51 protein-coding genes and 1 tRNA gene (1 of these 52 only partly in view) are annotated in these 56,805 nt (G+C 67.6%); 26 read left to right on the forward strand and 26 right to left on the reverse strand.

Features of this window, described 5'->3' with window-relative positions; all coding sequences use genetic code 11:
* Positions 1-137 precede the first annotated feature (137 nt).
* Positions 138-404: a type II toxin-antitoxin system VapB family antitoxin gene (gene vapB, locus SFC76_RS00005; protein WP_322847458.1), complete on the forward strand. Its 267-nt coding sequence runs from the start codon at positions 138-140 to the stop codon at positions 402-404.
* On the opposite strand, the gene SFC76_RS00010 is transcribed toward vapB, so the two are convergent.
* Together SFC76_RS00010 and SFC76_RS00015 are read right to left on the reverse strand one after the other, a co-directional pair.
* A complete protein-coding gene (locus SFC76_RS00010; protein ID WP_322847459.1) occupies positions 355-1,563 on the reverse strand; it encodes a mechanosensitive ion channel family protein in 1,209 nt (402 codons plus the stop codon). The genes vapB and SFC76_RS00010 overlap by 50 nt on opposite strands.
* 11 nt (positions 1,564-1,574) lie before the next feature.
* Positions 1,575-2,591 (reverse strand): DNA topoisomerase IB, encoded by a 1,017-nt coding sequence (locus SFC76_RS00015; protein WP_322847460.1) that lies wholly within the window; start codon positions 2,589-2,591, stop codon positions 1,575-1,577.
* Positions 2,592-2,702: 111 nt separating this feature from the next.
* On the opposite strand from SFC76_RS00015, the gene SFC76_RS00020 reads away from it, so the two are divergent.
* Entirely contained in the window at positions 2,703-3,269 is a 567-nt protein-coding gene (locus tag SFC76_RS00020; RefSeq protein ID WP_038661131.1) for a DJ-1/PfpI/YhbO family deglycase/protease, read from the forward strand.
* Positions 3,270-3,384: 115 nt separating this feature from the next.
* Here SFC76_RS00020 and SFC76_RS00025 read toward each other — a convergent pair whose 3' ends face one another.
* From SFC76_RS00025 to SFC76_RS00035, 3 genes are all read right to left on the reverse strand, one after another.
* Positions 3,385-4,425: an acyltransferase gene (locus SFC76_RS00025; protein ID WP_322847461.1), complete on the reverse strand. Its 1,041-nt coding sequence runs from the start codon at positions 4,423-4,425 to the stop codon at positions 3,385-3,387.
* 106 nt (positions 4,426-4,531) lie between these two features.
* A complete protein-coding gene (locus tag SFC76_RS00030; RefSeq protein ID WP_322847462.1) occupies positions 4,532-5,890 on the reverse strand; it encodes a putative O-glycosylation ligase, exosortase A system-associated in 1,359 nt (452 codons plus the stop codon).
* Entirely contained in the window at positions 5,883-6,077 is a 195-nt protein-coding gene (locus tag SFC76_RS00035; RefSeq protein WP_322848064.1) for a hypothetical protein, read from the reverse strand. Before SFC76_RS00035 ends, SFC76_RS00030 begins: the two co-directional genes overlap by 8 nt.
* 720 nt (positions 6,078-6,797) lie before the next feature.
* Here SFC76_RS00035 and SFC76_RS00040 point away from each other — a divergent pair.
* Both SFC76_RS00040 and SFC76_RS00045 read left to right on the forward strand, forming a co-directional pair.
* The gene (locus SFC76_RS00040; RefSeq protein WP_322847463.1) at positions 6,798-8,033 is read left to right on the forward strand and encodes a TIGR04063 family PEP-CTERM/XrtA system glycosyltransferase; all 1,236 of its coding nucleotides are present in this window, start codon (positions 6,798-6,800) and stop codon (positions 8,031-8,033) included.
* On the forward strand, positions 8,030-8,770 hold the full coding sequence (locus tag SFC76_RS00045; RefSeq protein ID WP_322847464.1) for a hypothetical protein: 741 nt from the start codon (positions 8,030-8,032) through the stop codon (positions 8,768-8,770). Before SFC76_RS00040 ends, SFC76_RS00045 begins: the two co-directional genes overlap by 4 nt.
* Positions 8,771-8,822: 52 nt before the next feature.
* Here SFC76_RS00045 and SFC76_RS00050 read toward each other — a convergent pair whose 3' ends face one another.
* Entirely contained in the window at positions 8,823-11,948 is a 3,126-nt protein-coding gene (locus SFC76_RS00050) for a TonB-dependent receptor (RefSeq protein ID WP_322847465.1), read from the reverse strand.
* A gap of 255 nt (positions 11,949-12,203) precedes the next feature.
* Here SFC76_RS00050 and SFC76_RS00055 point away from each other — a divergent pair, with 255 nt between their 5' ends.
* A complete protein-coding gene (locus tag SFC76_RS00055; RefSeq protein ID WP_322847466.1) occupies positions 12,204-13,772 on the forward strand; it encodes an MFS transporter in 1,569 nt (522 codons plus the stop codon).
* A gap of 201 nt (positions 13,773-13,973) precedes the next feature.
* Here the strand turns inward: SFC76_RS00055 and SFC76_RS00060 are convergent, their stop codons facing one another.
* Complete coding sequence (locus SFC76_RS00060) at positions 13,974-14,510, reverse strand: superoxide dismutase family protein (protein WP_322847467.1); 537 nt, start codon at positions 14,508-14,510, stop codon at positions 13,974-13,976.
* Positions 14,511-14,531: 21 nt separating this feature from the next.
* Positions 14,532-15,107, reverse strand: coding sequence for an RNA 2',3'-cyclic phosphodiesterase (gene thpR / locus SFC76_RS00065; RefSeq protein ID WP_322847468.1), 576 nt, complete (start codon positions 15,105-15,107; stop codon positions 14,532-14,534).
* A 134-nt stretch (positions 15,108-15,241) separates the two neighbouring features.
* Here thpR and SFC76_RS00070 point away from each other — a divergent pair, with 134 nt between their 5' ends.
* From SFC76_RS00070 to SFC76_RS00085, 4 genes are all read left to right on the forward strand, one after another.
* Positions 15,242-15,991, forward strand: a complete 750-nt coding sequence (locus tag SFC76_RS00070; protein ID WP_322847469.1) for a Bax inhibitor-1/YccA family protein — start codon at positions 15,242-15,244, stop codon at positions 15,989-15,991.
* A 79-nt stretch (positions 15,992-16,070) separates the two neighbouring features.
* Positions 16,071-16,850: a transglutaminase family protein gene (locus tag SFC76_RS00075; protein WP_322847470.1), complete on the forward strand. Its 780-nt coding sequence runs from the start codon at positions 16,071-16,073 to the stop codon at positions 16,848-16,850.
* Positions 16,851-16,919: 69 nt separating this feature from the next.
* The gene (locus SFC76_RS00080; RefSeq protein ID WP_322847471.1) at positions 16,920-17,195 is read left to right on the forward strand and encodes a hypothetical protein; all 276 of its coding nucleotides are present in this window, start codon (positions 16,920-16,922) and stop codon (positions 17,193-17,195) included.
* Between the two features lie 518 nt (positions 17,196-17,713).
* On the forward strand, positions 17,714-18,268 hold the full coding sequence (locus tag SFC76_RS00085; RefSeq protein WP_322848038.1) for a hypothetical protein: 555 nt from the start codon (positions 17,714-17,716) through the stop codon (positions 18,266-18,268).
* 15 nt (positions 18,269-18,283) lie between these two features.
* Here SFC76_RS00085 and SFC76_RS00090 read toward each other — a convergent pair whose 3' ends face one another.
* The 3 genes from SFC76_RS00090 to SFC76_RS00100 form a co-directional block, all read right to left on the reverse strand.
* The gene (locus tag SFC76_RS00090; RefSeq protein ID WP_322847472.1) at positions 18,284-19,012 is read right to left on the reverse strand and encodes an extensin family protein; all 729 of its coding nucleotides are present in this window, start codon (positions 19,010-19,012) and stop codon (positions 18,284-18,286) included.
* Positions 19,012-19,758, reverse strand: a complete 747-nt coding sequence (locus SFC76_RS00095) for an NUDIX domain-containing protein (protein WP_322847473.1) — start codon at positions 19,756-19,758, stop codon at positions 19,012-19,014. The genes SFC76_RS00090 and SFC76_RS00095 overlap by 1 nt, the downstream gene beginning before the upstream one ends.
* 87 nt (positions 19,759-19,845) lie before the next feature.
* Positions 19,846-19,921 (reverse strand) — tRNA-Ala (locus SFC76_RS00100).
* A gap of 247 nt (positions 19,922-20,168) precedes the next feature.
* Between SFC76_RS00100 and SFC76_RS00105 the strand changes: the two genes are divergently transcribed.
* Entirely contained in the window at positions 20,169-21,395 is a 1,227-nt protein-coding gene (locus SFC76_RS00105) for a DUF2171 domain-containing protein (protein ID WP_322847474.1), read from the forward strand.
* Between the two features lie 109 nt (positions 21,396-21,504).
* Positions 21,505-22,494: an NADP-dependent oxidoreductase gene (locus tag SFC76_RS00110; protein ID WP_322847475.1), complete on the forward strand. Its 990-nt coding sequence runs from the start codon at positions 21,505-21,507 to the stop codon at positions 22,492-22,494.
* Between the two features lie 14 nt (positions 22,495-22,508).
* On the opposite strand, the gene SFC76_RS00115 is transcribed toward SFC76_RS00110, so the two are convergent.
* Positions 22,509-24,140 carry a hypothetical protein gene (locus tag SFC76_RS00115; protein ID WP_322847476.1) on the reverse strand — a complete coding sequence of 544 codons (1,632 nt, stop codon included), beginning with the start codon at positions 24,138-24,140 and terminating at the stop codon, positions 22,509-22,511.
* A 193-nt stretch (positions 24,141-24,333) separates the two neighbouring features.
* Positions 24,334-27,111 carry a ribonuclease E/G gene (locus SFC76_RS00120; protein WP_322848039.1) on the reverse strand — a complete coding sequence of 926 codons (2,778 nt, stop codon included), beginning with the start codon at positions 27,109-27,111 and terminating at the stop codon, positions 24,334-24,336.
* A gap of 473 nt (positions 27,112-27,584) precedes the next feature.
* Here SFC76_RS00120 and SFC76_RS00125 point away from each other — a divergent pair, with 473 nt between their 5' ends.
* Entirely contained in the window at positions 27,585-28,829 is a 1,245-nt protein-coding gene (locus SFC76_RS00125) for an N-acetylmuramoyl-L-alanine amidase (RefSeq protein WP_322847477.1), read from the forward strand.
* A 411-nt stretch (positions 28,830-29,240) separates the two neighbouring features.
* Here the strand turns inward: SFC76_RS00125 and SFC76_RS00130 are convergent, their stop codons facing one another.
* Positions 29,241-30,155, reverse strand: coding sequence for a neutral zinc metallopeptidase (locus SFC76_RS00130; protein WP_322847478.1), 915 nt, complete (start codon positions 30,153-30,155; stop codon positions 29,241-29,243).
* A gap of 104 nt (positions 30,156-30,259) precedes the next feature.
* On the opposite strand from SFC76_RS00130, the gene SFC76_RS00135 reads away from it, so the two are divergent.
* Together SFC76_RS00135 and SFC76_RS00140 are read left to right on the forward strand one after the other, a co-directional pair.
* Positions 30,260-31,045, forward strand: coding sequence for a 3-hydroxybutyrate dehydrogenase (locus SFC76_RS00135; RefSeq protein ID WP_322847479.1), 786 nt, complete (start codon positions 30,260-30,262; stop codon positions 31,043-31,045).
* Positions 31,042-31,656, forward strand: a complete 615-nt coding sequence (locus tag SFC76_RS00140; RefSeq protein WP_322847480.1) for a DUF4893 domain-containing protein — start codon at positions 31,042-31,044, stop codon at positions 31,654-31,656. Before SFC76_RS00135 ends, SFC76_RS00140 begins: the two co-directional genes overlap by 4 nt.
* A gap of 100 nt (positions 31,657-31,756) precedes the next feature.
* Here the strand turns inward: SFC76_RS00140 and SFC76_RS00145 are convergent, their stop codons facing one another.
* Positions 31,757-32,401 carry a hypothetical protein gene (locus SFC76_RS00145; RefSeq protein ID WP_322847481.1) on the reverse strand — a complete coding sequence of 215 codons (645 nt, stop codon included), beginning with the start codon at positions 32,399-32,401 and terminating at the stop codon, positions 31,757-31,759.
* Positions 32,402-32,500: 99 nt separating this feature from the next.
* Between SFC76_RS00145 and SFC76_RS00150 the strand changes: the two genes are divergently transcribed.
* The 4 genes from SFC76_RS00150 to SFC76_RS00165 all read left to right on the forward strand — a co-directional run bounded on the left by SFC76_RS00150 (position 32,501) and on the right by SFC76_RS00165 (position 37,765).
* Positions 32,501-32,911 (forward strand): DUF2946 family protein, encoded by a 411-nt coding sequence (locus SFC76_RS00150; RefSeq protein WP_322847482.1) that lies wholly within the window; start codon positions 32,501-32,503, stop codon positions 32,909-32,911.
* 68 nt (positions 32,912-32,979) lie between these two features.
* Positions 32,980-35,019, forward strand: coding sequence for a TonB-dependent receptor (locus SFC76_RS00155; protein WP_322847483.1), 2,040 nt, complete (start codon positions 32,980-32,982; stop codon positions 35,017-35,019).
* Positions 35,016-36,119, forward strand: a complete 1,104-nt coding sequence (locus SFC76_RS00160; RefSeq protein WP_322847484.1) for a PepSY-associated TM helix domain-containing protein — start codon at positions 35,016-35,018, stop codon at positions 36,117-36,119. The genes SFC76_RS00155 and SFC76_RS00160 overlap by 4 nt, the downstream gene beginning before the upstream one ends.
* 542 nt (positions 36,120-36,661) lie before the next feature.
* Complete coding sequence (locus tag SFC76_RS00165) at positions 36,662-37,765, forward strand: mechanosensitive ion channel family protein (protein WP_322847485.1); 1,104 nt, start codon at positions 36,662-36,664, stop codon at positions 37,763-37,765.
* Here SFC76_RS00165 and SFC76_RS00170 read toward each other — a convergent pair.
* From SFC76_RS00170 to SFC76_RS00205, 8 genes are all read right to left on the reverse strand, one after another.
* A complete protein-coding gene (locus SFC76_RS00170; protein WP_322847486.1) occupies positions 37,704-39,125 on the reverse strand; it encodes an alpha,alpha-trehalose-phosphate synthase (UDP-forming) in 1,422 nt (473 codons plus the stop codon). The two genes, SFC76_RS00165 and SFC76_RS00170, sit on opposite strands and share 62 nt — an antisense overlap.
* Positions 39,107-40,912, reverse strand: a complete 1,806-nt coding sequence (locus SFC76_RS00175) for a glycoside hydrolase family 15 protein (RefSeq protein WP_322847487.1) — start codon at positions 40,910-40,912, stop codon at positions 39,107-39,109. The genes SFC76_RS00170 and SFC76_RS00175 overlap by 19 nt, the downstream gene beginning before the upstream one ends.
* Positions 40,909-41,655 carry a trehalose-phosphatase gene (gene otsB, locus SFC76_RS00180; protein ID WP_322847488.1) on the reverse strand — a complete coding sequence of 249 codons (747 nt, stop codon included), beginning with the start codon at positions 41,653-41,655 and terminating at the stop codon, positions 40,909-40,911. Before otsB ends, SFC76_RS00175 begins: the two co-directional genes overlap by 4 nt.
* Positions 41,656-41,719: 64 nt before the next feature.
* A complete protein-coding gene (locus SFC76_RS00185) occupies positions 41,720-42,796 on the reverse strand; it encodes an RICIN domain-containing protein (RefSeq protein WP_322847489.1) in 1,077 nt (358 codons plus the stop codon).
* Positions 42,797-42,911: 115 nt separating this feature from the next.
* Positions 42,912-43,616 carry an NTP transferase domain-containing protein gene (locus tag SFC76_RS00190; protein WP_322847490.1) on the reverse strand — a complete coding sequence of 235 codons (705 nt, stop codon included), beginning with the start codon at positions 43,614-43,616 and terminating at the stop codon, positions 42,912-42,914.
* Positions 43,616-44,707, reverse strand: coding sequence for an inositol-3-phosphate synthase (locus tag SFC76_RS00195; RefSeq protein WP_322847491.1), 1,092 nt, complete (start codon positions 44,705-44,707; stop codon positions 43,616-43,618). Before SFC76_RS00195 ends, SFC76_RS00190 begins: the two co-directional genes overlap by 1 nt.
* Entirely contained in the window at positions 44,704-45,564 is an 861-nt protein-coding gene (locus SFC76_RS00200) for a CDP-alcohol phosphatidyltransferase family protein (RefSeq protein WP_322847492.1), read from the reverse strand. Before SFC76_RS00200 ends, SFC76_RS00195 begins: the two co-directional genes overlap by 4 nt.
* Positions 45,565-45,606: 42 nt before the next feature.
* The gene (locus SFC76_RS00205; protein ID WP_322847493.1) at positions 45,607-47,652 is read right to left on the reverse strand and encodes an NAD(+) synthase; all 2,046 of its coding nucleotides are present in this window, start codon (positions 47,650-47,652) and stop codon (positions 45,607-45,609) included.
* A 171-nt stretch (positions 47,653-47,823) separates the two neighbouring features.
* On the opposite strand from SFC76_RS00205, the gene SFC76_RS00210 reads away from it, so the two are divergent.
* From SFC76_RS00210 to SFC76_RS00245, 8 genes are all read left to right on the forward strand, one after another.
* Positions 47,824-48,171: an ArsC family reductase gene (locus SFC76_RS00210; protein WP_322847494.1), complete on the forward strand. Its 348-nt coding sequence runs from the start codon at positions 47,824-47,826 to the stop codon at positions 48,169-48,171.
* A 92-nt stretch (positions 48,172-48,263) separates the two neighbouring features.
* Positions 48,264-49,139 carry a 3-methyl-2-oxobutanoate hydroxymethyltransferase gene (panB, locus tag SFC76_RS00215; RefSeq protein WP_322847495.1) on the forward strand — a complete coding sequence of 292 codons (876 nt, stop codon included), beginning with the start codon at positions 48,264-48,266 and terminating at the stop codon, positions 49,137-49,139.
* 306 nt (positions 49,140-49,445) lie between these two features.
* The gene (locus SFC76_RS00220; protein WP_322847496.1) at positions 49,446-50,201 is read left to right on the forward strand and encodes a tetratricopeptide repeat protein; all 756 of its coding nucleotides are present in this window, start codon (positions 49,446-49,448) and stop codon (positions 50,199-50,201) included.
* The gene (locus SFC76_RS00225; RefSeq protein ID WP_322847497.1) at positions 50,198-51,523 is read left to right on the forward strand and encodes a PQQ-binding-like beta-propeller repeat protein; all 1,326 of its coding nucleotides are present in this window, start codon (positions 50,198-50,200) and stop codon (positions 51,521-51,523) included. Before SFC76_RS00220 ends, SFC76_RS00225 begins: the two co-directional genes overlap by 4 nt.
* 215 nt (positions 51,524-51,738) lie before the next feature.
* Positions 51,739-53,112 carry a ribosome biogenesis GTPase Der gene (gene der, locus SFC76_RS00230; protein WP_322847498.1) on the forward strand — a complete coding sequence of 458 codons (1,374 nt, stop codon included), beginning with the start codon at positions 51,739-51,741 and terminating at the stop codon, positions 53,110-53,112.
* 114 nt (positions 53,113-53,226) lie between these two features.
* Positions 53,227-53,619 (forward strand): Hpt domain-containing protein, encoded by a 393-nt coding sequence (locus tag SFC76_RS00235; RefSeq protein WP_322848040.1) that lies wholly within the window; start codon positions 53,227-53,229, stop codon positions 53,617-53,619.
* Positions 53,620-54,128: 509 nt separating this feature from the next.
* Positions 54,129-54,776 carry a peptidylprolyl isomerase gene (locus SFC76_RS00240; protein ID WP_322847499.1) on the forward strand — a complete coding sequence of 216 codons (648 nt, stop codon included), beginning with the start codon at positions 54,129-54,131 and terminating at the stop codon, positions 54,774-54,776.
* Positions 54,777-54,847: 71 nt separating this feature from the next.
* Positions 54,848-55,246 (forward strand): glycine zipper 2TM domain-containing protein, encoded by a 399-nt coding sequence (locus tag SFC76_RS00245; protein WP_322847500.1) that lies wholly within the window; start codon positions 54,848-54,850, stop codon positions 55,244-55,246.
* 51 nt (positions 55,247-55,297) lie between these two features.
* Here SFC76_RS00245 and bfr read toward each other — a convergent pair whose 3' ends face one another.
* From bfr to purL, 3 genes are all read right to left on the reverse strand, one after another.
* Positions 55,298-55,813, reverse strand: a complete 516-nt coding sequence (gene bfr / locus SFC76_RS00250) for a bacterioferritin (RefSeq protein WP_322848041.1) — start codon at positions 55,811-55,813, stop codon at positions 55,298-55,300.
* Positions 55,814-55,922: 109 nt separating this feature from the next.
* Positions 55,923-56,093 (reverse strand): (2Fe-2S)-binding protein, encoded by a 171-nt coding sequence (locus tag SFC76_RS00255; protein WP_081974359.1) that lies wholly within the window; start codon positions 56,091-56,093, stop codon positions 55,923-55,925.
* Positions 56,094-56,355: 262 nt separating this feature from the next.
* Positions 56,356-56,805, reverse strand: the final stretch of a protein-coding gene (gene purL / locus SFC76_RS00260; protein ID WP_322847501.1) for a phosphoribosylformylglycinamidine synthase subunit PurL. Its footprint extends 1,770 nt past the window's final position; only the last 450 of its 2,220 coding nucleotides appear in the window; its start codon lies off the right edge, out of view; it ends in the stop codon at positions 56,356-56,358.

The raw sequence follows: 56,805 nt of genomic DNA on the forward strand, positions 1-56,805 counted from the left end.
TCGCCGGGGTACAGCGAGCGTTTTGCGGAGGTCGATCGGCTACGAAGACATTGTCACGCGGCGGCGCGTAGATGTCTCGCGCGGCGGTGTTCGCCGTTATATATGCCCGCTGTCCCTTTAGCCTTGAAGGAGATGGTATGGCCCGTACGACCCTGTTCGGATCAAACCGGTCGCTGGCCGTACGCCTGCCCAAGGATGTCGCGTTTCCCGAGGATGTTTGGAAGGTGACGATCCTGCGTTGCGGGCTTCGGCGCGTGATCGTGCCGGCCGATCGGTCTTGGGACGATTTCTTCGCCGCGCCCGGGGTCGCATTGAGCGAGCGCGAGCAGCCCGAGGCCGGCAATAGGGGCGAGTTCACGCGGCTGGACGGTCTGCGTTGCGAGGATTGGCTGCCGGCGAACTGACCGGCGCATCCGTCGCCGCCGCATGGGGCATCACCAGCGTGCCGTCGGGGGCGGCGGTGTAGTTGGTCTGCGTCGGGTAGGGGATGGATATCCCTTCTGCGGCGAAGCGGGTCATGATGCCGACCATGATGCGGTCGCGCATCGGATGGGCGGTGGCCCAATCGTCGCCGGGGATGTCGAATTGCAGCGCGAAATCGAGGCTGGAGGCGCCGAACGTCTCGAAGCCGGAGCGGGCGACGGTGCCGCCCTCCGCCTCGACGATCTCGCGGAGCAGTGCCGGGATGCGCGCGAGCGTGTCGGGCGAGGTCTCGTAGGCCGCGCCGATGGTGAAGCCGATGCGGATGTGGTCGCGTACGCTGGTGTTCTGGATTTCCTTGTCGAGCAATTGCTTGTTGCTGATGACGCGGAGCTCGCCGGTGAAGGCGCGGATGCGGGTGCTCTTGAGGCCGATCGATTCGATGACGCCGCTGGTGGTGCCGTAGCTGATCTTGTCGCCGCGGCGGAACGGGCGGTCGAAGATGATCGCCAGCGCCGCAAAGAGGTCGCCGAAGATGCCCTGCGCGGCAAGGCCGATGGCGATGCCGCCGACGCCGAGACCGGCGACGAGGCCGGTGACGTTGACGCCGAGATTGTCGAGCACGACGACGAGCGCGACCGCGAACAGCGCGACGGTGACGAGCAGGCGGATGAGGCCCATCGCGCTGAGCAGCGCCTCGCCGCTGTAATGTTCGCTGCTGGTGCGATGTTCGATCGCGCCGAGGATCAGTTCGCGCGCCCAGATCGCCGCCTGGAACACCGAGGCGACGGTCCACAGGAAATTGACCGTGGTGGCGACCTGGCTGGGGGCGCCGGCATAGCCGACTACCAGCTTGGCGGCGAGCATCACGATGAAGAAATTGCTGGTGCGGGTGATCGCGCGGCCGAGGATGGTGCCCCAGCCGCGGCGGCCGACGTCCTTACCGCACAATTTCCGGCCGAGCCGGCGCAGGCCGTGCAGCGCGATGACGATCACCGCGCCGATCGCGAAGGCGATGAGGATCTGCAGCCAATGGGTGTGCAGCCAGATCTCGCTGGCGGTGTAGAGCTCGCCGATCTGCGCCTGGACGTTGCCAGCGTCGAAGATCGGCGCCTTGGCGGCGGCGGTAGCATTGGTGGACATGACGAACCTTTTCAGGCGGCGGCCTTGAGGACGGGCAGCGCGGCCGGGGTTCCCGCTTCGAGGAACGCGATGAGGCCGCGTTCCGCGCGGCTGAGATAGCGCGCCGAGCGCGGCAGGCGGAGCGCCTCGCGAAAGGCGCTCTGCCCTTTTTTCACGAGGTCGATGAGCGAGGGGTGAACGTAGCTCTTGCGCGCGATCGCCGGGGTGTTGCCGAGCCGCGCGACGACGGGTTCGAGCAGCGCCTTGAGGCTGAGGTCCGCCTCGGCCGAGGCGAGCGCCTCGAACGCGGTGACGCTGGCGCCCCAGGTGCGGAAATGCTTGGCGGTGAAGTCGCCGCCGCCGGCGCGGCGGATATAGTCGTTGACGTCGGACGAGGTCACCGGATGCGCCTCGCCGGCGGCATCGACCCAGGCGAACAGATGCTGTTCGTCGAGATCCTGCATCTTCTTGACGGTGGCGGCGAGCCGTTTGTCGGTCACCTGCATGTCGCGCTCCTTGCCCGACTTGCCCTTGTAGCGCAGCTTGAGCGTGGCGCCGCGGACCTCGCCGTGCTGCTTGCGCAGCGTCGTCGCGCCGTAGCTTTCGTTGGCCTGCGCATAGGCTTCGTTGCCGACGCGGATATGGCCGATGTCGAGCAGCCGGACGACGGCGGCGACGGCACGGTCCTTGTGCAGGCCGTGGCTGGCGAGATCGGCCTCCACGCGCTTGCGGATCTTGGGCAGGCAATGGCCGAAATCGGCGCATTTCTCGTATTTCGCCGCCTCCTGCGCCTCGCGGAAGCCGGTGTGGTAGCGATATTGCTTGCGGCCCTTCTCGTCCCAGCCGATTGCCTGGATATGGCCGTTGGCGCGCGGGCAATACCAGGCGTCGCGATAGGCCGGGGGCAGGCCGACGGCGTTGAGCCGGTCGATCTCGTCGCGGTCGGTAATGCGCGCGCCGTTGGCGGCGAAATAGGCCCAGCCGTTGCGCACCTTCTTACGGGTGATCCCGGGTTTGGAATCGTCGCAATAGACTATTCGGGATGCCACCCTTTGCTCCTCGTGTGCGGGTCGTCCGAAAATGCGCGGAGGTCGCCGTCTGTTCCGGAACGTGCGGCGGGCGCGACTGTTGGTGCGTCGCATCCCCACAGGAGACATGACATGGCCGACCTTGCCCAAGCGCGCGTGCTGATCCTCGCCACCGACGGTTTCGAACAGGACGAACTGTTCAAGCCGCGCCAGGCGCTGCTCGATGCGGGTGTCCAGATCAGCCTCGCCTCGATCAAGACCGATCCGATCCAGGGCGTCGTCAACGACAGCGAGAAGGGGGAGAGCATCACCCCAGACCTGACGCTCGACGACGTCGATACCGACGATTACGACGCGCTGCTGCTGCCGGGCGGCGTCGGCAATCCCGACAAGATGCGGCTGCAGGACCGGGCGATCGAGATCGTCACCGAATTCATGGAGGACGACAAGATCGTCGCGGCGATCTGCCATGCGCCTTGGCTGCTGGTCGAGGCGGACGTGGTCGACGGACGCCGGGTGACGAGCTGGCCGTCGGTGCGCACCGATCTGGAGAATGCCGGTGCCGACGTGGTCGACGAGCAGGTGGTGGTCGACGGCAATCTGATCACCAGCCGCAAGCCAGACGATATCCCGGCGTTCAACCAGGCGATCCTCGACGCGCTGGCGGAAGAGCTGGCCGAGGAGAGCGAAGAGGCGTGAGGCGGAGTCCTCCCGCGCAAGGGGGAGGTGGCGCCGCGAAGCGGTGACGGAGGGGAAGGACAGGGTGCAGCTTCGTGATCGAGGCGTGCCGTGTCCTCCCCTTCCACGGTTCGGCTTACGCCGAACGGTCCCTTTCCGCCTGGCGGGGGACGAACAGGCGGTTGATGCGGTGTTGCGCGGGGCGTTCGATCCAGCGGTAGAGCGTCGCCGATGCCATCAGTACGAGCAGCAGGTAGAGCGCGATCATCGGAGCGTCGAGCGTGGGCGTGGCGAGCGGGAGCTTGAACGCCTTCCACAGGAGAAAGTGCGAGAGGTAGGTCGCGTAGCTGATCTCGCCGAGCCAGTGGAGCCGGCGGCCTTCGAGCGGATGGCCGGGGCGGCCGGCGGTGAGCGCCAGCAGCAGCAGGAGCGCGGCGAAGGTGGCGGGGGCGGCGAGCGTCTCCGGTGTGCCGAGCGCCCATGCGGTGGCGGTCGTCAGCGCCGCCAGTGCCGGCCAGCGCGCGCGCGGACGGCGCAGGCAGAGCGCGGCGAGCAGCGTGCCGGTGCCGAATTCCACGAGGCAGCGGGTGAGGCCGTGGCGGGGGATGTCCTCTCCCAAGGATGGCGCGCCGTGCATCGCGGCATGGAGGGCGAGCAACAGGACGGCGGCGAGGACGACCAGCACGACGCTCGGCAGCTTGCGCCAATCGACCGCGACTGCGAGCAGTGGGAACAGCAGATAGGCGGCGAATTCGCAACTGATCGACCACGCCGGATCGTTCCAGCGCAGCGCATCGGTGAAGCCCCAATTCTGGACGAGCAGCAGGTGCAGCGGCAGTTCGGCGAAGGGAAAGGCGGGGTCGGTGCGGCCGGTCGCGCGGAGCAGCATCGCCAGCGCCACCGCGGCGACGAGCATCGCCGCGTGCAGCGGCCAGATGCGGGCGATGCGCTTTTGCAGGAAGCGCGGGATAGCGGCGGGATCGCGCAGCCGCGCATGCCAACTCAGCCAGATGACGAAGCCCGACAGCAGGAAGAAGATATCGACCGCGAGATAGCCCTTGGCGAGCACCGCCTCCACCGCGGGGGGCAGGCCGGCGATACCGCCGCGGATATGGTAGAGGACGACCAGCCACGCCGCGATGCCGCGGACGCTGGTGAGCGCACGCAATTCGGTCATCGGCGGTGTGGGGTGCAGGCGGGTGCTACACAGGATTCGTCACCCCGGAACCCGTCCGGGGTGACGGGGTGGTTTGGGGTGGGGGCCGGCCTGCGCAACGGAGGGATCACGCCGTCACCGACCCTGTCGCGCGCGGTCGCCGCATCGGCACCTGCGCGGTTTCCGCGCGGCGCCGCGCAAGGTAGGAATCGAGGCCGATCTGTGCGCCGATCAGCATATAGACGAAGGGTTGGAAGGCGATCGCGATGAATGCGGCGCCGAGCAGATAGACGAGATGCGCGGTCTGCAGGGCGGCCGCCAGTGGTCCCGCCCAGCCGAACGGCCCGGCGGGGTCGCGGTAGCGGCGGCGCAGCACCTCCATGCGGACGATGCCGATCAGGCTGATGCTGAGCCACAAGGCGAGGCCGAGATAGCCCTGTTCGCCGAGCATCTCGAAATAGGCGCTGTGATAGCCGCGCGCCTTGTCGGTGACCGCCTGGTCGGACACCGCGGGGGCGGGGCCGGCGCCGTCGGTCTTCTTGATCTCGTAGCGGATGTGGTTGCCGCGATACGCCTCGAACCCGCCGCCGAACGGGTGCGATCTGGCATAGTCGATCGTCCACTGCCACACCGCGAGCCGGGTCGAGGCGGATTCGTCGGCGTCGTGGCTCTTGATCGTGCTCATCCGGTCGGTGAAGCTCGCCGGCAGGAATGGCACCGCGATCACCGCGGCGGCGGCGATCATCGTCAGATACAGCATTTTGCGCCGCGCGTTGCGCAGCGACAGCAGGGCGACGAGGACGATGCAGAGCAGCCCGGTGCGCGTCGAGGTGCCGATCGGGATCAGCAGGCAGGCGAAGATCAGGCACAGGCAGAAGCCCTTCACCTTCCAGTCGGGCCGGAAGATCGTGCCGTAGCGCATGAACCACGCGATCAGCGGCACGATCGCGATCGCGACGGTGGAGATGGTGCTGCCTTCGTAGAGGCCCGAATTGTTGTTCACCATGAGGTCGAGCTGGCCATAGCCGCCGCCGCCCGCCGCGGTCTTGATGCCGCCGACGATGATGATCGAGGCGGCGGACAGGATCATGAACAATAGCAAGGCCTCGATCCTGAGCCGCGTGCGCAGCGTCAGCGGCAGGAAGGCGGCGAAGGCGAGGCATTTCCACACCCAGTCCCATTTGTCCTTCGCATCGAGCGGGAAGTCGGCGCCGGCGGTGGTCGCCCAGCAATAGAGCAGCAGCGCGACGATCAGTCCCTGGCGCGGCGAGAAGCGGCTGTCGCTCTTGTCGTCCATCAGCAGCCAGCCGCCGACCGCCAGCGCCACCGCGATCAGCGAGATCGGCACGGTGTTGAGCAGCATGTACGTCAGCCGCTGCGGCGAGACGATGTCGATATAGACATAGGCGAGCACGAGGATGAACGGCCGCCGCAGCCCCATGCCGAAGATCGCGGCGAGGAAGGCGACGAAGACGAGGTCACGCACCGGACTGGTCGTCCGCGGGCGGAGTTTGGGGAGGATTGCCGCGGGCGCGCCAGTGGCGGGGCGGCGGGGCCTCCGAATCGAGATCGGTGCGCTTGAGCAGCAGCCACGCGGCGAGTAGCATCAGCCCATGGGTGAGCGCCAGCGACAGATTGTCGATCATCGGGTGGCGCGGTTCGGGTCCATCCACCGAGCCTATGGGATGGCGGGGGTTGATGCCACGTTAAGTGCGTTGCGGGTCTGGTGTTTTCTAATGGGGTGCGGCCCGGGGGGTGTGGGGTGTGGGGTGTCGCTGCGATGATGGTGTGCGAGCCGCTTCCACATCCGATCCGTCACCCCGGACCTTTTCGAGACTGCTGCGAAACACATGATGTATCCCGGCGAAGGCCGGGGCCTAGTTGGGAAAGCGGCTGTAAGTCATTACCATCCTTCGCCCAACTGGGGCCCGGCCTCCGCCGGGGTACAATGCAGGGGTGAGCGCACCGACTTTCGTAGAGGTCTCGGTTCTCTCCGGGTTCCACCGGGCTGCGGAGCGCGGCTTGAGGCTCGAGCCTTTCTCCTCGCCCCGGGGTGGACGTCGGAATGAGTCCGGGGTGACGGCGTGGGTTTGGAGAGCGGCGGCGACACGTTTCGGGCGACGAGAGGAAGGATGGTTCGCGCGGAGGCGCGGAGGCGCGGAGGTGTTGCGTTTGTCGGCGCCGTGGCGCTTTCCATCGGGGTGTGAGGGCGGGCCACGCATCACCATGCGCTCCATCTCCGCGCCTCCCCGCCTCCGCGTGAACCTATCTTCTTCTTACACGAAGGTGTCGGCGGTGCCGCCCGAACCCGAATGCTGGTCGGGTTCGGCACGCCGAGGCAAGGGGGGCGTGGGTTGACGCGTCCTTAAGCCGGTGTGGCATAAGCGCGTGCGATGCGTATCCTTCACGTCCTCGATCACGGTTTGCCGCTGCAGAGCGGATATACGTTCCGCACGCGCGCGATCCTGAAGGCGCAGGAGCAGCGCGGCTGGCAGGTGGCGGCGGTGACCGGGCCGCGGCAGGGGGCGGTGGCGGATGCGGTGGAGGCGGTGGACGGGTTGACCTTCCACCGCACGCAGGCGGCGTTGAAGGGTGGTGTCGTCGGCGAGCTGGCGGGGATCGCGGCGTTCGCGCGGCGGATCGCGGCGGCGGTCGATTCGTTCCGGCCGGACGTGCTCCACGCGCATTCGCCGGTGCTCGATGCGCTGGCGGCGCTGCGCGTCGCGCGGCGGCGGGGATTGCCGCTGGTCTATGAGATCCGCGCCTTCTGGGAGGATGCCGCGGTCGGCAACGGCACCGGGCGCGAGGGATCGGCGCGGTATCGCGCGACGCGGGCGCTGGAGAGTTGGGCGGTGCGGCGCGCCGATGCGGTGGCGGTGATCTGCGAGGGGCTGCGCGGCGACCTGATCGCGCGCGGCGTCGACGGCGGCAAGATCGTCGTGTCGCCCAATGGCGTCGACATGGCGCTGTTCGGTGCGCCGGTGGCGCGCGATCCGGCGCTGGCGGCAGAATTGGGGCTGATGGACGCGGAGACGATCGGCTTCATCGGCAGCTTCTACGATTACGAAGGGCTCGACGATCTGATCGCGGCGATGCCGGCGCTGGTCGCGGCGCGGCCGCGCGCGCGGCTGTTGCTGGTCGGCGGCGGGCCGATGGAGGCGGCGCTGCGCGCACAGGCGGCGGCGTCGCCGGCGGCCGACGCGATCCGCTTCGTCGGCCGCGTGCCGCATACCGAGGTGGAGCGTTATTACGCGCTGGTCGACGTGCTCGCCTATCCGCGCAAGGCGATGCGGCTGACCGAGCTGGTTACGCCGCTCAAGCCGCTGGAGGCGATGGCGCAGGGCAAATTGGTCGCGGCCTCCGACGTCGGCGGGCATCGCGAGCTGATCCGCGACGGCGAGACGGGGACGCTGTTCGCGCCCGACGATCCCGCGGCGATCGCAGCCGCGCTCGCCGGGTTGCTCGCCGACCGCAGCGGCTGGGACCGGCGACGCGCGGCGGCGCGGGCGTTCGTCGAGCAGGAGCGTAACTGGTCGTCAAACATTTGTCGTTACGAACCGATTTACCAGCGGCTGACGGCGGCCGCGACAGTGGATGGATCATGGCAGCGTTCCCCGGCCGGTATATGAGGCGTTCGCGCGTAACCGCATGGATCGCGCCCGCGGGCGGTGCGCTCGCGGGGCTCGCCACGGCGGCGCTGTTCCTGCTGGTGCCGCAGGCGGTGCTGGAGGATTGGGTATGGCAGAGCGGGTTGCCGGCGCTGATCGCGGTGGCGGCGCCGCCGCTCGGCGACACGGCGCGTGCGGTGCTCGCGCTGGCGGGCGGCGGGCTGGCGGCGGCGGTGACGTGGTCGGCCTTGTTCCTGCTGTTCGGTGCGGGCGGGCTGTTCGCGCCGCGGCCGGCGACGGACGCGGGTGTGCCGGTGCTGCGCCGGGCCGATGCGCATCCCGACGCACCGGCGCGCCGACCGATGTCCGCCGCCGATCTCGGTACGCCGTTGCCGCCGCCGACGCCGCCGGTGATCGAGACGGTGCCGTCACCGCAGTCGGTCGCGCCGATCGATGACAATGAAGGTGAGCGTGAGGGTGAGGAGGCATTGCCCGACGAGCGGGCGATCCCCGCCGATCTCGACCTGCCGCTCGCCGCTTTCCATCCCGACGCCTTGCCCGAGGTGCCGCGCGAGCCGGTGCGCCCGGTGCTGCCGCTGCGGCCGCCCGCCCTCGCTGCGGCGGAACCCACGCCCGTGCCGTCGGAATCACCTCAGCCCGTCGCACCGCCGGCCCCCGCAGGGCCATCGGAGGTGCCGTCAATCGAGTCGCTGCTTGATCGGCTGGAACGCAGCACGCGCTGGAAGGCGCGGGCATAAGAAAACCGGCTCCGCGCGACGCGCGAAGCCGGTGATCTGTTGGTCGAGCCGTTTAGAAGTCGAAGGAGAGTTGCAGACGTGCGCTGCGGCCATCCTGATATTGGGTTACAGTACGATAATAAGGCGTTGCCTTCCCTTCACCGTCGGTGCCGTTTTCATTCAGATTGAGCTTCGGTTGACGATTGAAAACGTTAAACACCGTTGCCCGCAACGTCATTGCTGCCGAGCCGACATCGAACTTATAGCCGATGTCGAGGTCATTGACGAACAGCCAGTCGCTCTTGAATACTGAGCCACGAGGGATAAGTTGCACCGGACGCGACACGGTCGGATCGGTATTGATCGAGCCATCCGCATTGACTTGGCAGAACAGGCCTGCTGCGCCGTAAGCCGCCGAATACGGATCGACAGTTTCGGGCACACGGCCGATGCAACCATAACGACGCGGTGAATAGGCTTGCAGCTTGCCGCCAATGTTCAATCGATCAAACAGCAGGTAGCTGCCCGCCAATTTAATGACGTGACGCTTGTCATTCGGCGAATAGCCGTAAGTGCCTAAAGTGAGGCCGGGTTGATCGAAGTCCGTAGTCAAGCCGGTGTCACTCTGCCCGTTGTCGGTCTTCACGCCACCCTCATAGTTTCCAATAGTCTTTGAATAGGTGTACGAGGCGTCGAGGCTCCAGACGCCGTCGAATTCACGATGCGCCTCGAAGGTCATGCCCTTGTAAGTCCGACGGGCTTTGGGATAGCCGAGGTCCGCCGCGGAGAAATCCACCGTGCGCAATGTCGTCTCGCCGTTGATCGGGTCAGACAGGGTGATCCGTGACGCGCTGCCCGGATTGATCAAGACATATTGATGGAAACCGTCCCAGATCGCGTTGCAACCGCTGACCTTCTGCTTCACGCAATAGGCATTGACCGCTTGGTCGATCGACGAGTCTTCGAGCACTTCGTTGAGCTTGGTGTAGGTAAAATAAGCGCCTACCCGCCAGCGCGTTCCAAGCCGCTTTTCATAACCAAGGATATATTCGTCGGCTGACTGAGGCTTCAGCTGCTGGGCCACGGTCGTCTCGGCGGACTTCGGTTGGCCGTTGCCAGTCACACTGCACGCCAGCGCACCATCGTCAGGGCATGCGGCCGCATTGGTATAATTAATCGGGCTGCCGAGGATCGGCACGTTGGCATTGGTCAGTCCGTTGAAGAGTGCGGTACGCGTGTAGTAGGTTTCACCTCCCGTCAGCCGGATATTGGTGTTTGAGGCGACAGGAACGAACAGGCGACCGAAGCTCCCGTAAATCTTGTCGCGGCGGTCGCCGATGGGATCGAAGGTGAAGCCGAGGCGCGGTCCCCATTGATTGCCGGATTTATAGAACGTCTGCTTCAACGCATTGTCGTTGGTGAAGCGGTCGTTCCGAATTCCGAGATTGACCGTCAGCCGATCGCTGAACAGAGACCAACTGTCCTGTAGGTAATAGGCCTCATTGAGCGACGCGAAGCTGCCTTCGTTGAAGTAGGTCGTGCGGCGCACATAATTCGTGCCGACGGCGAGGTTGTAAGGGTTGCCGGCCTGCGCAGTGTACACGGTATAGAATAGACCGTCGCCGCCGCCGCGGGATGCGGTCACCGAGGTCAGTTCCTCACGATCGTAACCGCCCTTGAAATGGTGCGATCCCAAGAAATTGAAATAGATATCCGCGTCGCCACGATAGAATTTGCGGACGTCGTTATTGTCACTGCGACCGCCGCTGGAGCGCGTCAACGGCACCACCGCTAAGGGATTGCGGGCGTCGCTGACGGAAGGAGCGTTGGCGTTGCTCTCATTGAACGACTGGGAGAAATAGTTGTTCTCGTTGCGGCCGTATGCCGCCGAGACGGTCAACCACTTGCTGAAGACCCCCGTGTAGCGTCCGACGTAATTCTTGCCGCCGTAGGAGGCAAGCGTTCGCCCGGCGTAGGGCCCATCCTTGTTCGTGAGATAGTTGTAGCGTCCATAGCCCGGCGCCGCACTACCGTAGGTGTTGAAGAACTGGTCACCCGTGGTGCTCCAGTAGGTGAACTCCAGGCGCTGGCCGTTGACGATCACCGCATCGATCTTGCCGCCATAGAAAGGGGAAGACGTACCGAAATACGTCCGGGATGTGCCGAGATACTTGTTAGGATCATTGACGTCGGCGGTACGCGGATCGCCGAGGAACTGACGGGATGCGATCACACTCGTATCGTTGCGCGCCTGGTAGAGGCCGTAGAAAAACAGATGGTCCTTGATAATCGGGCCTGACAACTGGAACGTCGTGGATCGCGACTCGATCCTCCCCCCATCATTGTCGGAATAGAAGGTGTCGTGAGTCCGCGAGCGCAACTCGTCGGGGTTCCACGAGAAGAGCAGGCCGCCGTGGAACTCGTTTGAGCCAGACTTCGTCGTCGCGCTGGTGAAGCCGCCGGTCGATCGGCCAAATTCCGCAGCATAGCCGCCCGATTTGACTTCGATCGTTTGATAGAAGTCAAACGGCACGCCCGCAGGGCTGAGGCCCTTGCGGAAGTCGGTGATGTTGAGGCCATTGACGAAGAAAGCGTTCTCCGACACCGCGCCGCCATTAATAGAGGCGAGACCGCCGAACGCGCCTGATCCGCTCGCCGTCCCCGGCGCCAGCAGCAGTACCGAGGTGAGATCGCGCGCAACGGGTAGCCGTGCCGCAACGTCCGCGACGTTGATGACCTGGCCGGTCGTCGTCATATCAAAATCCGCGGTCGCGATACGCTTGCTCGTCACGACGATATCCGTGCCGGCGGTATCGCTGCTACCAGCCTTGGCGAGCCGGAACTGATTGGACGCGGAGCCCGGCGCGAGACGGATATTCGTTTCGACATAGGTATCGTAGCCATCGGCATCCACGGTGAATTGATAGTTGCCTTGCCGTAATTCGGGGATACCGTAGACGCCGTTGTCGTTGGTCGTGACGGTGCGCGTGAAACCCTGATCGACGGATCGGATCGTGACGCGCGCCTTGGGTATCGGGCGGCCCGACGAATCAAGCACCGTTCCACTCGCACTGAAACTGGAGAAACCCTGCGCTTCTGCGGCGGGCATCAAACCGCCGCCGACGCTAGCAACCGCTATCATTCCGATTGCTACCGATGCGAGGAGGTTAGTGCGCATCCCCTTTCTATCTTTCATCATTGTCATGCCCCTTTATCACCCTGTGCTTTCGGATATCGTATCCGATGCGGAAAGAATGATCGATATGGACATGATTTCAATGTCGATTGGGGCTGGGCGTACAGAAGGTGCGTAGAATGTCGCTATTTTGTCACATAACAGTTGCGAATGTTACTATCCCTCGGTGGCGATGTTCGTACCGTTACCCGCTTGAAAGTCAGGCTTTCGCTTTCGAGCGCCTATGTTAGCCTCCGGCGAAATACGCGGGAGGGAGCGATGGCCGGAACGGTGGCGGATGCGGGCAATGGGGAGCAGCAGGCCTCGCGCTACGCCTGGTACGTGCTCGGCATCCTGTTCGTCGTCTACGTACTCAACTTCATCGACCGGCAGGTGATCTCGATTCTCGCCGAGGACATCAAGCGCGACCTCCACCTCAAGGACGAGGACCTCGGGTTCCTGTACGGCACCGCATTCGGCGTCTTCTACGCGCTGTTCGGCATTCCGCTGGGGCGGCTGGCGGACAGCTGGCATCGGGTGCGGCTGATGACGGTGGGGCTGGCCCTGTGGTCGACGATGACCGCGCTGTCGGGCTTCTCGCGTACCGGCGGGCAATTGGCGCTGGCGCGGATCGGCGTCGGCGTGGGGGAGGCGACCGCGTCGCCGTCCGCCTATTCGCTGATCTCCGATTATTTCCCCAAGCGGCTGCGCGCGACGGCGCTGTCGATCTATTCGGCGGGATTGTACGTCGGTGGCGGCGTATCGTTGTTCATCGGCGGGGCGATCGTCCAGGGCTGGAACCGGGCGTGGCCGGGCGGCGGGCCGCTGGGGCTGGTCGGCTGGCAGGCGGCGTTCCTCGCGGTCGGGCTGCCGGGGCTGATCGTCGCCGTATGGATCGCGACGCTGCGCGAGCCGATCCGCGGGCTGGTCGAGGGGCTGCCCGAGCCGGAGCGGCATCCGGCGCCGTTCCGCGCCTTTTTCCAGGAGTTGCTGACGATCATCCCGCCGCTGACGCTGATCGGCGCGGCGCGCGGCGGCGGGCGGGCGTTGCTGGTCAATCTGGCCGGGCTGGCGGTGGTGATCGGCGTGGTGACGCTGCTGATCGCGCTGGGCGAACCCAAGCCGCAATGGCTGGCGGTGGGGACGGGGGTATATGCGGTCTTCTCATGGGGCTGCGCGCTGCGGCGGCGCGATCCGGCGACCTTCGCGCTGATAATCGGGACGCCGGCGTTCCTGTGTACGGTGGTGGCTTACGGGCTGAACGCCTTCCTGAGCTATGCGGCGAATTTCTGGGCGGCGCCTTATGCGTTGCGCGCGCTCGGCGAGACGCCGGCGCGCGCGGGGCTGTTGCTCGGCAGCAGCGGGGCGCTCGCCGGCTTCCTGGGGCTGACGATCGGCGGGGTGGTCGCCGACCGGCTGCGGCGGGGCAATCCGGCGGGGCGGCTGATCGTGGTGATCGTCGGCGCGTGCGTGCCGGTGCCGTTCCTGGTCGCGGCGTTCACCGCGGGCAGCGTCTGGGTGTTCTATCCGTGCCTGTTCCTCGCCGGGATCACCGCCAGCGGCGCGCTGGGATCGGCGGCGGCGACGACGCAGGACCTGGTGCTGCCGCGGATGCGCGGCACGGCGACGGCGACCTTCTTCATCGGGACGACGCTGCTCGGGCTGGCGACGGGGCCGTATCTGGCGGGGCGGATCTCGACGCTGTCGGGGAGCCTGTCGGTGGGGATGCTGTCGCTGCTCGCGGTGGTGCCGGTGACGCTGGGGTGCGCGGTGGCGGCCTATCGGCTGGTGCCGGCGGCGGAAGCGTCGCGCGAGGCGCGGGCGCGGGCGGTGGGGGAGATTATCTAGGGGGCAGATGCTCTGCCTCCCGTTCGTCATCCCGGTGCATGCCGGGACCCATGGATACGGCGCCATGAGCGTGAGTGCGTAACCACAGTCGTGCCGCCACCATGGGTCCCGGCGTACGCCGGGACGATGACGTGAGACTATGCTCTGGCGATGCCGGAGTGGGGCACATTCCCCCACTCCGGTCTTCGTGAACCGCGCGGCTCAGGCGGCGCCGAAGACGCCGCAGGCGATGCGGCCGCCGCTGTTGCCGGAGGGGTCGGTCATCAGATCGTCGGGGCCGGCGTGGATGACGATCGCGGCGCCGTCGGTGTCGAGCAGGCCGGCCATCGTCGCGCCGGGGACGGTCACGCCGAGCGTGCCGCGGCCGTCGGTGCCGATGATCAGATTGGGCAGGTCGCCCTCGTGCGGGCCTTGCGGGTTCATGCTGCCGTGCTTCATCGTCGTCGGGTTCCAATGGCCGCCGGCGGTGGTGAAGTCGGGCGCGTCGCAGCGGCCGGTGGTGTGGATGTGTGCGCCGTGCGTGCCGGCGGGGAGGCCCTTGACGTCGACGGTGTAGCGGATGCCGCCGGCGACCTCGGTCGCGGTGGCGCGGCCGGCGTCGAGGCCGGTGGCGGTGCGCAGCGAGGCGGTGGCGCGGGCGCCGCCGGCGGTGGGGCTGCCGACCGCGACCTCCTCCTTCTGGGTGCAAGCGGCCAGCGCCAGCGACGACAGGCCGGCGAGGATGAGGATAGCGCGCATCAAAGGTCTCCCGAGGTTTCCTTACGAACCCGGCATGACCTGCGGCGGTTCCACGGGCGGCGCAAGGGGCCAGCGCATCACCGGCGCATAGCTGGCACCCTCGCCGCCGAGGTGGCTTTCGTAGAGGATCAGATGCGGCATCGCGAAGGCGGGGCTGGCGAGGCCGGCATGGACCGCGAGCCAGCCGTCGATCTCCGGCGCGGCGCCGGCGCTGCGCGGCAGGCGGGCGAGCGTGACGTGCGGCAGATAGGCGCGCCGTTCGGGCGGCAGGCCGGCACGGACGCAGGCCTGTTCGACCTTGCGGGCGAGATGCTGGAGCGCGTCGCCCGGCGCGAGCCCCGCCCAGAGCGTATCGGTGCGGCCCTTGTGCGCGAAGCGGCCGACGCCGGCGATCCGCACCTGCGGCGCGGGCGCGTACAGGCCGGCGAGCGCGGCGGCGACATCCTCCGCCTGCGGCCGGTCGACGTCGCCGATGAAGCGCAGGGTACAATGGAGTTGCGCGTCGTCCTGCCAGCGCGCGTGCGGCACGCCCCCGGTCGCGGCGAGCAGGGACTGGCGAATCGATGGGGGCGGACGCAGGGCGACGAACAGGCGCATGGCGGGACGAACGTCTCTTTGTAAAGTTCTGTTGCTTTGGAACCGAGGCTTAGCCGGTTTCGCTTGAAATAGGACCACGGCAGGCCGATATTTCGGTCATCCGACATCTGGTCGGTAAAGGAGTTTTGGATACCATGGCTAACTGGTCTGACCCCCGGCCGAGCGCCGCGCCGTTCGGGGCTCCACGCGCCGAAGCGCGCAGCAGCGCCTATGACGCGGGTCTGCGCTCGTACATGCTGTCGGTCTACAATTACATGGGATCGGGCGTGCTGCTGACGGGCATCGTCGCGCTGCTGTTCGCCTGGGGCGGGGCGTCTTCGCCGGCCGCACAGGTGTTCATGGGTGGCGGCATTCTGCGCTACGTGCTGATGTTCGCGCCGCTCGGCGTCGTGTTCGCGATGAGCTTCGGGCAGGGGCGCATGCAGACCTCGACGCTGCAGATGCTGTTCTGGGCGTTCGCGGTGCTGATGGGCCTGTCGCTGTCGACCATCTTCCTGGTCTATAGCGGTACGTCGATCGCGGGTGCGTTCTTCTCGACCGCGGCGGGCTTCGCCGGTCTCAGCCTCTACGGCTATACGACCAAGAAGGACCTGTCGGCGTTCGGCACCTTCCTGATCATCGGCCTCGTCGGCCTGATCGTCGCCAGCCTGATCAACCTGTTCCTGCAGTCGAGCGTCATGAACCTCGTCATCAGCGCGGTCGGCGTGCTGCTGTTCGCCGGTCTCACCGCCTACGACACACAGCGCACCAAGAGCCTGTACTTCCAGGTCGCGGGTTCGGACATGGTCGGCAAGGCCGTGATCATGTCGGCGCTGTCGCTGTATCTCGACTTCATCAACATGTTCCTGTTCGTCCTTCGTCTGTTCGGCGCGCAGCGCAACTAAGAGCGACGTTCGATCGTCATGTCGGGAGCCCGGTGGCCGATGCCGCCGGGCTCTTTCGTTTGTCCCGAAGGAATGGCCGATGCGGATCTCGATCGAAGTCGACCTGGATTATGCCATCATGGGGCCGCCGGCCGACGTGCTGCTGCAGATCGAGGCGGCGGCGATGCCCGATCAGCGGATCGTGTCCGAGGCGCTGACGGTGTGGAGCGACACGCCGGTGGTGGCGGTGCGCGGCGAAGAGGGGATCGGCCAACGCTGCTGGATCCGCGCCGAGTCCTGGCTGAAGGCTGAATATCGCGCAATCGTCGAGATCGACCGGCAGCCGGTCGATCTCGCCCGCCTGCCGGCGACGCCGGCGCGCGCGCTCGATGGGGCTCTGGTGGCCTATCTGCTGCCGAGCCGCTATTGCCAGTCCGACCGGCTGGAAGGCTTCGTGCGTCGCGAGTTCGGCGGCATGGGCGGCGGCGCGCTGGCGGTGGCGCTCTCCGACTGGGTGGCGGACGCGCTGGAATATCGTGCCAATACGAGCAGCGGCGAGACGACGGCGATCGACACCTTCGCCAGCCGGTCGGGCGTGTGCCGCGATTACGCGCATCTGCTCGTCGCGCTGGCGCGGGCGGGGGAGATCCCCGCGCGCTGCGTCGCGGCCTATGCGCCGGGCGTCGATCCGCCCGATTTCCACGCGGTCGCCGAATTGTGGCTGGATGGAGCGTGGCGGATGATCGATGCGACGCGAATGGCGCCGGCGGAGACGATCGCGCGGGTCTGCGTCGGCCGCGATGCGACCGACATCGCGTTCATGACGGTGTTCGGCATCGCCCAATTCGTCAACCAGCGCGTGCAGGTGACCGCGGCCTGATCGGTTGACCGGCAGGAACGGAAACGATCCGGCAATCGTTGCTGCTCGGTAAACTCAGGAGGGTGTCACATGACCGGAATCGACGAAAAGGCTTTGGACAGCCTGTCGGTCGCGCCGTCGGCCAGCAACCAGGAGCGTGACCCGCGCCAGGATGCTGGCCAGGACAAATCGATCAACAAGCGTCTCGAGAAGAACCCCGGCAGCGCGGATGCGCGGCTCGACGCCGGACTGGACGAATCGATGGACGCGAGCGATCCGCCCTCGCTGACGCAGCCGGGCCACGATCGCGACCCGGCGCCCTCGTCGGGCTATGACGAGGATGCGGAGCGCGACCGGCAGGGTTGAGCTTTCCGGTGGAATGGAGCGAACGGCGGTCCCGCGAGGGGCCGCCGTTTTGCTGTGCGGTGGCTTGCGGGCGCAGCGGCGTTTTGTCGGACGACCGGTCGCCCGGGACTTGGTCCGGGGTGACGGAGTGGACGACGCAGCGATTCGAGACCTTTGCGAACGTCGGTGTGCTCCACTTTTGCATTGTACCCCGGCGGAGGCCGGGGCCTAGTTGGGTGAAGGTTTGTGATGTTTTACAGCGGCTTTCCCAACTGTGCCCCGGCCTTCGCCGGGGTACATCCTGTGTTTCGGAGAGGTTTCCGACGAGTCCGGGGTGACCGCTTGGGGGTGGCGATCGGAGGGCTCGCAACCACCACGGGCGCCTTTGCGACCAAATGCACTCCGCTCGTCGCAACGGATGTTGCGCTGCAACAGCTTTCGTGATGCTTTTGTTACGTCGGACGGTCCCGCGTTAAGGATGCTGTTAACCACCATGGCGCAGGATCGGCCCGACTTCTCTGGCGGGGTGGGTGACGATCATGGGTGCCAAGAACAGACCGGCCGAAGGCGCGATGACGCTGGCGGAAATGAAGGAATTCGCGGGCTTTCCGAGTTCGACGCAGCGGTATATCCGCCGCAGCCTCGATATCGGGCTGGACCGCGACGATGCGATGACGCGCTGGTCGCGCGACATCGTCGAGGCGGCGAGCATCCGCGCGCAGGCGCGGCTGTACCGTGCGCTGCCCGAATTGCGGCAATTGGTGCCCGATGATGCCGATCTCTCCGCGGTCGAGCCGTTCCTGGCGCCGCTGGTGACGCTGGTCGGGTTCGACCTGGGGCAGGGGCGGCTGACCAGCTTCTCGGCCTTCCGCTTCCTGTACGAGCGGCTGATCGGCGCGGCGTCGCGGCCATGGTTGCCGAGCGCCTTCTGCGCGGCGGCGGCGCTGCCGCACCTGCACCCGGAAGTGCGGCGCAAGCTGCTCCAGTCGATCAGCGAGGCGGCGGCGACCGCATCGGGCTGGTCGAACCGGCAGCCAGTGTTCTTCCCGCATTGGGTGGAGAAGGTCGATACCGGGGCGGCCCTGCCGCATTGAACTAAGTGCGCCGCGCTACCGGCACGCGCGCCATCCCGCAGCGCGATCCGCCTGATCGAGGTGCAGGTGATCGCGGTGCGCGGCGTTGTAATCGGGTGACAGCGTCGTCGCGAACAGCGTGCATGCGCCGTCGCGGACCTCGTGCAGAAATGCCGCCGTCGCGCCCCCGCCGCGCCAGTCACCGACGACGGTGATGCGGCGGCCGTCGGCGAGGCGGAAGCCGGCGATGTCGACCGCATCGGCGGTCGCGTGCTCGCTCCAGGTGCCGGCGTCGCGGCCGTAGATGCGGCGGCAGGCGTAGCTGCCGAAATGGTCGATCGTCACGACGCGGCTGCCGAAATGGCGTTGGGCGGCGGGCTGGACGACATTCCACTCCCACAGCGCGAGTGCGGCGGCGACCGGACAGGCGACGCCGAGGCCGGCGGGGCGGAAGCCGATCGCCCGCGCGCCGCCCGCGGTCAGGCGGATGCCGTCGAAATAACCGCAATCGCCCGCGCCGCGGCGTGGCGGCAGCACGGTATAGCGGACGCCGGCGCGATCGAGCAGCGCGCGGCATTGCGGGAAATCGCGGGTGAGCGCGGTGAGCTTGCGGCCGGTGAACAGGCCGACCGGGGCGCCGAGATCGAGCGGCGTCCACGGCATGTCCTGCGGTCGCCCGCGTGCGATCGCCCATAGCAGCAGCGCCGCCGCGCCGATCGCAAGCAGCGCCGCGATCCAGCCGATCGCGCGGCGCAACGCGCGCATCAGCCGCGCTGCGCCCGGGTCATCGCCTCGCCGGTGACGGGATAGCCGAGGTCGTCGGGGATGCAGAGGTGCGGCACGCCGTCGCGCGTCTCGACGAACGGCGTGATGGTGCGGATCGGATAGGCGCGCGCCTGCGCGACGGCGGCGTCGTGATCCGCGAACAGCGCGAGCCGTTCGAGGGTGCGGCGGGTGGGGTAGATGATCGTCGCGCGGCCGGCATCCGCCTCGGCGAGCAGCGCGGCGGCGCCGGTCCAGACGAGGCGGACGTTCTCGGTCGCGTCGACGGTCGCCGCCGCGCCCTCCGGTGCGCGGGCGAGGAAGAAGAGCGTATCGAAGATGCGCGTCGTTCGATGATCGGGCAGCCAGCGTGCGAACGGCACCAACGCGTCGAGATTGAGCGTCGACCCGGTGTCGGCGAGGATCGCGGCGAACGCCTCGCCGCCGTGCAGCCGCGCGCGGATCGCGGCGAGCGTCGCGGCCGAGGGGGCGGGGTGGAGGCCGATGGCGAGCCCGGCCTCCTCGATCGTCTCGCGGATCGCGGCGATGCGTGCGGCGCCGTCGTCCCCCGCGCCGATCGTCGCGGCGAGCGCGTGGTCGCCCGGATCGATCCGGCCGCCGGGGAAGACCATCGCGCCGCCGGCGAAGACCATCGCCTTCGCCCGCTCGACCATCAGCAGGTCCGGCGGACCATCGCGACGGTCACGAAAGACGACGAGCGTCGCGGCGGGGATCGGTGCACTGGCCATAGACCGGTGTAACGCGGCAACGCGCCGTTGGTAGCGCGGGCGATGTCGGGGGAGGGGCCGGCGATGATTCGGGGAATGGCGGGGTGGTGGTGGAGCTGAGGGGAATCGAACCCCTGACCTCTGCAGTGCGATTGCAGCGCTCTCCCATCTGAGCTACAGCCCCGCACCCCGGCTCGGGCTTGCCCGAGAGCGACGCCATTAGCCGCCCCTCGGCGGCGATGCAACAGGCCCGATCGACCGATCCGAAAATTCCCCTGCGACGGACTGATCGCTGCGTGCGACGCAAAATCGTTGCGTCGCCGTAACTTCAGGAACGAAGCGCCGGCCTGATCTTTATCTGGATCAGGAGCACGGTCGCGCAGCAACGACGTGACCGGCACCCGCAGGAGCTATCCTACAAGGAGACGATCATGGTCTACGAACGCAATCCCCGCAGCAACGCACCGGGTGACACGTACGGACGCAACGACGGCCAGGGCTATGGCCGCGATTACGGATCGGGCCGCGACTACAGCTATTCGAGCGCTCGCGACTATCAGGCCGCCGGCCGGATCGACGGCGACCGCCAGGGCTATGGCGCGCGCGACTACGGCAACCAGCGCTACGATCGCTATGACGCGAACCGCGACCAGACCCGCGGGCGCGACGATTACGGCACGGCGCGCGGCGGCTATGATCGCTACGCCAACGACGGCCGCGACAGCCATGGCCGCTACGACCAGGACCGTCAGTCGGCCAATCGCTATGGCGAGCGCAGCCGCTATGGTGCGGACGCCGGCCGCGATTCCGGCGAGCGCGAATATCACGGCAGCTACGGTTCGGGCGGGCACCGTTTCGAGGATTTCGGTCCGTATCGGCATGCCGACGACGACGATTACCGCAACCGCGCGCGCGGTGGCCGGGATCAGGAGCAGGGCCGGCAGGGCTATGGTCGCCAGCCGCAGGGCTATGACTACGAGGATCGCGGCTTCTTCGCCCGCGCGGGTGACGAAGTCCGCTCGTGGTTCGGCGACGAGGAAGCCGAGCGCCGTCGCGACTTCGATTCGCGGCTGGACGAGCGCGCCTATGACGATCGCGACACCGACTATCACAGCTGGCGCCGCGGTCAGATCCAGTCGCTCGACCGCGACTATGACGAATATCGCCGCGAACATCGCTCGAAGTTCGAGAATGAGTTCAGCTCGTGGCGCACCAACCGCCAGTCGCAGCGCGATCTGCTCAACAAGGTCGAGGAACATGCGGACGTCGTCGGGTCCGACGGCGAGCATGTCGGCACCGTCGACAAGGTGCGCGGCGATCGCATCCTGCTGACCAAGAACGACGCCGATGCCGGCGGCCGCCACCATTCGATCCCGTCGAGCTGGCTGCAGTCGGTCGACGACAAGGTGACGCTGAGCAAGACCGCGGCGGACGCCAAGAAGGCGTGGCGCGACGAGGAGCGCAACCAGGCGCTGTTCGGCGACGATAACGACGGCACGCGCCGCGAGCCTTATGCGAATGGCCGTTCGGCAGCGACGCAGACGCAGGCGGACGGCACGCGATCGGCCTCGTCGGCGAGTGCCAGCACCAGCGGCACCGGCACGACCGGCACCGACGGCGACAAGACGCTGAACCGGAGCTTCTCGGGCACCTATTGAGCCCGATCGAAGACCCACGCGAAGGCCCGGGCATGTCCCGGGCCTTTTGCGTTGCGATATGCAACGGGTCGGCCCAGACTGGTCGCCCGGATTTGAGGAGAATGACACGATGGCACGAGCGTGGAGCCTGACATCGCGGCCGCAGGGCCTGCCGACCAGCGACAATTTCGCGCTGATCGATCTCGACCGCCGCGACCTCGGCGATGGCGAGGTGCGGATCGCCAACAGCTGGCTGTCGGTCGATCCGTACATGCGCGGGCGGATGAACGACGTGAAGAGCTACACGCCGCCGTTCGAGATCGGCAAGCCGATGGACGGCGGCGCGATCGGCACCGTGGTCGAGAGCCGCTCGGACCGGTTCAAGGAGGGCGATACCGTCCAGCATTTCGCCGGCTGGCGCGACGAGGCGGTGCTGCCCGCCGATCAGGTCCAGCCCTTGCCCGAGCTCGACGTCGATCCGCAGGCCTATCTCGGCCAGCTCGGCATGCCGGGGATGACCGCCTATTTCGGCTTGCTCGAGGTCGCCGGCGCGAAGGAGGGCGACACCGTATTCGTCTCCGCCGCGGCGGGCGCGGTCGGGTCGACCGTGGTGCAGATCGCCAAGGCGAAGGGTTGCCGGGTGATCGGCTCGGCGGGCGGCGCGGAGAAATGCGCCTGGGTGGAGTCGCTCGGCGCCGATGCGGTGATCGATTACAAGAGCGGCACGCCGGTGGTGAAGGCGCTCGGCGAAGTGGCGCGCAACGGCATCGACGTCTATTTCGACAATGTCGGCGGCGAGCATCTCGACGCGGCGCTGGCGCACGCCAATCTGCACGCGCGGTTCGCGGTGTGCGGGATGATCGACGTCTACAACAGCAGCAAGCCGACCGAATTGCGCTATCTGGCGCGGCTGATCGGCAACCGCATCCGGATACAGGGCTTCATCGTCAGCGACTTCAAGGATCGCTCCGCGGACTTCTATCGCGACATGGGCGGCTGGCTGAAGAACGACAAGCTCAAGCGCAACGAGACGGTGTTCGAGGGGCTGGAGCGGATGCCCGAGGCGTTCCTGGGCCTGTTCTCCGGGGGCAATATGGGGAAGATGCTGGTCAAGCTCTAACCCCGCTTGATCCATCACCCCCGGATCCGCGTCCACGGCTGCGGCTGGCGGACGTCGAGCCGGCACAGGTGGCGCAGCCTGTGTCGGCGGGCATAGGCCATCGCCCGTGCGTCGTAATCGGCGGCGCGCGGGCTGGCGAAATTCCAGTCGGGCGGGTTGAACGTCGAAAAACCATTGATCGTCGGCACCCGCCAAAGCTCGGCGAGCAGCATCGCATCGACGTTGTGGGGGTAGAGCGCGTCGAGTTCGGCGTTGATATAGACCGGCTCGGCCACCCTGCTCGCCACGACGTAGAAGGCGCCGCAGCCGGTGGGCGGCGAGGGAATCGGCCAAAGCGCGGCGCGTTGCCGGCTGCGGCCGATCTGCGCGGGGGTTTCGGCGCTGAGGTTCTCGGCGACTAACAGTATTACGAGTATCGCCGCCAGCCACGGCCGCGATCGCGCCAGCAGCGTTGCCCGCTCCCGCCATGCCGCGACCGCGATCAGCAGGAACGGCAGCGTAAGCCACAATTGATAGCGCGATACCGTGCGAAGTCCCTTGGCACCCGGCACGAGTTCGAAGACCAGCCCCCAGGGCGAGGCGACCCAGAATTGCAACGTCAACAGCCACGCGACGATCATCGCCAATGTGAAGGCGCGCAATTCGACGGGTGCAGGTCGATCCGCCGTGACGCGCCGTCGCACGATGATTCGCCAGGCCGCGATCACCAGCAGCGCGCAGAATAGCAGCGGAAACCCCGCCTCATGCTCGCCGCCGAGGACACGGCCGGGCAAAGCGGGATCGTCGGGCAGGACGGCATGAACCAGCGCCAGCAGGGGGCGGAAGATCCAGCCCCACAGATAATTGCCCGCGCCGACGTTGAGCATGTCGATTACCGGCGTGACAAGATAGCCGAGCATCTCAAAATAGGGCTCGCCGCCGGTTTCGTGGACCTTGGGCAGATACACCGCAAGGAACGGCACGGCGAAGACGGCGAACGCACCGCCGCCGCAGGCGATCGTCACCGCATGGCGGCGAATGACGTGCAGGCGCCAGTCGCCGCTGAGCACGATCCAGCAGGTCACGAACAGACAGCCGGAGAAAATCGTGAACCACGCCATGTAGTAAGAGGTGAGGAGCCACGCCGCCATCAGCGCGGCAAGGGCGATCGCCAGCAGGCGGGCGCGGCCATGGCGACCATCGCGCTCGGCACGGACGGCGCCAATCGCCAGCATCATCGCGAGCGGTTGCAGCGCGACGCTTTGCAATTGTGCGTGGACGGCTTGCAGCGTGATGTTGCTCGCCACCGACCAGAGCAGCGCGACAAGCAGGGCGGCGGCACGGCCCCAGCCGAGCGTATGCGCCACGAGTCGATAGGCGGCGACGAAACCGATCGTCTTGAAGGTGAGGATGTTGAGCGTGTCGGCGTGGAAGGGGTCGGCGAACAGTCTCCAGACGGAATAGACGATCCCGTAGAGCAGATAGCCGTCGTTGTAACCGAGGGTGCCGGCGTGGGGGTAGAAGTAGAAGGTCGTATCCCACGCCGCGACGCCGCGCAGGACGTTGTGCCAATGTTCGAGGATCGCGATCTCGATGATCGCATCGCCGCGTTCGCCGAAGCCGAGATCGAAGCCGCTGAGGATTGGTACACGGAAGAACAGCGCCATTGCGACGCAATAAACGAGTGCCGCTACGCCTCCGTGGCGAAGGATACGGGGGAGGGCGGTGGACATGGCACCGCGCCTAAAGCGAGCGCGAAGTCATGTCCAGAATGGTCAGCGGGCTAGGGCGGCGGTGAATTCACTGGAGGCCGTGCCGTCCGCCATCCCCGAACCGGCGGGGATGGCGGATGGCGACGGATCACGCGCCGAAGGTGCGCTGCCACCAGCCGCGACGCGGGGTTTCGCCGCTGTCGTCGGTTGCGGCCTCGGCGTCGGCGTCGGCGGCTTCGGGAGCGTCTTCGGCCGGCGCGGGGGTCGGTTCGGCCGGGGCGGGTGCCTCGATCGTCTCGGCCGGGGCGGCGTCGGTCGCCGCGGGCTTGCGGGTGCGGCGGCGCTTGGGCTTTTCCTCGGCGGCGGGCGCTTCGGCGGGCACTTCGGGTGCCGCCGCTTCGGTCACCGCGTCGGCGTCGACCTTTTTCTTGCGGGTCCGCTTCGGCTTGGCGGCGGGTTCTTCCGCGGCCGGTTCGGCGGCGACCGGTTCGGGCACGGCGACCGGCGCGATGACCTCGGCCACCGGCGCGACGACGGCGTCGGTCGCAGGCGCAGCGGCGCCGCGGGCGCGGGGACGGCGGCGGGTCTTCGGCGCCTCGACCGGTGCCGCGTCCTCGACCGTCGCCGGTTCGGGGGCGTTGAGGCCGGTGATCACCGGGCCGGCATCACCCGCCTCGACGAGCGGTTCGAGATCGGCCGGGGGCAGGTCGTCGTCCGACGCCGTGGCATCGGCCTCGGCGGCCGGCGCCGTTTCGGCACCATTGTCCTGACGGCGGCCACCGCGGCGACCCCGACGGCCACGGCGACGACGGCCCTCGCCCTCGGGACGATCGCCGGCATCCGTGCCGGTCGTCTCGGCCTCGTCGGCGACACCGTCCGTATCGGCATCGGCATCGATGTCGGTCTCGGTCTCGGTTCCGACGCCATCCTCGACCTCGGTGCCGGTGCCGGCCTCGTCCTGCGATGCCTCGCCATTCTCGTCCTTGCGACCGCGACGACCGCGACGGCGACGACGGCGGCCACGACCGCGGCCTTCGCCCTCGTCGTCGCTTCCCGCTTCGCGCTGCTCGGGACGGCGCCCGCCCTCGCGACGCGGCTCTTCCTCCGCCTCGACGATCTCCTCGTCTTCCTCTTCCTCCTCGATCTCCTCGGGGACGTCGTCGTAATCCTCTTCGACGAGCGCCTCGATCTTGGGAGCGTAAGCGGGCGGCGGGCCGGAGGCCTCGACCGACATGCGTGCGCCCTCTTCCTCGCGATCGGGGATGATCTCGACCTGTACGCCGTAGCGATCCTCGATCTCGGCGATGTCGGCGCGCTTGCGGTTGAGGACGTAGATCGTCGCTTCCTGGCTGGCGCGCAGCGTCAGCAACGAGCCGCGGCCGCGGGCGGCCTCTTCCTCGATCAGGCGCAGCGCCGACAGACCCGCCGACGAGGCGGTGCGGACGAGGCCGGTGCCCTCGCAATGCGGGCAGGCGCGGGTGGAGGCCTCGAGCACGCCGGTGCGCAGCCGCTGGCGGCTCATCTCCATCAGCCCGAAGGACGAGATGCGGCCGACCTGGATGCGGGCGCGATCGTCCTTGAGCGCTTCCTTCATCGCCTTCTCGACCTTCCGGACATTGGAATTGTTGTCCATGTCGATGAAGTCGATGACGACGAGGCCGGCCATGTCGCGCAGGCGCAGCTGACGCGCGATCTCCTGCGCCGCTTCCAGATTGGTCGCGGTCGCGGTCTGCTCGATATTATGCTCGCGGGTCGAGCGGCCGGAGTTGATGTCGATCGACACCAGGGCTTCGGTCGGATTGATGACGAGATAGCCGCCCGACTTCAGCTGGACGACCGGATGGTACATCGCGGCGAGCTGGTCCTCGACATGCGCGCGCTGGAACAGCGGCACGGCGTCGGCATATTGCCGGACGCGGCGTGCGTGGCTGGGCATCAGCAGCTTCATGAAGTCCTTCGCCTGGCGGAAGCCGTCCTCGCCCTCGACGATGACCTCGTCGATATCCTTGTTGTAGATATCGCGGATCGCGCGCTTGATGAGGTCGCTGTCGCCATATACGAGCGCCGGCGCGGCCGAGCCCAGCGTCGCCTCGCGGATGCCGTCCCACAGCCGCGCGAGATAGTCGAAGTCGCGCTTGATCTCGACCTTGGTGCGCTGGAGGCCCGCGGTGCGGACGATGCAGCCCATCGACGGCGGCAATTGCATGTCGGCCATGATCGACTTCAAGCGCTTGCGGTCCGACGCGTTGCTGATCTTGCGGCTGATGCCGCCGCCATGCGACGTGTTGGGCATCAGCACGCAATAGCGGCCGGCGAGGCTGAGATAGGTGGTCAGCGCCGCACCCTTGTTGCCGCGCTCTTCCTTGACGACCTGGACCAGCAGCACCTGACGGCGGCGGATCACGTCCTGGATCTTGTAGCGGCGGCGCAGGTTCATGCGGCGCTGACGCAGCGCCTCGACCTCTTCGTCATTGGCGCTGCGCGGCTTCTTCGACGTGCCCTCGGCCGCGCCTTCGCCCTCGTCGTGCTCGCCGTCGTCGTGATGGTCGGCGTCGTCGAAATCGTCGTGATCGTCGTCGCCGTGCTCGTCGCCCTCGTGATCGTCGTCGTCGCCGTCATGTTCGGCGCGCAGCGCGGCTTCCTCGGCGGCATGCTCCGCCTCTTCGCGCAGCAGCGCGTCGCGATCCTCCTTGGGGATCTGGTAGTAATCCGGGTGGATTTCGCTGAACGCGAGGAAGCCGTGGCGATTGCCGCCGTAATCGACGAACGCCGCCTGCAGCGACGGTTCGACGCGGGTCACCTTGGCGAGGTAGATATTGCCCTTGAGCTGCTTGCGCTCGGCGCTTTCGAAATCGAATTCCTCGATCCGGTTATTCTTGACGACGGCAACCCGGGTCTCTTCCCGGTGGCGTGCGTCGATCAGCATACGCGTGGTCATTGAATGGTCTCCGCGCGCGTGGCGCTCCTGCAACTTGGCCGCAGGGCGCGCATGCGCGTTGATAGATGGCGCCGGGCGGACCGGCGCGGGATGGTGAGAATGCGTCTGCTCGCCGCGCACGTCGGGGGGCACGGCCCTCCCACACGTCCGACACGCCGCCGGCCGAAGCCGGGCGGTGTCGAACGTTGGATAAGTGCGTCATGCGAGCGTCAACCTGGTTAAAGCCGCGCCAGGACGGCGCGGGGACCGATGCGTCGCTTGCACGAATGAAGCGCGACGCACGGGTGCAGTCCGTTGGTAGCATTGCGCTTCTCGTATCGCAACTGGCACGAATCTGCCGGACGGGCGGCAAATTCATGCCGAATCGTGCATTAACCGTGCCGCGCAACCGGGCGTTGGCGCTTGCCTGTCATGACGCTCGTTCAGGCGCCGGCCAGACGCCGGCGCCCAAGGAACCTGTCATGGCTTTTCGCTGGACCGGCGCCCCCGCGGCGCGGCAAGGTCGCCCGATGTTCGCGATCGTTGCCCTGATCCTCGGCTGGTGCGCGAGCGCGCCGGCCCATGCCGCGACGGCGATCCGCAGCGTCGTGGTCGACGGCGGCCGCATCGTCGTGCGGTTCGACGGGCCGGTGATCGACGCGACGGGCATGGTGCTGCGCGGCAGCCGCCAGATCGCGGTCGACGTCGCGCAGGCGATCCCCGGTGCGGAGGTGGTCACCGGCGGGCTGGTGCGCAGCATCAGGCAGGTGCGGCAGGGCGACGGCACGCGGTTGCTGCTCGATCTCGCACGGCCGGCGGTGATCGCCGACGGCGGCTTCGATGCGGACGGCAATCTGGCGCTGTCGATCGCGCCGGCGACCGCCGCCCGCTTCGCCGCGGCGGGCGCGGCCGCACCGTTGCGCTTCTTCGCGATCGATCTGGGCCAATGGGCACCGCGGCCGAAATACAAGCTGTCGATCCCCGTGCCGCCGCCGGCGCGCGCCGTCGCGCTGCCGCGGGTGCGCGGCGACGACAGCCGGCCGTTGGTGGTGATCGATGCCGGCCATGGCGGCGTCGATCCGGGCGCGATCAACGCGGTCACCGGGCTGCGCGAGAAGGACGTGACGTTGCGCATCGCGCGATCGATCCGCGACGCGCTGCTGGCGAGTGGGCGGGTGCGGGTGGCGCTGACCCGCGACGACGACCGCTATCTGGTGCTGCGCGAGCGCTACGGCATCGCGCGGCGGCTGAAGGCGAGCCTGTTCATCTCGGTCCATTGCGACAGCGTCGGCAGCGGCGATGCGAGCGGCGCGTCGGTCTATACCTTGTCCGAAGTCGCGTCGGACAAGGAAGCGGCGCGGCTGGCGATGCGCGAGAACAAGGCGGACGTGATCGCCGGCGTCAATCTCGGCGATGCCGGCGCGGACGTCTCGTCGATCCTGATCGATCTCGCGCAGCGCGAGACGATGAACAGTTCGGCGAGCTTCGCGCGGCTGCTCGGGCGCGAGGCCAAGCCGCGCATCCCGACCAAGCCGGTGTTCCACCGGATGGCGTCGCTGATGGTGCTGAAGGCGCCGGACATGCCGTCGATCCTGTTCGAGACGGGCTATATCTCCAATCCGGTCGATGCGGCGTTCCTCGACAGCCCGGCGGGCCGCGAACGGATCGCGGACAGCGTGACCAGGGCGGTCGAGGTGCATTTCGCCCGGCAATTGGCGGGGCGTTAGAGCGGATAGCCATTCAGTCAAAGTCCTCCCCCGCCAGGGGGAGGTGGCAGGCCGGAGGCCTGACGGAGGGGGAGGGCACGAAACAGACGTGGTCGCTTACCTCCCCCTCCGTCACGGCTTCGCCGCGCCACCTCCCCCTGGCGGGGGAGGACTTTTGCGTCGACGACCTCGAATGTCGATCCGGTCTAGTTCGCCTTCATTCGGGGGAGGGGGGGCGGATATGATCGTCCGAGTGAGCCGGACGACTTTCTAAAGTCACTCCGTCACCCCGGCCTTGTGCCGGGGTCCCGCTTCCTCCGGACGGTGCGAAGAAGCGGGACCCCGGCGCAGGGCCGGCATGACGGGGTATATGAATGCCGTCGCGGCTCGCGATCGGTCCTATGCGACGGCGCTGGCAAGGGAGGGAGCCCGTCAGATCGCGCCCGAGAACGTGTCGCACTGGGCGGGGTCGCCGGTCTGGATGCCGCGTTGCAGCCAGTGCATGCGCTGCGCCGAAGTGCCGTGCGTAAAGCTGTCGGGGACGACGCGGCCGGTCGATTCCTTCTGGAGCGTGTCGTCGCCGATCGCCTGCGCGGCGGTCAGCCCCTCTTCGAGATCGCCGGGTTCCATGCGGCTGCGGTTCTGCGCGGCCCAGACGCCGGCATAGCAATCCGCCTGGAGTTCGAGGCGGACCGAGGCGGCATTGCCCTCGGTCTCGCTGCCGCCGCGCTGGACGTTCTGCACCTTGTCGGACGTGCCGAGCAGATTCTGGATGTGATGGCCGAATTCGTGCGCGATCACGTAATCCTGCGCGAAATCGCCCTTGGCGCCGAAGCGGTTGGCGAGTTCGTCGAAGAAGCTGGTGTCGAGATAGATGCGCTGGTCGGTCGGGCAGTAGAACGGCCCCATCGCCGATTGCGCGGCGCCGCAGCCCGACTGGCCGTTCTGCGAGAAGAAGCGCAGCCCGGGCGCGGTAAAGCGCTGGCCGCTCTGCGCGAACAGCGCGGTCCAGGTCTTCTGCGCCGAGCTGAATGCGTCGCAGGCCGCTTTCTTGGCGGGATCCGCGGTGCAGACCGCGGTCGCCGAACCGCCTTCGGAGGGCGCGCTGCGCGTCACCTGCGTGCCGCTGCCGCCACCACCGCCGACGAGGCCGCCGAGATTGCCGAGGCCGCCGAAGACCGCCATCAGCAGCAGCACGACGACGATGCCGCCGCAGCCGAAGCGGCTGCCGATCAGCGGCAACAGGCCGAACAACAGGCCGCCGCCGCCACCGCCGCCACCGAAACCGCCGCCGCGGTTCCCCTGGTCGCCGACGTCAATATTGGGATCGAAATCGTCGAGGCGCATGCAAGGCTCCGTTTAGCTTGCGTTACGAATGCCCGAACACCGCCCCCGGTTGCAACAGCGCGCGCATCGACGCAGACGGGAGCCATAGCAGGAGAGCACGTCCCATGTTCCTCAAGGGCAAGACCGCGATCGTCACCGGGTCCACGTCGGGCATCGGCCTGGCCTATGCGCGGGCGTTCGCGGCGGAAGGCGCGGCAGTGGTCATCAACGGCTTCGGCGAGTCCGATGCGATCGAGACGGTCCGCGCCGGGCTCGCCGCGACGAGCGGCGCGGCGGCGCTGTACGATGCCGCCGACATGACGAGGCCCGACGAGATCGCCGTGCTCGTCGAGCGGGCGGTGGGCGAGACGGGGCGCGTCGATATCCTCGTCAACAATGCCGGCGTCCAGCATGTCGCGCCGATCGAATCGTTTCCGCCCGAACGGATGGAGGCGATCCTGGCGATCAACCTGACCAGCGCCTGGCATGCGATGCGCGCCGCCGTCCCGCACATGAAGGCGCAGGGCTGGGGGCGGATCATCTCGACCGCCTCGGCGCACAGCCTCGTCGCGAGCCCCAACAAATCCGCCTACGTCATGGCCAAGCACGGGCTGGTCGGGCTGACCAAGACGATCGCGCTGGAGACGGCGCAGCATGGCGTGACGGTCAATTGCATCTCGCCGGGCTATGTCTGGACGCCGCTGGTCGAGGCGCAGATCCCCGACACGATGACGGCGCGCGGGATGACGCGCGAGCAGGTGATGAACGACGTGCTGCTCGCCGCGCAGCCGACCAAGGAATTCGTGACGCCCGAGCAGGTGGCGGCGCTGGCGCTGTTCCTGTGTCGCGACGAGGCGAAGGCGATCACCGGCGCCAATCTGTCGGTCGACGGCGGCTGGACCGCGGCATGAGGGTGGGGCGCTTTCTGGCGGTGACGCTCGCCGGCGCGATGCTCGCCACCGCCGCGGTGCGCGCGCAGGACACGGGCGACAGCGACTGGCGCAAAGTCGCGACGCGGCAGGATCGCGAACGCCTGCGCGGCTGGCGCGATGCCTGGGTGCAGGCGCTGACCAAGGTGCGCGCGACGCCCGAGGGGCGCGAGCGGCTCGCCGCCGACGCGGACCTCTTCGATCCCGACCGCGTGATCGAGGGGGCGGCGCTGCTGCCCGGCGTCTATCGTTGCCGGGTGTATCGGCTCGGCGGGATCGGCCCGGGCGCGCGGCCGCTGCTGAGCGGCGGCTGGACGGGCTGCCGGGTGAGCGAGACGGGGATCGTCCGCCATTTCGTCACCGACGGTGACCAGCGGGCGAGCGGCAATCTGTTCGACAGCACCGATTCGCGCACCATCTTCCTCGGCACGCTGGCGCTCGGCGACGAGGACCGGCCGATGCGCTACGGCCGCGACCGGCAACGCGACATGGCGGGGCTGGTCGAACGGATCGGCACCGCGCGCTGGCGGCTGGTGCTGCCGTTCCCGGGCTTCCATTCGACGCTCGACGTGATGGAGATCGTGCGGGGGTAGGCGGGAGGATCAGACTCCCAAGGCCCGTTGGCCGGAGCCTGTCGAAGGGCGGGTGAGTCTCACCGTGCTTCGACAGGCTCGGCACGAACGGGGAGGGCGGTCAGTGTGCCGGTAGCGGCTGGATCATCGCGACCGGCGCCGGTGCCGCTGCCACGCTTACCGGCGCCGCCGTCAACGGCGGCAGCGAAGCGAGATAGGCCTTGCCGTGCATGTGGATGACGGCGACGCGGTCGGGATTGGCCGCCGCGACCGCCTGTAGATAGGAGCGCGGCTTCTTCATCAGTTTGGGATAGTCGAGGTTGGTGAGGCCGGCGATGCGGGCGGCTTCCTTGACGAAGTGGATGCAGTTGCGATCGTTGAGATTGTAGCGTCCGTCGCCGATCTTATCGTCCCAGGCGGCGATTAGTATTAGGACCTGCGCATATTGGGCGTCGGTCAGGACCACCGCGAATTGGGCGTCGCTGGTGCCGATATAGAAGGGCCGGGAGATATCGAGCCGCCCGGCGACGCTGCCCATCAGCAACGCGGGCGAGACCGATTTGGCGGTGAAGCCGTAATTGACGTCGACCGGCGGCCCGCCGCCATCCTGGACACCGCGCAGCGTGAAGAAGGCGTGCGGGAAGCTGTTGCCCAGCTCATGGCTCCAGAAGGTGATCGTCACCGCCGCCCACGCCGGGACAGATCCGAAGAGCGTGCCGAACAGCAGCAGCGTAGCGAGGAGCGGGCGGAGCAGGGACCGATGCATGTTCTTCATGTTAGACGGAATATTAGCCGGCGGACATTACGATTATCCTACCTGATGCAAGTCGATGACAGGGGCCGCGGGCGCGCCTAAGACGTGGCCGTGACGTCGCTCCGCCGCCTGCTGCTGGATCATCGCACGCTCGCTTTGTGGCTGGCGGCGCTGGCGCTCGCGGTGCGGCTGCTGGTGCCGGCGGGGTTCATGGTCGGCAGCGTCGACGGCCGGCCGGTGCTGCAATTGTGCAGCGGCTACGGTCCGGTCGCACCGATGGCGATGGCGCACGGCGGCCATCACGGTTCGGGCGACCATCGCGAATCCGATCACCCCGCCACCGACATGCCCTGTCCCTATGCCGGGCTGGCGCAGGCGGCGACGACGCCGGTCGACCCGGTGCTGCTGGTGCTGGCGATCGCCTTCGCCATGGCGCTCGGCGTGCGCGCGACGCGCTGGCCGGCGTTGCGCGACCGTGCCCATCTGCGGCCACCGATGCGCGGACCGCCGCGCCTCTCCTGATCCATCCACAACGACACTGACGGTGCGGCCCGGGAGAGGGCACGCGCCAGGATCGGGAATTGCCTGCAATGATCTTTCTACGAACCGCTACGGCGGCGGGCGTCGCGCTCGCCCTCGTCCCCGCGCTCGCGACCCCGGCAAGGGCGCAGAGCCACGATCACGACGCCGACCGGAACGACACCAGTTTCTCGGTCGGCGACATCGTCGTCACCGCGCGCGACATGGCGCGATCGACCAGCAACATCGTCACCTCGATCGACCGGCTCGGCGGCGACGTCGCGCAGCGGCAGAGCGTCGACAATACGTGGGAGCTGTTCGCGCGGTTGCCCGGCGTCTCGCTGACCGACTTCAACCAGGGGACGACCTCTGGCCGGTTCTCGATCCGCGGCTTCAACGGCGAGGGCGAGATCAATGCGGTGAAATTGCTGATCGACGGCGTGCCGAGCAACGCCAACGACGGCAGCATGCCGTTCATCGATGCGGTGATGCCGCTCGACATCGCGCAGGTCGAGCTGGTCCGCGGCACCGCCGATCCGCGTTACGGCCTGCATGCGATCGCCGGCAGCGCCGATATCGCGACGCGGATCGGCGGCGATTACCTCGATGCGCGTGGGCTCGGCGGCGCGTTCGGCACCGCGGAGGGGCAGCTTTCCGCGGGGGTCGAGACGGGCAGGTTCAGCCAGAATTACTTCGTCGGCTATCGCCACAGCGACGGGTTTCGGCACCATGCCGGGCTCGACCGGGTGAGCCTTGCGGGCAAATGGTTCTACGATTGGGGTGCGGTGCGGCTCGGCGGGATCGCGCGCTACGCGCAGGTCGAGGCGCAGGAGCCGGGCTATCTCACCGACGCCGACGCTTATGACGACCGGCGCCGCTCCTATCCGGTCTCGGCGAGCGATGGCGGGCGGCGGCAGATGAGCCAATACAGCCTGCACCTCGACGCCGATCTGACCGATACGCTGGCGTTGAGCGCCAAGGGCTATGCCAACGGGTTGCACGACGACCGGTTCGTGCGGTTCTCGGCGACGGTGGCGCAGCAGCGGCGGCTGGCGCGCGAAGACCAATATGGCGGGCTCGCGACGCTCCATTACCACCCCAAAGTGGCGTTCCTGCACCGGCTGATGCTCGAAATGGGGGGCGACGTGCAGGTGCAGGACAATCAGAGCCTGCGCTGGCTGACCGCGAGCCGCATCATCACCAGCCAGACGCGCGATCAGGCGTTCGGGCTGACCGTCGCGGGCGGCTATGCGCAGGCGGTGATCGAACCGGTCGCGTGGCTGAGCATCACGCCGGGCTGGCGGTTCGACACCGTCTCCGGAACGCTGCGCAACCGGATGAACGGGCAGCGGTATCCGATCAACGATTACGGCACGATCAGCCAGCCCAAGCTGAGCGTCGCGATCACGCCGCTCGCCGGCGTCACCGCTTACGGCAATTACGGGCGGACGTTCCAGATCGGCGTGGGTGCCGGCGCCTATAAGGTGCCGCCGCGCACCACCGACCTCGCGCCGTCGATCAACGAGGGCTGGGAGGCGGGCGTCAAGCTGGCGCGCGGGCGCTGGCTGGAGGCGCGCGTTGCGCTGTGGCAGCAGACCGCGAGCGGCGAGATCAAGCGACGGCTCAACGATCCCTCCGGCGACAGCGACAATCTCGGCGCGACGCGGCGGCGCGGGCTCGACGTGCAGGTCAGCGTCACGCCGGTGAAGGGGGCCAATCTGTGGGGCGCCTATTCGTACCAGCGGGCGCGGATCGTCACCCCCGATCCGGCGACGCCGTCGCAGGCGGGCAATTGGATCGACCATGTGCCGCAGAATCTGTTCTCCGGCGGCGTCGACGTCGTGCCGGCGGCGCGGTGGCGGGTGTCGCTGTGGGGCAATGGCCAGTCGAGCTACGAACTGACGCCGGCCAACACCTTGCCGCGTTACGGCGCCTATCTGGTGGTCACCGGCGAGGTGGCGTGGCGGGTGCTGCCGCAGCTCGAAGTCGCCGCGCAGCTCAAGAACATCGGCAACCGGCGTTACGAATATGTCTGGTACGACGGGACGCAGGTGCTGCATTCGCCGGCGGACAGCCGCGCGCTTTATGGCAGCGTGCGGCTGACGCTGTGAGGGCGCGGGTCGTCGTCCGGCGCATCCATTTGTGGCTGGGGCTGACCGTCGGGGCGCTGTTCGCGCTGACCGGGCTGACCGGGAGCGTGCTGGTCTTCTACACCGCGATCGACGGCGCGCTGCATCCGGGACTGGCGCGCGTCGCGGCGGGCGGGCGGCCCGCGTCGTGGCAGGCGGTCTATGACGCGCTGCGCCGTGCGGAGCCGGAGCGGACGGGCGCGTGGCGGATCGAGGTGACGCCCGACGGCGGGCCGATCCCGGTGCGCTATTACCAGCCCGTCGAGACGCGGGGGCGGGCGTTCGCGCCGATGATGCTGTGGCTCGATCCGGTCAGCCTTCACGTCGTACGACGCGGCTATTGGGGCGATTACTGGACGACGTGGATCTACGATCTCCATTACCGGCTGCTGCTGGAGGCGCCGGGGGCGATCCTGATGGGGATCGCGGGGATCGTCATGCTGGCGATGCTGGTCAGCGGCTTGTGGGCGTGGTGGCCGCGGCCGGGCGGCTGGCGACGCTCGCTGGCGTGGAAGCGCCGCGCCGTGCGGTCGCGGCGCCTGTACGACTGGCATAAATGGACGGGGATCGGCGGGGCCTTGGTGCTGATCGTCGTGACGGTGACGGGGGCGATGCTCGATCTGCCCGATCAGGTGCGTCCCGTGGTGGCGCGGACCTCGCCGTTGTTCGTGCCGCCCAAGCTGGTCGGCGTGCCGCGGGCGGGGGGCTTCCTGCCGCTCGACGATCTGGTGCGGCGGGCGGAGCGGGTGCTGCCGGGCGGCGCGCTGGCATGGATCGAGACGCCGGCGGATGCGCGCGGCGTGGTGCGCGTCAATCTCGCGCTGCCCGGCGAGCCGAGCCGGCGCTTCCCGCGCAGCAACGTGTGGCTCGACCCCTATGACGGGCGGGTGCTGGCGGTGCGCGACGCGCGGCGGGACAGCGGGGGCGACGTGCTGCTGACGTGGCTGCATCCGCTGCACGACGGGGAGGCGTTCGGATTGGTCGGGCGGTGGCTGGCGTTCGTGTCGGGGCTGTTGCCGGCCGTGCTGTTCGTCACCGGGGTCTGGCGGTGGCGGGTGCGGGCGCGCTCCGCGGCTGGCTGAAGAGGTGTTCACGCGAAGACGCGAAGGCGCGAAGCGCAGAAGGACTTTGTTCGCGCGGAGGCGCGGAGGCGAGGAGAAGAAGAAACGAATTCGCGTAGAGGCGCAGAGGCGCAGAGAGGTAACGCCCGTCGCGAGCGCGTGTTTTCTGTCATTTGCCTTGTAGGGCCGATCGACGTTCGAGGTTTTGGCTAGAATTCCTCCCCCGCCAGGGGGAGGTGGCATGCCGCAGGCATGACGGAGGGGGAGGACACGCAACGCAAGACATCGCTTACCTCCCCCTCCGTCACGGCTTTGCCGCGCCACCTCCCCCTGGCGGGGGAGGAATTACAAGGAATGCTCTTTGCGCCGGGCGCCACATCTCTGCGCCTCTGCGCGCTTCTTCTTCTCCGCGCCTCCGCGCCTCCGCGTGAACCATTCTCCGCGCCTCCGCGTGAACCATTCTCTTCGCGTCTTCGCGTCTTCGCGTGAACAATCCTCTTCGCACCCGCAGCATATTAGCCACGGGCAACGGAGCCTTAACCGCGGTCGTGCGTGTTAGGGGGATGCGTATCCCCTATCTCGACGTGACGTTGCCCGAATGGCAGGCCCGGTTGGCGGGGGTGCTGGTGTTCGTGCTGATCCTGGCGCTGGTGCATCGCATCCTGTTCGCGGTGCTGCGCAAGGTCGCCAACCGGACCGCGACCAAGACCGACGATATCCTGATCGCTCGGCTGGGGCGGCCGACTTTTTGGCTGATGATCGGCGTCGCGCTCGCGGCGTCGGGGCCGGGGCTCGACCTGCCGCGCTATTGGGAGACGATCTGGCAGCGGGTGATCGGGCTGCTCACCCCGGCGATGTTCGGCTGGATGCTGCTCGCCGCGCTGACCGCCTATCGCGACCTCAGCGAGGTGCGGTTCGACATCACCGCGACCGACAATCTGCGTGCCCGGCGGCGGCGGACGCGGATCAGCATCCTCCACCGGATCGGCGTGTTCGTGCTGATCCTGCTGACCGTGATGATGATGCTGATGAGCATTCCCAGCGTCCGGACGATCGGCGTGACGCTGGCGGCGTCCGCCGGTGTCGCCGGCCTCGCGATCGGCGCCGCCGCGCAGCCGGCGCTCAAGAATCTGATCGCCGGTATCCAGATGGCGTTCACCGAGCCGATCCGCATCGACGACGTCGTCATCATCGACAACGAATGGGGGCGGATCGAGGACATCCGCCTGACCTATGTCGTCGTGCGTATCTGGGACGACCGGCGGCTGGTGGTGCCGGTGTCGAAATTCCTCGAGAACAGTTTCCAGAACTGGACGCGCGAGACGAGCGCGCTGCTCGGATCGGTGTTCTGGTATCTCGACCCCGCCGCCGACGTGCCGCGCATCCGCGCCAGACTGGAAGAGGTCGTCCGCGCCAACCCGCGGTGGGACCAGCGCTTCTTCAACCTTCAGGTGACCGATTCCAAGCCCGACGGGACGATGGAAGTGCGCGGGCTGATGACCGCCAAGGACGCCTCGACCGCGTTCGACCTGCGCTGCGACGTGCGCGAGGCGATCTACGCCTTCATCCGCGCTGAGATGCCCGAGGCCTTGCCCCGCGAACGGATCATGCGTGCTCCGTCTGCTCCTGCTCCGTCTCCACTGTCGGACCCATCAGCGCATCGGTGAAGGTCTTGCGCCACCAGCCGATATCCTCGCGCATCAGCACATCCATCATCTTGGTCCAGCGCTCGATCCGCTCTTCCTTGGGCATACGCAGCGCGCGCATGATCGCGTCGGACATCTCCTCGGCGGAATAGGGATTGATCAGCAGCGCGTCGGTGAGCTGGCAGGCGGCGCCCGCGAAGCGCGACAGGATCAGCACGCCGGGATCCTCCGGATTCTGCGCGGCGACATATTCCTTGGCGACGAGATTCATGCCGTCGCGCAGCGGCGTGACGAGCCCGATCTTGGCGGCGCGATAGATGCCGGCGAGCACGTCGCGCGGATAGCCCTGGTTGACGTAGCGGATCGGCACCCAGTCGATATCGGCATAGCCGCCGTTGATCCGACCCGCGAGCCCTTCGAGCGTGCTGCGGATCTTCTGGTAGCTGCCGACCGCGCCGCGGCTGGGGGGCGCGATCTGGAGCAGGGTGACTTCCTTGCGCTCCTCGGGATGTTCCACGAGGAAGCGTTCGTAGCCGAGGAACCGCTCCTCCAGCCCCTTGGAATAATCGAGCCGGTCGACGCCGACGATCATGTCGCGGCCGACCGCGGCGTCGCGCATCTGGCGAAAGGCGAGCCGCCCGCGCGTGCTGGTCGCGAGATCGGCGAATTCCCTGGCATCGATGCCGATCGGGCAGGCCATCACCCTGACCCGGCGGTCGTCGAGGACGAGGTCGCTCCCCTCCATATGCGCGCCGAGTTCGTGCATGGCATAGTCGCAGAAGCTCTGCAGCCATTCCTCGGTATGGAAACCGATGACGTCATAGGCGAACAGGCTGCGCACCAGCGCCTGCGCCTCGGGCAGGATCGACAGCAGGCGGCGCGGCGGCCAGGGGATGTGCAGGAAGAAGCCGAGCCGGTTGGTCGCACCGCGCTTGCGCAATTCCTCGCCGAGCGGGAACAGGTGATAATCCTGGATCCAGACCGCGTCGTCCTCTTCGATCAGCGGCTGGACGGTGTCGGCGAAGCGTTCGTTGACGCGCTGATAGCCGCCGGCGAATTCGCGTTCGTATTCCGCCAGATCGACGCGGTAATGGAACAGCGGCCACAAGGTGCGGTTGGCATAGCCGTTGTAATATTCGTCGATATCCTGCTCTTCGAGGTCGACGGTCGCGGTGGTGACGCCCTCGTTGCGCTGGAAGGTGATCTGGCCGGTATATTCGTCGGTCTGATCGCCCGACCAGCCGAACCACATGCCCTTATATTCGCGCAGCGCGGAGGCGAGCGCGACGGCAAGGCCACCCTGTGCCCCGGAATCGGAGCCCTTCGGGGCGGAAACGCGATTGGATATGATGATCAGACGGCTCAGCGGATCGAACTCCATGGTTTCGACAACAGGGCGGCACAATTGATCATGCCGACCAGGGAATAGGTCTGCGGGTAATTGCCCCACAATTCACCCGATGTCGGGTCGATATCCTCGGAAAGAAGCCCCGCTGCGGTGCGCCGTGCCAGCATCTCGTCGAACAGCGCACGCGCATCGGCGTGGCGGCCGGTGAAATGCAGCGCCTCGATCAGCCAGAAGGTGCAGACGTTGAACGCGGTCTCGGGCAGGCCGAAATCGTCCTCGGTGTCGTAGCGCAGCATGTGGCTGCCGCGGCGCAGGCCCTTCTCGACCGCCTCCAGCGTGCCGATGAAGCGGGGATCGTCGGGCTCGAAGAAGCGCAGGTCGAGCAGCTGGATCAGGCTGGCGTCGAGGTCGTCGCCCGAGAAGGTCGCCGACATGCGGTTGGTTTCGGGCCGCCACGCGCGCGTCTCGATCTCGGCGCGGATCGTGTCGGCGCGCTGCTGCCAGAAGGCGCAGCGGTCCGGCAGGTCGAGCGCATGCGCGGCATTGGCGAGCCGGTCGCACGCCGCCCAGCACATCGCCGACGAATAGGTGTGGACGCTCTGCCGCGTGCGCAGCTCCCACAGGCCGGCGTCGGGCTGGTCGTGGAACTGCCAGGCGCGTTCGCCGACATGCTCCAGGCTCTCGAAATCCTCGCGGCCCGACAGGCGGAACAGGCGCTGGTCGAAGAAGGCGTGGACGCTGCACAGCACGATCTGGCCGTAGGCATCGTGCTGGATCTGCTCATAGGCCTGGTTGCCGACGCGCACCGGCCCCATGCCGCGATAGCCGCCGAGGCCGGGCGCGAAACGCTCCTCCAGCGTCGGTTCGCCGAGCACGCCGTATAAGGGCTGGATATGGCCGCCCGCGGCATTGTCGACGATATTGCGGAGATAGCCGAGATAGCCCTCCAGCACGTCGAGCGCGCCGAGCCGGTTGAGCGCCTGCACCGTGTAATAGGCGTCGCGCACCCAGCAATAGCGATAGTCCCAGTTGCGCTCCGACCCGGCATGTTCGGGAATCGAGGTGGTGAGCGCGGCGACGATCGCGCCGGTCTCCTCGTGCTGGCACAATTTGAGCGTGATCGCCGAGCGGATCACCACGTCCTGCCATTCGAGCGGGATGGCGAGGCCGCGCACCCATTCCTGCCATTCGGCGATCGTCTGCGCGAGCATCGCCTCCAGCGTCTCGGCGAGATCGCCGCTGAAGCTCTCGTCCGGCCCGAGGAAGAAATGCAGCGGCCGTTCGAGGCGGAAGGCGCGTTCCTCCTGCACCATGCCGATCGGCGCGGTGGTGGTGAGGCGGAGCTGCATCGAATCGAGCAGGATGCGCAGATGGTTGGAGCCGCCGATTTGCTCGCGGCAGGTGCCGCCCCAGCCGCAGGTGGTACGCAGCTTGACGGTGACGCGCGGGCTGCCCGCGGTCGGCCGGACGATGCGCGCAAAGGCGACCGGGCGATAGGTGCGGCCGGTGCGCACGAACCGCGGACAGAAGTCGATCACCTCCAGCACGTTGCCCGCATCGTCGGTATGCGTGCTGACCAGGATCGGGGTGTTGCGGATGTAATGCTGCTCGACCTTCACCGAATTCTCGATGCCGATCGACCAATAGCCGCTGTCGGGTTGCGCACCGCCGACCAGCGCCGAGAACAGCGGATCGCCGTCGACGCGCGGCACGCACGCCCAGACGAAGCGGCCGGCGCGGTCGATCAGCGCACTGACCTGGCAATTGCCGATCGGCCAGAGGTCGACGCTCACAGCGGACGCATCGGGCGTGGAGGTCATGCAGCGAGGCTTTCGGTTGCGGCTTCGAGCCATTGGAGGGTCTGGGCGACGCTTTCGAGACGATAAGCGGCGGCGGTGTCGCGCGGCGCGCCGATCAGCACGCCGGCGCCGCCGAGCGCACGTGCGGCGATCATCGCGGGTTCGTCGGTATCGTCGTCGCCGAGGAAGACGGGGCGCTTGCCGGTCATCGCCGGGCTCTGCATCAGCGCGGCGAGCGCGGTACCCTTGTCGGCGCCGGGCACGCGCACCTCGACCATCATCTTGCCGGTCTGCAGGTGGAGGCCGGCGTCCGCGGCGAGGCGGCTGGCCAGATCGTGCGCCCCGGCTTCGGCAGCGGGGACGGCGCGATAGTGGAGTGCGGCGCCGAGTGGCTTCTCCTCGACCAACACCCCGGATGTTGCAGTTGCGAAGGCTTTCATCTCGGTCACTATACGGTCGAGGGCGGCCGGGCGTTCCGCGCGGGTGTGACGACCGTCGGGCCAGAGCACCTCGAGGCCGTGGCTGCCCGAGACGGCGAAATGCGGATCGCCGAACAGCGCGCGGATGCCGCTGACCGGGCGCCCGGAGATGATCGCGACGCGGCCGTCGAGCCGGTCCGACAGCCGCTCGATCAGCGCGGCGAGGCGCGCGTCGACCGCGACCGCCTCCGGATGCTCGGCAAGCTCGACCAGCGTCCCGTCGAAGTCGAGGAACAAAGCGGCGTCGCGCAGCAGGTCGGCGGGGGGCGGGGGGAGGTGCGTCACGCGGCGCGGTGTCGGGGATCGGGCGGCGGGGGTCAAGGTGGCGGTGGCGGTGCGGCCCGGACAATTACCGGACGAGCCGCCATTGCTGATTGGGGTGGAAGCCGCAACTCCACAGCCGCAGCGGCGCGCCAATCGCGAGATTGCCGATATTGTCGAGACAGGTCCCCGTCTCTCGATTGCGCAGCAGGAACCAGCCCGGCTCGCCGACCGGCATCATCTCCCATTGCTGGCGCTTGCCCTCGGCGGCGGCAACCAGCGTCGTCGGGCCATTGTCGCCAGTGACGCCGGTCGATGCGAGGGCGAGACCCGAATCTACGTTGGTTAGAGTGACGAAGCCGTGGGCGAAACCGACCCGCCACTGCTGCGTCGCCCCGGTCGTATTGGCTGCGCCTACCGGCGCGCTGCCGCTTGTTGCGCCTTGCAGCACTCGTTCGCTCGATCGGTTCTGAAAGCGGCGGGTGCCGGCGACCGCAGCGGCGGCATCGGTCGCCAGCCCCATGTCGACGCGTTGCGCGCTGACGAGCTGCGTGTTGCGCTGCGTCTCGCGAAATTCGGTGTCGTAGTTGAGGCCGTATGGCCAGAAATGCTGGCTGTCGGCGTTGAGCAGCGCGTCGTCGCCGTCGAACCCCCTGAGCCGGGTTGCGGTCAGCGCGCCAGCGAAATGGCCGTTCCTGACGAGGTCGCCCCATGCCGCGACCGATCCAGATCCCAGCCAATGCGCCAGTTCGTGCAAGGCGATGCGGCGGCCGATCGAACCGCCGAAGCGGATCTGGCCCTGATAGCCGGCGTCCGCGGTCGGCGTCGCGGCGCCGTAGACGACCGATACGGTACCGGGAAAGTCGGCGATCGCATTGGTGTGCGCGACGGCGAAATCCATCGCGTCGCGGATCGCGACGACCTTGTCGGCGGGGGTGTCGGCGGCGAGCGTATAGGTAAGGCTGCCGATCGTATAAGGCTCGACCGCGGCGGCGGGTGCTGGCGTCGGAGAGGCGTTCGGCGCCGGCGAGGCGGTCGCCGTCGGTAAAGGCGTCGGCGCCGGCGTGACGGCGACCGGTGCGGATGATCCGTTACTCGCCGCACCGCATGCCGCAAGCGGAACTCCGACCGTCAGCGATAAGGATAAGCAGCGAAGGGATAGCATCGACGATCTCGACCATGGTGTCGGGGCACCGGGATCGTCGCACTAAGTCCAAATGCGTTAAAGAACTAAGTTCAAATTGAGCGTATCCGACCAGCGGTGCCTGCTTCCAGGCGGATCACGCCGCCAGCTTGGTCATCCAGCCTTCGGCGTGTGCGAAGGCGGGGGCGTCGTCGACGTCCAGCCAGTCGAGGTCGCTGCAGTCGACGATCTTCGCCGAGCCTTCCGCGGCGAGCAGGCGGACGCCTTCGGTCAGCGAGGGGCTGTCGAGCGTCGCCAGCACCTCGAAGAAGCGCTGCGAGACCGCGAAGATGCCGGTGTCGTAGCAATCGTGGGGTTCGAGGCCCTTGCCGATCGCGACGATCGCGTCGCCGCGGGTCGCGACGCAGGTGACGTCGAGCGGGTCGACCCAGGCATGACCCAGACGGCGATCGATGCCGAGCCGCAGGCCGGCGCCGGCGCCGGCCTGCGCCAGGCGGCGATAGTGGCGCGGCTGGACGAGGTGGTCGCACATCGCGAGCACCGCGCCCTCCGGACCGACCAGCGCCCGCGCCGCCAGCGCCGAGACGCCGTTGGGCTGGTGATAGTCGGTCATCACCGTCACCACCTCGAGCGGCCATTGCCGGCCGGCGAGATGGGCGGCGATCGCATCGGCGCCATAGCCGAGCGAGACGATCGCGCGGGTGAGGCCTGCCGCCGCCATGCCGTCGAGCGCATGGTCGATCAAGGCACGCCCCGCCACCGGGCAGAGCGGCTTGAACGGCGTGACCGAACGGAGCCGGCTGCCCTGTCCGGCGGCGAGCAACAGGCCCGTGGTGATCATCAGGCGGCCTTGATGAACTCTTCGACCGCGATCTGCGCGAGGTCGTCGGTCATCTGGGTGCGCGGATGCTTGCAGAAATAGGCGCTGGCGGGATCGATGACGCCGGCGATGCCGCGGTCCTTGGCGATCGCGGCGCAGCGGATCATGTCGATCGCGACACCCGCCGAATTGGGCGAATCCTCGACGGACAGGCGCAGTTCCAGGTTCATCGGCACGCCGCCGAACAACTGGCCTTCCATGCGCAGGAAGCAGACCTTGTTGTCGTTCTGCCACGGCACGTAATCCGACGGGCCGATGTGGACGTTGTCGTCGTCGAGCCGCTCGGCGGCGACCGACTGGACCGCTTCGGTCTTCGAGATCTTCTTCGATTCGAGACGGCGGTGGTTCGACATGTTGAGGAAGTCGGTGTTGCCGCCGGTGTTGAGCTGATAGGTCCGGTCGAGCTTGACGCCGCGCTTGGCGAACAGATCGGTCAGCACGCGATGGACGATCGTCGCGCCGAGCTGCGCCTTGATGTCGTCGCCGATGATCGCGACGCCGGCATCCTCGAACCGCTTCGCCCATTCGGGGTTCGACGCGATGAAGACCGGGATGTTGTTGACGAAGGCGACGCCGGCTTCGAGCGCGCATTCGGCGTAGAATTCGGTCGCCTGCTGGCTGCCGACGGGCAGATAGTTCATCAGCACGTCGGTGCCGGACGCCTTCAGCTCGGCGACGATCTCGGCCTTGCTCGGCTGGGTGTCGTTGGCGACGATGAAGGTGCGGTCGTCCTTATAGTCGGCCATATGGTCGGCGACGCCGTCGAGCACCGCGCCCATCTTCACGACGGTGCCGGTCGCCGGCACGTTGGCGGCGAACACCGCGGTGCAATTCGGCTTGGCGAAGATCGCCTCGGCGACGTCCTTGCCGACCTTGCGCGTATCTACGTCCCAGGCCGCGACGACCTTGATGTCGGAGGGCTTATAGCCGCCCAGCTCCCAGTGCATCAGGCCGACGAGATCGTTGGCGCCTTCGCGATAATGCTCCAGCCCCTGGACGAGCGAGCTCGCGCAGTTGCCGATGCCGACGATGGCGATGTTGATGCTCTTCATGAATGACCCTGTTCGCTTGGATAAAGAATGGAATGCGGCGTAACGCCGTGAACGAAACGGCGCTCGACGCGCCGGTGACGGTAGAGGCCGACCGCGCAGACCAGCGTCAGCGGGACGATCTCGAACCAGAAGAAGAGGCGCGGGCTGCCGAGCAGGCACGCGACGCACACCGCCCAGACGCGGACATTGGCGGTGAGCAGCGACTGCAGCCGCATCACCGGAACGGCGGCGGCGGCATAAGCGGCGGCGAACGCACCCTGATCCTCGGCGGCGCCGAAGCGGCGCTCGAACGGCATCGAGATGCGATGGACCGAGCCGGCGACGCTGTCGTAGAGACGGACGAGGAACATGCCGGCCGGCACCGGCACCGCCGCGAGCGGCGCGGCGCGGGTGCGGCGGTGGAAGCGGGCGCGCTCGCCTTCGTAGAGGCTCGACTGGACCGCGTGGCAGCCGCCCGCGGCGATGGCGAGCATCCAGCCGCCGGTGGTGCCGATCGTCCAGGCGAGCGCGATATAGATCAGCGCGAAGACGCCATGGTCGCACAGGCCGTCCAGCGTGCGGCCGAGCGCGCTCGCGGTCTTGGTCGCGCGCGCGATCATGCCGTCGAGCCCGTCGGCGACCAGCCACGCGACCGAGAAGACCAGCCCGACCAGCGCCATCGCCGGATTGCTCCAATGCGCATAGGCGATCGCCGCGATCGTACCGCAGGCAAGACCGATCAACGAGACCATATTGGCCGAAACGCCGTGTCGCAGGGCAAGGGGGAGCAAAGCGTGCGACGCTGGGTGAATCAGGTAGAGATTCGATGGGTCCTCGATCCGGCGATCGCGCGAGCCATCCCGGGGAGGCGGTGTCATCAGATCTTCATAATGCGCCCGCCCCCTTATAAAGGCAAGATTCTATGGAACGTTTCGGCGCAACTCGTCGAGCCAGACGGCCGCCGTGCCGTCCGAAGGGGCGCGCCAGTCGCCGCGCGGGCTCAATGCGCCCCCGCCGGAAACCTTTGGTCCGTTGGGGATAGCGGAGCGTTTGAACTGGCTGAGCTGGAAAAAACGGACGACGAACCGCTCCAGCCAATGTTTGATCGTCGGCAGATCGTAAGCGGTGCGCGCCTCGGCCGGAAAGTCCGCCGGCCAATGCCCCGCCGCCGCGTCGCGCCACGCGTGCCAGGCGAGGAACGCGACCTTCGACGGCGCGAGGCCGTGGCGGACGACGTAATGCGCGAAGAAGTCGTTGAGCGGATAGGGGCCGATCATCGACTCGGTGCTCTGCATCGTGCCGTCGGCATCGGCAGGGACCAGTTCGGGCGAGATTTCCTGGCCGAGGATCGTCGACAGCATTCGATTGGTGCCCTCGTCATATTGGCCGGTGCGGATGCACCAGCGGATCAGGAACTGGATCAGCGTCTTGGGCACGCCGCTGTTGACCGCATAATGGCTCATCTGGTCGCCGACGCCATAGGTGCACCAGCCCAGCGCCAGCTCGCTGAGGTCGCCGGTGCCGAGCACGATGCCACCGCGCTGGTTGGCGAGGCGGAACAGATAATCGGTGCGCAGGCCCGCCTGCACGTTCTCGAAGGTGACGTCGTAGACCGCCTCGCCATTCGCGAAGGGATGGCCCATGTCGGCGAGCATCTGGCGCGCGGCGGGGCGGATGTCGATCTCGTCGGCGGTGCAGCCCAGAGCGCGCATCAGCGCCCAGGCGTTGCCTTTGGTGGCGTCGCCGGTGGCGAAGCCGGGCATGGTGAAGCCGAGGATGTCGGCGCGCGGCCGGCCGAGCCGGTCCATCGCCTTGGCCGCGACGATCAGCGCATGCGTCGAGTCGAGCCCGCCGGAGACGCCGATGACCAGAGTCTTCGATCTTGTGGCGGCGAGCCGCTTCGACAGCGCCTCGACCTGGATGTTGAAGGCTTCGTAGCAATCCTCGTCGCGGCGACCGGGATCGTTGGGGACGAAGGGAAAGCGGCGAATCGGCCGTTCGAGACCGATGTCGGTGAGGCTCGGCTGATGCGCGAAGCCGATGCGGCGGACGCGCGTCTCGGGATGACCGGCGGCGATCGCGGCATCGTTGAACGTGCCGTTGCGCAGCCGCTCCTGGACGATCCGTTCGAGATCGACGTCGGCGACGGTGAGTTCGGGCGCCTGCACGAACCGCTTCGATTCGACCATGAGGTCGCCGCATTCGTAGACGAAACCCTGACCGTCCCACGCGACATCGGTGGTGCTCTCGCCCGGTCCGGCGGCGGAATAGACATAAGCGGAGGACGTGCGCGCCGATTGCGCGGCGGCGAGCAGCATCCGCTCGCGGCCCTTGCCGATGACGATGTTGGAGGCGCTGAGGTTGCAGCAGATCGTCGCGCCCGCGAGCGCGCCGGCGGTGGACGGCGGGGTGGGCGCCCAATAATCCTCGCAGATCTCGGCATGGACGACGAAGCCGGGCAGATCGTCCGCGGCGAAGATCAGATCGGTGCCGAACGGCACGTCCTCCTCGCCGAGGCGGATCGTCAGGCCGTGCAGGCCGAGGCCGGAGGCGAACCAGCGCTTTTCGTAATATTCGCGGTAATTGGGCAGGAAGGTCTTCGGCACGACGCCGAGGATGCGGCCGCGGTGGAGCGCCACCGCGCTATTGTAGAGCCGGCCGTTGCGGACCAGCGCGGCACCGACGAGCAGCAGCGGCGCGAGGCCGGCGGTCTGGTCGGCGACGGCGCGGACGGCGCGTTCGCTGGCGCGCTGCTGCGCCGATTGCAGGTGGAGATCGTCGATCGCGTAGGAGGTGAGGTTGAGCTCCGGAAAGACGACGAGATCGACGCCGCGATCATGCGCCTCGCTCGCCATGGCGACGGTCGCGGCGACGTTGGCGGCGACGTCGCCCACGCTGGCGAGCGGCGTCGCCGCCGCGACGCGGGCGAGCTGGTGGCGATGGATCGAGGGGAAGGCATCGGTCATGAGGCGGTGGTAGCCGTGATGGCGGGCGGGTTCTAGCCGTGCAACGAGCGGGTTGGATGATCCCGTGGCGATGCGGAGGGTCCTGCGGGGATGACAATCCGGGATGACGATTGCGGCGGCGCGGCAGCGCGGCGGCGTGGCGCCGGAGTCCCGGCGTGGTAAGGGCGCGGCATGGGCATGATCCTTTATGGTATCCGCAATTGCGACACGGTGAAGAAGGCGCGTGGCTGGCTGGACGGGGCCGGGATCGCGTACGATTTCCACGACTATAAGACGCAGGGCGTCGATCGGGCGCGGCTGGAGGGTTGGGTGGAGCGGCTCGGCTGGGAGGGGCTGCTCAACCGGGCGGGGACGACGTTCCGCAAGCTGCCCGAGGCGGACAGGGCCGATCTCGATGCAGCGCGGGCGGTGGCGCTGATGGTCGCGCAGCCGTCGATGATCAAGCGGCCGGTGGTCGAGGCGGGGGACGCGCTGCTCGTCGGGTTCAAGCCGGCGGAGTGGGCGCAGACGCTGCGGTAAACCCGACGTCGCGCCAGCCATGGTCGTTGGCTATCGAAGGCCGCCGCTCGTCCGCTCTGGATCGCGTCCCCGCCGCGCGGTACAGCCGCGCGATGTCCACCACCTACACGATCGATACCGCGACCAGCCGCGCCAATCCCACCCCGGCGCCGCGCAAGCGGCTGACCGTGCCGGCGATCCGCCGGCGCAAGTCGAGCCGGGAGGGCGGCGGCGCGCCGCTGGTGATGCTCACCGCTTATACCGTCCGCACCGCGCAATTGCTCGATCCGCATTGCGACATGCTGCTGGTCGGCGACAGCCTGGGGCAGGTGATCTACGGCCTGCCGTCGACGGTGCCGGTGACGCTCGAGATGATGGCGGCGCATGGCGCGGCGGTGGTGCGCGGCAGCTATCAGGCCGTGGTCGTCATCGACATGCCGTTCGGCAGCTATGAAGCCTCGCCGCAGCAGGCGTTCGAGAGCGCCGCCTTCCTGCTCAAGCAGACCGGCGCGGCGGCGGTGAAGCTGGAGGGCGGCGAGGCGATGGCGCCGACGGTGCGCTTCCTCGGCGAGCGCGGCATCCCGGTGATGGGCCATGTCGGGCTGACGCCGCAGGCGGTCAACGTGCTCGGCGGCTATGGCGCCCGCGGCAAGAGCGAGGCGGAGGCGGCGAAGATCGTCGCCGACGCCACCGCCATCGCCGAGGCGGGCGCCTTCGCGGTGGTGATCGAGGGCGTGATGGAGCCGATCGCGATCCGCATCACGCAGACGATCGCCTGTCCGACGATCGGCATCGGCGCGTCGGCGCAATGCGACGGGCAGGTGCTGGTGGCGGAGGACATGCTCGGCCTGTTCGAACGCACCGCGCGCTTCGTGAAACGCTACGAGGACATGGCGGGGCGGATCTCCGCCGCCGCCGAAGCCTATGCCGGCGAAGTGCGCTCGCGTGCCTTTCCGGGACCGGAGCAGATCTATCCCACGAAGGATTAGGTGGGATCGACGCCCATTGGCGCGGTGACTTCAATAGCTTCGGTCCGTCACCCCGGACTTGATCCGGGGTCCCGCTATGTCCTTCGAGGATGCCGATCGGGAAGAAGCGGGACCCCGGGTCGAGCCCGGGGTGACGCAAGGGTGGCGCATCCGCGACCATCATCGTCCCGAGTCGGCGAGGATAGTGAATGTCGATCCCGCCTGGGGAGGGTACGCCCTCAACCCGCCACATTTCCCGTGCTTTCGTTTCGCCGACGTCGCCGCTAAGAGTGCGCGCCACTTCCTCTGTCTGTTCCGGAGCCCTCCTTGGCCCTCACGCCGCAAAACAACCAAGCGTTCCTGCGCGAAGTCGACGACGAGCTGCGCCGCGATCAGTTGACCAGCTTCTGGGAGCGCTACGGCCGCTGGACGATCGCGGCGATCGTGGTGGCGCTCGCGGCCTTCGCCGGATTCCTCTACTGGCAGCACCGCCGGACCGAGGCGGCGGGCGTCGAGGGCGAGCAATTGCAGGCGGCCTATGACGCGCTCGGCGCGGGCCAGGCCGATCAGGCGAACAAGGCGCTCGCGCCGATCGCCGGATCGGGCCGCGAGGGCTATCGCGCGCTGGCGCTGATGACGCAGGCCGACATCCTGCTCGGCAAGAAGCAGGACAAGGCCGCCGCCGCGCTCTTCGCCAAGATCGCCGCCGACGCGAGCCTCGCGCAGCCGTTCCGCGACATCGCGCTGATCCGCCAGACCACCGCCGAGTTCGACACGCTGAAGCCGCAGGTCGTCATCGAGCGGCTGCGGCCGCTCGCGGTGCCGGGCAACGCCTATTTCGGCAGCGCCGGCGAGCTGGTCGCGATCGCCTATCTCGACACCGGTCGCAAGGACCTCGCCGGCCGGCTGTTCGGCCAGCTCGCGCAGAGCGACACCGTCCCCGACTCGATCCGTCAACGCGCGGTTCAGATGGCCGGCACGATGGGTGTCGACACCGCGGGTGCCGACGGCGGCGCGAACGTGCGCATCGTCTCCCCCGCCAGCGCGGCCGCGGCACAATCGAAGGAAGCACCTGCGCAATGACGACCAGATATCGGGCCTCGGTGGCCGTGGCCGCGCTGATCGCGCTGTCTTCCTGCGGCATCTTCAAGGGCGGTGCCAAGAAGACCCCGACGGTCGGCGAGCGCGTGCCGATCCTCGCCTCCGAAAACGCGATCGAGGCGGACAGCACGATCGCCGACATCCAGGTGACGTTGCCCGCGGCGGCACCGAACGACGCCTGGACGCAGCCGGGCGGTAATGCCGCCAAGTCGATGGGCCATCTCGCGCTCGCCGAGGCGCCGTCGCGCGCGTGGCAGTCGTCGATCGCCGGCGGCTCGAACCGCGAGCGGCTCGGCGCGTCGCCGGTCGTCGCCGACAATAAATTGTTCGTCGTCGACGTCGCGGCGCAGGTCCATGCCTTCGCCGCCGACACCGGCGCGAAATTGTGGGACGCCTCGGTCAGCAGCGGCGACGAGAATCGCCCGGCGCGCTTCGGCGGCGGGGCGAGCTACGACGAGGGCCGCGTCTTCGCGGCCGACGGCGTCGGCGACGTCGTCGCGCTCAACGCCGCGGACGGCAAGGAAATCTGGCGCGCCAAGCCGGGCGGGCCGCTGCGCGGCGCGCCGACCGTCGCCAACGGCTCGGTCTATGTGCTGAGCCAGGACAATCAGATCTTCGCGCTCGATCAGAGCGACGGCAAGGTCCAATGGGCGCAGTCGGGCACGCTGGAGACGCAGGGCGTGTTCGGCGTCGCGGCGCCCGCCGCCAGCCAGGGCACGGTGGTCGCCGGTTTCTCGAGCGGCGAACTCAACGCCTATCGCTACGAGAACGGCCGCGTGCTGTGGGGCGACGCGCTGTCGCGCACGTCGATCACCACCTCGGTGTCGAGCCTGTCGGACATCGACGCTGCACCGGTGATCGACAACGGCCGCGTCTTCGCGGTCGGGCAGGGCGGCCGCATGGTCAGCCTCGACCTGTCGACCGGCCAGCGGCTGTGGGAGCAGAATTTCGCCGGCATCTCGACGCCGTGGATCGCGGGCGAATGGCTGTTCGTCGTCACCGACGATGCGCGGCTGGTGTGTCTGGCGCGGTCGAACGGCAAGGCGCGCTGGATCGCGCAATTGCAGCGGTTCAAGAACGCCAAGAAGAACAAGGGGCCGCAGGTCACCTGGTTCGGCCCGGTGCTGGCGGGCGGCCGGCTGGTGCTGACCAATTCGCTCGGGCAGGTGGTGTTCGCCTCGCCGACCGACGGCAGCATCGCGACGACGATCGAGGCGAAGGACAGCTTTGCGCTGCCGCCGATCGTGGTGAAGTCGACGCTGTACACGCTGGGGCAGTCGGGCAAGATCACCGCCTATCGGTAACCGGGCATTCCTCCCCCGCAAGGGGGAGGTGGCAGCGCGAAGCGCTGACGGAGGGGGAGGAAAGGGCGGAAGCTTCGTCGCCTGCCTCCCGCCCTTTCCTCCCCCTCCACCACTCGGCTGACGCCGAGCGGTCCCCCTCCCCCTGGCGGGGGAGGACTTGCGGCCCGTGCCGGGGAGGATTGGTATTTCCCGCCACCTCTTCTAAGAGCCGGGGCATGTCCCGTATTCCTACCGTCGCGATCGTCGGCCGTCCCAACGTCGGCAAGTCGACGCTGTTCAACCGTCTGGTCGGCAAGAAACTCGCGCTCGTCGACGATCGCCCCGGCGTCACCCGCGACCGGCGCGAGGGCGATGCGCATCTGATCGGCCTCGACTTCCGCGTCATCGATACCGCGGGTTATGAGGATCACGACGCGCAGACCTTGCCCGGCCGGATGCGGATGCAGACCGAGGCGGCGATTGGCCAGGCGGACGTGGCGCTGTTCCTGTTCGACGCGCGCGCCGGGATCGTGCCGCTCGACGAGGAGATTGGCCGCTGGCTGCGCTCCTCGACCACGCCGGTGATCCTCGCCGCCAACAAGGCGGAGGGTAAGGCGGGCGAACAGGGTATCCTCGAATCGCTCAGCCTCGGCTTCGGCGATCCGGTGCAATTGTCCGCCGAGCATGGCGAGGGCATGGGCGATCTGTTCGACGCGCTGCTGCCGCATATCGAGAAGGCGCTTGCCGAAATCCCCGAGGAGGAGGACGACGATCGTCCCGATGCGCCGCTCAAGCTCGCCATCGTCGGCCGGCCGAATGCGGGCAAATCGACGCTGATCAACCGCATGCTCGGCGAGGATCGGATGATCACCGGTCCGGAGGCGGGGATCACCCGCGATTCGATCGCGGTCGACTGGATGTGGCACGATCCCAAGGGCGAACCGCGCCCCGTCCGGCTGATCGACACCGCCGGTATGCGCAAGCGCGCCAAGGTGCAGGACAAGCTGGAGAAGATGTCGGTCGCCGACGCCTTGCACGCGGTCGACTTCGCCGAGGTCGTCGTGCTGCTGCTCGATGCGACATTGGGGCTGGAGGCGCAGGATCTGCGCATCGCCGACAAGGTGCTCGAAGAGGGGCGGGCGATCGTCATCGCGCTCAACAAATGGGACGTGGCGGAAAACGCCTCGTCGCTGTTCAACGGCGTCAAGCGCGCACTGGAGGACGGCCTGTCGCAGGTGAAGGGCGTCACCGTGATGACCGTGTCCGCGGCGACCGGCAAGGGCATCGACCAGTTGATGCAGGCGGCGTTCGACACGCGCGAGGCATGGTCGAAGCGCGTCGGCACCGGCGAGATGAACCGCTGGTTCGAACGCGCGATCGAGGCCAATCCGCCGCCCGCGCCCGGCGGCAAGCGGATCAAGATGCGCTACGTCACGCAGGTGAAGACCAGGCCGCCGAGCTTCGTGGTGTTCGGCACGCGCGTCGACCAGCTGCCGGCAAGCTACGAACGCTATCTGGTCAATTCGATGCGCAAGGAGCTGGGCTTCGGCGCCGTGCCCGTCCGCATGACCTTCCGCGCGCCGAAGAACCCGTTCGACAACAAGGAATAACCGGCAAGACTTGGCAACGTCGTGTTTACCGCTTGGGCTTAGGATCGCCGGCGAACCGATGTGGGATGTCCCCACGGCCGAGGGGAGAAGGCAGTGTCGTTCGTAGGCAGCACATTGGTGGACTGGGCCGTCTTCGCGCAGGCGCGCAGCGAGCTCGGCGCCGGTTTCGTGCGCATCCTCGGCTATTTCCGCGAAGACGGCGTCAAGTCGGTGGTCGCGATCGAACAGGCGATGCGCAGCAGCAGCGCCGCCGCCATGGTCATCCCCGCCCACACGCTGAAGGGCGAGGCGCGCCAGTTCGGCGCCGAACCGCTGGCGACTTTGGCCGAATCGATCGAGGAACTCGCCCGCGGCTGCGTCGAGCGCCAGGACACCTGCGAAGAGGCGCTGGAGCTGGTCGTGCAATTGCGACCGCTGTTCTTCGAAACGCTCGGCCTGCTCGAACGCGAAGCCAACCCGCTGGTCCCGCGCCGGCCGGTGCCGGGGGGATTCGGGCGGAAGGTCTGAAGAGGGCGGTCGACGCTTGGATGGTCCGAGCCGATCGGAATTCGCCTTATTCGACGCGGAAACTCTGGTTGAACCCCGTCGTGCTCGTCGATCGCGCCAACTTCCTCGTCGCATTGGATTACGGTGGCCACGCAGTCCCGACGGCTAGATTTGATCGATTTTAAAAAGGTACCGCGGGGGAGAGTCCGTAGGCCGCTACGCTCGATCCCCCGCGTCCCGAAACGTGCCGGTGCCGGTTTTACCGGCTGGCTCCGCTCCGTATATTTCGTTGACGGCGCGTTCTGGGCAAGGATCGAATACCCCAGTCCGATGCCAAAAAAAAGGCCGGTCTTGCGACCGGCCGAAAAGTTTTTAGGAGAGGATGCCTGAAAGGCACGGTCTTTGTGCATCGCAGCACGGTTCGCTGCAATTGCAAAAGGCGCAATCACGCTTTCGTTGAGGACAATCGGTAACCGTGCGGCTGTTCGTAGCGGTTGTGCAGGCCGCGCGATCGGCATAGCGGGGGCGGCATGCGTTTGCCCCTGATCCTGCTTGCAACCCTTGGTCTTTCCACCGCTACGCCGGCGGCGGCGCCGCGCGAGCCGGCCATCGTCCGGGTGCGGCTCGACACGCCATATGGGCCGATCGTGCTGGCGCTGGATGCACGCCACGCACCGCGGACGGTCGCCAATTTCATGGGCTATGTCGACGACGGGCGGTTCGACGGGATGAGCTTCTACCGGTCCGCTCGCAACCGCAGCGCGCCGACCTATGGCTTCATCCAGGGTGGTATCCGCACCGATGCGCGGCGCATCCTGCCGCCGTTCCCGCTGGAGACGACCGCGATGACCGGGCTGCGTCATGTCGACGGTACGATCTCGATGGCGCGGCGGGCCGATGCGGGGTCGGCCGGCGGCAATTTCTTCATCACCGTCGGCGCGATGCCGAGCATGGACGCCAAGGGCGACTATCCCGGCTATGCGGCGTTCGGTCATGTCGTGTCGGGCATGCCGGTGGTGAAGCGCATCCTCGCGCTGCCGACCGGGGGCGGGATGGGCGGGCAGTTGCTGCTGAAACCGATCCGGCTGGTCGCCGCGCGTCGGTTGACCGGCACGCCGCACCCGACGGGACTGGTCAAGCCATGGCTGGTCAAGACGAGCGATCGCAAACCAAATTGAGGCAGATCAAGGGGCTGGTGCAACCATTGCACGCCGGCCCGGTTATCACGCTATCTTTCAGGAGAGCAGCGATGAAGACCGGATTTCTAGCCGTGTTGGCGACCGTGGCGATGGCGTCGCCGATCGCTATGGAGCCGGCCGCCGCGCAGCGCGGTGATCGCTATCAGGACCAGCGGCGCGACAATCGCTGGCAGGGCGACAATGACGGCAATTGGGACCCCGCCAATTCCTATCGCGACGGTCGCTATCGCGAGCGCCGCCTGGGTCGTGACGACCGGATCTACCGTGGTCGCGACGGCCGCGCCTATTGCAAGCGCAACGACGGCACGACGGGCCTAGTGGTCGGTGCGGTGGGTGGCGGCGTGCTCGGCAACCTCGTCGGCGGCGGGACGCTCGGTACGCTGCTCGGTGCGGGCGGCGGCGCGTTGCTCGGCCGGTCGGTCGATCGGGGCAAGGTCAAGTGCCGCTAAGCTGAACGTTCAACGGCCCCGCGATCACGCGGGGCCGTTTTGCTATGCGGATCAGCCGTTGAGGTGCGGTGCGGCGCCCGACTTGGGCGAATCGTGCTCGCTGATCGAGTTGAGCTGCACGTAATTGTGTATGCCCATCCGCTCGATCATCTCGAACTGCCGCTCGAGCGTGTCGACATGCTCTTCCTCGCTGGCGAGGATACGGGTGAAGAGATCGCGGCTGATGAAGTCCTTGACCTCTTCGCAATAAGCGATCGCGCCCTTGAGCTGGACGACGGCCTCTTCCTCCATCGCGAGATCGGCGCGGAGGATCTCCTCCACCGTCTCGCCGATGCGCAGGCGACCAAGCAGCTGGAAATTGGGCAGGCCATCGAGGAAGAGGATGCGCTCCGACAGCCAGTCGGCGTGCTTCATCTCATCGATCGATTCCATGCGCTCGTACTGGGCGAGCTTGTAGACGCCCCAATGGTCGAGGACGCGATAGTGCAGCCAATATTGGTTGATCGCGGTCAGCTCGTTCTTGAGCGCTTCGTTGAGATATTCGATGACCCGCGGGTCGCCCTTGATCGCCATATGTCCACCCTAGATAGTCCGTGTCGCGGACGATCTAGGCGTCAGATAGGCAAAGCCGCAAGCAAAAAACCGCAGAATTCTGCGGTTTTTCGCGATGCGAACGTCAGGCAGCAGCGCGTTCGGTGTCGATAATGGCTCTCGCTACCACGACGCACTGGCCGCATTTCGCCCGGCACCCCAGCGATTGATAGGCCTGACACGCCGTCTGGCAGCCGCTGCGTGCGGCGGCACGGACCTGGGATTCTCGTATGGCATTGCAAACGCAGACAACCATGGATGCTCCTCGCTTCGCCGCCTGTATGCGGATACTGCGAGACGTTCGCAAGTGGATTTGCTACTAATTCGCAGTCGCTGACGCACGGTTCGTCGCAAGCGTGAAAATCCTCCCTCGCTACGCGAAGGGGGAACGTTCGGCGTTGGCCGAATGGTTGAGGGGGAGGACGGGTGGGAGCTCCATAACGGAACTCCCACCTGTCCTCCCCCTCCGTCGCGCCTTCGGCGCGCCACCTCCCCCTGGCGGGGGAGGAACCAGAAGCTCAAGCGAGCGCCGAATCGGCGCCCATCAGTTTCGGGAAGAAGCCTTCGTGTGCGCTGCGCAGCGCCTCGATCGTGACGACGTCGTCGCGGTCGGGGCGTTCGAAGATCAGGCGCTTGCCGCCGGTGCGGCCCAGCGGCTCGGCCTCGACGCCCGCAGCGTGCGCGGCGCCGAGGAAGTCGAGCAGCGCGTGGTCGTGGACGGTGACGACGTAAACGCCCTGATCCTCGGCGAAGAAGGCGCGGGCGCAGTCGAACGGTTGCTTGCGGTCGATCATCGCGCCGATGTTGCCGGCAAGCGCCATCTCGGCGACCGTCACCGCGATGCCGCCGTCGGAGACGTCATGGACGGCCGACAATTGGCCATCGGCGATCGCGGTGCGGATCAGGTCGCCGGTCTTGCGCTCCGCCTCGAGATCGACCGGGGGCGGCGGGCCTTCCTCGCGGCCGTG

It is taken from the genome of Sphingomonas sp. CD22, assembly GCF_034556155.1.
Classification (GTDB): domain Bacteria; phylum Pseudomonadota; class Alphaproteobacteria; order Sphingomonadales; family Sphingomonadaceae; genus Sphingomonas.

Excerpts from the sequence above, each read along its gene's own strand:
- vapB (WP_322847458.1), top strand. The coding sequence starts at position 138 with ATGGCCCGTACGACCCTGTTCGGATCAAACCGGTCGCTGGCCGTACGC.
- SFC76_RS00010 (WP_322847459.1), bottom strand. The coding sequence starts at position 1,563 with ATGTCCACCAATGCTACCGCCGCCGCCAAGGCGCCGATCTTCGACGCT.
- SFC76_RS00020 (WP_038661131.1), top strand. The coding sequence starts at position 2,703 with ATGGCCGACCTTGCCCAAGCGCGCGTGCTGATCCTCGCCACCGACGGT.
- SFC76_RS00025 (WP_322847461.1), bottom strand. The coding sequence starts at position 4,425 with ATGACCGAATTGCGTGCGCTCACCAGCGTCCGCGGCATCGCGGCGTGG.
- SFC76_RS00040 (WP_322847463.1), top strand. The coding sequence starts at position 6,798 with ATGCGTATCCTTCACGTCCTCGATCACGGTTTGCCGCTGCAGAGCGGA.
- SFC76_RS00045 (WP_322847464.1), top strand. The coding sequence starts at position 8,030 with ATGAGGCGTTCGCGCGTAACCGCATGGATCGCGCCCGCGGGCGGTGCG.
- SFC76_RS00050 (WP_322847465.1), bottom strand. The coding sequence starts at position 11,948 with ATGATGAAAGATAGAAAGGGGATGCGCACTAACCTCCTCGCATCGGTA.
- SFC76_RS00055 (WP_322847466.1), top strand. The coding sequence starts at position 12,204 with ATGGCCGGAACGGTGGCGGATGCGGGCAATGGGGAGCAGCAGGCCTCG.
- SFC76_RS00060 (WP_322847467.1), bottom strand. The coding sequence starts at position 14,510 with ATGCGCGCTATCCTCATCCTCGCCGGCCTGTCGTCGCTGGCGCTGGCC.
- thpR (WP_322847468.1), bottom strand. The coding sequence starts at position 15,107 with ATGCGCCTGTTCGTCGCCCTGCGTCCGCCCCCATCGATTCGCCAGTCC.
- SFC76_RS00070 (WP_322847469.1), top strand. The coding sequence starts at position 15,242 with ATGGCTAACTGGTCTGACCCCCGGCCGAGCGCCGCGCCGTTCGGGGCT.
- SFC76_RS00075 (WP_322847470.1), top strand. The coding sequence starts at position 16,071 with ATGCGGATCTCGATCGAAGTCGACCTGGATTATGCCATCATGGGGCCG.
- SFC76_RS00080 (WP_322847471.1), top strand. The coding sequence starts at position 16,920 with ATGACCGGAATCGACGAAAAGGCTTTGGACAGCCTGTCGGTCGCGCCG.
- SFC76_RS00085 (WP_322848038.1), top strand. The coding sequence starts at position 17,714 with ATGGGTGCCAAGAACAGACCGGCCGAAGGCGCGATGACGCTGGCGGAA.
- SFC76_RS00090 (WP_322847472.1), bottom strand. The coding sequence starts at position 19,012 with ATGCGCGCGTTGCGCCGCGCGATCGGCTGGATCGCGGCGCTGCTTGCG.
- SFC76_RS00095 (WP_322847473.1), bottom strand. The coding sequence starts at position 19,758 with ATGGCCAGTGCACCGATCCCCGCCGCGACGCTCGTCGTCTTTCGTGAC.
- SFC76_RS00105 (WP_322847474.1), top strand. The coding sequence starts at position 20,169 with ATGGTCTACGAACGCAATCCCCGCAGCAACGCACCGGGTGACACGTAC.
- SFC76_RS00110 (WP_322847475.1), top strand. The coding sequence starts at position 21,505 with ATGGCACGAGCGTGGAGCCTGACATCGCGGCCGCAGGGCCTGCCGACC.
- SFC76_RS00115 (WP_322847476.1), bottom strand. The coding sequence starts at position 24,140 with ATGGCGCTGTTCTTCCGTGTACCAATCCTCAGCGGCTTCGATCTCGGC.
- SFC76_RS00120 (WP_322848039.1), bottom strand. The coding sequence starts at position 27,111 with ATGCTGATCGACGCACGCCACCGGGAAGAGACCCGGGTTGCCGTCGTC.
- SFC76_RS00125 (WP_322847477.1), top strand. The coding sequence starts at position 27,585 with ATGGCTTTTCGCTGGACCGGCGCCCCCGCGGCGCGGCAAGGTCGCCCG.
- SFC76_RS00130 (WP_322847478.1), bottom strand. The coding sequence starts at position 30,155 with ATGCGCCTCGACGATTTCGATCCCAATATTGACGTCGGCGACCAGGGG.
- SFC76_RS00135 (WP_322847479.1), top strand. The coding sequence starts at position 30,260 with ATGTTCCTCAAGGGCAAGACCGCGATCGTCACCGGGTCCACGTCGGGC.
- SFC76_RS00140 (WP_322847480.1), top strand. The coding sequence starts at position 31,042 with ATGAGGGTGGGGCGCTTTCTGGCGGTGACGCTCGCCGGCGCGATGCTC.
- SFC76_RS00145 (WP_322847481.1), bottom strand. The coding sequence starts at position 32,401 with ATGCATCGGTCCCTGCTCCGCCCGCTCCTCGCTACGCTGCTGCTGTTC.
- SFC76_RS00155 (WP_322847483.1), top strand. The coding sequence starts at position 32,980 with ATGATCTTTCTACGAACCGCTACGGCGGCGGGCGTCGCGCTCGCCCTC.
- SFC76_RS00165 (WP_322847485.1), top strand. The coding sequence starts at position 36,662 with ATGCGTATCCCCTATCTCGACGTGACGTTGCCCGAATGGCAGGCCCGG.
- SFC76_RS00170 (WP_322847486.1), bottom strand. The coding sequence starts at position 39,125 with ATGGAGTTCGATCCGCTGAGCCGTCTGATCATCATATCCAATCGCGTT.
- SFC76_RS00175 (WP_322847487.1), bottom strand. The coding sequence starts at position 40,912 with ATGACCTCCACGCCCGATGCGTCCGCTGTGAGCGTCGACCTCTGGCCG.
- SFC76_RS00185 (WP_322847489.1), bottom strand. The coding sequence starts at position 42,796 with ATGCTATCCCTTCGCTGCTTATCCTTATCGCTGACGGTCGGAGTTCCG.
- SFC76_RS00190 (WP_322847490.1), bottom strand. The coding sequence starts at position 43,616 with ATGATCACCACGGGCCTGTTGCTCGCCGCCGGACAGGGCAGCCGGCTC.
- SFC76_RS00195 (WP_322847491.1), bottom strand. The coding sequence starts at position 44,707 with ATGAAGAGCATCAACATCGCCATCGTCGGCATCGGCAACTGCGCGAGC.
- SFC76_RS00200 (WP_322847492.1), bottom strand. The coding sequence starts at position 45,564 with ATGACACCGCCTCCCCGGGATGGCTCGCGCGATCGCCGGATCGAGGAC.
- SFC76_RS00205 (WP_322847493.1), bottom strand. The coding sequence starts at position 47,652 with ATGACCGATGCCTTCCCCTCGATCCATCGCCACCAGCTCGCCCGCGTC.
- SFC76_RS00210 (WP_322847494.1), top strand. The coding sequence starts at position 47,824 with ATGGGCATGATCCTTTATGGTATCCGCAATTGCGACACGGTGAAGAAG.
- panB (WP_322847495.1), top strand. The coding sequence starts at position 48,264 with ATGTCCACCACCTACACGATCGATACCGCGACCAGCCGCGCCAATCCC.
- SFC76_RS00225 (WP_322847497.1), top strand. The coding sequence starts at position 50,198 with ATGACGACCAGATATCGGGCCTCGGTGGCCGTGGCCGCGCTGATCGCG.
- der (WP_322847498.1), top strand. The coding sequence starts at position 51,739 with ATGTCCCGTATTCCTACCGTCGCGATCGTCGGCCGTCCCAACGTCGGC.
- SFC76_RS00240 (WP_322847499.1), top strand. The coding sequence starts at position 54,129 with ATGCGTTTGCCCCTGATCCTGCTTGCAACCCTTGGTCTTTCCACCGCT.
- SFC76_RS00245 (WP_322847500.1), top strand. The coding sequence starts at position 54,848 with ATGAAGACCGGATTTCTAGCCGTGTTGGCGACCGTGGCGATGGCGTCG.
- SFC76_RS00255 (WP_081974359.1), bottom strand. The coding sequence starts at position 56,093 with ATGGTTGTCTGCGTTTGCAATGCCATACGAGAATCCCAGGTCCGTGCC.